This is a genomic window from Nocardioides segetis, from assembly GCF_051390595.1.
Lineage (GTDB): Bacteria > Actinomycetota > Actinomycetes > Propionibacteriales > Nocardioidaceae > Nocardioides.
Genome location: NZ_JBNINR010000008.1, coordinates 113,556 through 168,930 on the forward strand (window position 1 = coordinate 113,556; position 55,375 = coordinate 168,930).

The 55,375-nt window shown below is 72.8% G+C and carries 53 protein-coding genes and 1 tRNA gene (2 of these 54 only partly in view); 36 read left to right on the plus strand and 18 right to left on the minus strand.

From position 1 onward, the window contains the following. From ACPZVR_RS15875 to ACPZVR_RS15895, 5 genes are all read left to right on the plus strand, one after another. Positions 1–376 carry the 3' end of an ABC transporter substrate-binding protein gene (locus ACPZVR_RS15875; protein WP_436700577.1) on the plus strand. The gene continues 1,163 nt to the left of window position 1, outside the view, so the window shows 376 of its 1,539 coding nt (coding positions 1,164–1,539); its start codon lies beyond the left edge, outside the window; the stop codon is at positions 374–376. Between the two features lie 85 nt (positions 377–461). Next, positions 462–2,915, plus strand: coding sequence for a GcvT family protein (locus ACPZVR_RS15880; RefSeq protein ID WP_436700578.1), 2,454 nt, complete (start codon positions 462–464; stop codon positions 2,913–2,915). Positions 2,916–2,920: 5 nt separating this feature from the next. Continuing rightward, positions 2,921–3,820, plus strand: coding sequence for a formyltetrahydrofolate deformylase (purU, locus tag ACPZVR_RS15885; protein WP_436700579.1), 900 nt, complete (start codon positions 2,921–2,923; stop codon positions 3,818–3,820). A 73-nt stretch (positions 3,821–3,893) separates the two neighbouring features. Then, positions 3,894–5,369 carry an NAD-dependent succinate-semialdehyde dehydrogenase gene (locus ACPZVR_RS15890; RefSeq protein ID WP_436700580.1) on the plus strand — a complete coding sequence of 492 codons (1,476 nt, stop codon included), beginning with the start codon at positions 3,894–3,896 and terminating at the stop codon, positions 5,367–5,369. 31 nt (positions 5,370–5,400) lie between these two features. Continuing rightward, entirely contained in the window at positions 5,401–6,243 is an 843-nt protein-coding gene (locus ACPZVR_RS15895) for a bifunctional 5,10-methylenetetrahydrofolate dehydrogenase/5,10-methenyltetrahydrofolate cyclohydrolase (RefSeq protein WP_436700581.1), read from the plus strand. A 70-nt stretch (positions 6,244–6,313) separates the two neighbouring features. On the opposite strand, the gene ACPZVR_RS15900 is transcribed toward ACPZVR_RS15895, so the two are convergent. Next, the gene (locus tag ACPZVR_RS15900; RefSeq protein WP_436700582.1) at positions 6,314–7,426 is read right to left on the minus strand and encodes an ABC transporter ATP-binding protein; all 1,113 of its coding nucleotides are present in this window, start codon (positions 7,424–7,426) and stop codon (positions 6,314–6,316) included. Beyond that, on the minus strand, positions 7,423–8,454 hold the full coding sequence (locus ACPZVR_RS15905) for an ABC transporter ATP-binding protein (RefSeq protein WP_436700583.1): 1,032 nt from the start codon (positions 8,452–8,454) through the stop codon (positions 7,423–7,425). The genes ACPZVR_RS15900 and ACPZVR_RS15905 overlap by 4 nt, the downstream gene beginning before the upstream one ends. A gap of 114 nt (positions 8,455–8,568) precedes the next feature. Here ACPZVR_RS15905 and ACPZVR_RS15910 point away from each other — a divergent pair, with 114 nt between their 5' ends. Beyond that, positions 8,569–10,698, plus strand: a complete 2,130-nt coding sequence (locus ACPZVR_RS15910) for an acetate--CoA ligase family protein (RefSeq protein ID WP_436700584.1) — start codon at positions 8,569–8,571, stop codon at positions 10,696–10,698. Positions 10,699–10,764: 66 nt separating this feature from the next. On the opposite strand, the gene ACPZVR_RS15915 is transcribed toward ACPZVR_RS15910, so the two are convergent. The 3 genes from ACPZVR_RS15915 to ACPZVR_RS15925 are packed head-to-tail and all read right to left on the minus strand — an operon-like array spanning position 10,765 to position 14,101. After that, the gene (locus ACPZVR_RS15915; RefSeq protein WP_436700585.1) at positions 10,765–11,772 is read right to left on the minus strand and encodes an LLM class flavin-dependent oxidoreductase; all 1,008 of its coding nucleotides are present in this window, start codon (positions 11,770–11,772) and stop codon (positions 10,765–10,767) included. Between the two features lie 7 nt (positions 11,773–11,779). Next, complete coding sequence (locus ACPZVR_RS15920) at positions 11,780–12,682, minus strand: carbon-nitrogen hydrolase family protein (protein WP_436700586.1); 903 nt, start codon at positions 12,680–12,682, stop codon at positions 11,780–11,782. Positions 12,683–12,742: 60 nt separating this feature from the next. Beyond that, positions 12,743–14,101: a dihydroorotase gene (locus ACPZVR_RS15925; protein WP_436700587.1), complete on the minus strand. Its 1,359-nt coding sequence runs from the start codon at positions 14,099–14,101 to the stop codon at positions 12,743–12,745. A gap of 254 nt (positions 14,102–14,355) precedes the next feature. Here ACPZVR_RS15925 and ACPZVR_RS15930 point away from each other — a divergent pair, with 254 nt between their 5' ends. The 10 genes from ACPZVR_RS15930 (at position 14,356) to ACPZVR_RS15975 (ending at position 24,949) form a co-directional block, all read left to right on the plus strand. Beyond that, positions 14,356–15,177 carry an enoyl-CoA hydratase/isomerase family protein gene (locus ACPZVR_RS15930; RefSeq protein WP_436700588.1) on the plus strand — a complete coding sequence of 274 codons (822 nt, stop codon included), beginning with the start codon at positions 14,356–14,358 and terminating at the stop codon, positions 15,175–15,177. Positions 15,178–15,204: 27 nt separating this feature from the next. Beyond that, complete coding sequence (locus tag ACPZVR_RS15935; protein WP_436700589.1) at positions 15,205–16,125, plus strand: ABC transporter permease; 921 nt, start codon at positions 15,205–15,207, stop codon at positions 16,123–16,125. A gap of 1 nt (position 16,126) precedes the next feature. Next, complete coding sequence (locus tag ACPZVR_RS15940; protein WP_436700590.1) at positions 16,127–17,005, plus strand: ABC transporter permease; 879 nt, start codon at positions 16,127–16,129, stop codon at positions 17,003–17,005. Positions 17,006–17,098: 93 nt separating this feature from the next. Beyond that, positions 17,099–17,884: an IclR family transcriptional regulator gene (locus ACPZVR_RS15945; protein WP_436700591.1), complete on the plus strand. Its 786-nt coding sequence runs from the start codon at positions 17,099–17,101 to the stop codon at positions 17,882–17,884. Positions 17,885–18,081: 197 nt separating this feature from the next. Next, positions 18,082–18,645, plus strand: coding sequence for an amino acid synthesis family protein (locus ACPZVR_RS15950; RefSeq protein ID WP_436700592.1), 564 nt, complete (start codon positions 18,082–18,084; stop codon positions 18,643–18,645). Positions 18,646–18,650: 5 nt separating this feature from the next. Beyond that, positions 18,651–20,009: an aminotransferase class III-fold pyridoxal phosphate-dependent enzyme gene (locus ACPZVR_RS15955; protein WP_436700593.1), complete on the plus strand. Its 1,359-nt coding sequence runs from the start codon at positions 18,651–18,653 to the stop codon at positions 20,007–20,009. Positions 20,010–20,030: 21 nt separating this feature from the next. Beyond that, positions 20,031–21,662 carry a thiamine pyrophosphate-binding protein gene (locus tag ACPZVR_RS15960; RefSeq protein WP_436700594.1) on the plus strand — a complete coding sequence of 544 codons (1,632 nt, stop codon included), beginning with the start codon at positions 20,031–20,033 and terminating at the stop codon, positions 21,660–21,662. A gap of 91 nt (positions 21,663–21,753) precedes the next feature. Next, a complete protein-coding gene (locus tag ACPZVR_RS15965) occupies positions 21,754–22,764 on the plus strand; it encodes an LLM class flavin-dependent oxidoreductase (RefSeq protein ID WP_436700595.1) in 1,011 nt (336 codons plus the stop codon). 29 nt (positions 22,765–22,793) lie between these two features. Next, positions 22,794–23,639: a carbon-nitrogen hydrolase family protein gene (locus tag ACPZVR_RS15970; RefSeq protein WP_436700596.1), complete on the plus strand. Its 846-nt coding sequence runs from the start codon at positions 22,794–22,796 to the stop codon at positions 23,637–23,639. Next, complete coding sequence (locus ACPZVR_RS15975) at positions 23,636–24,949, plus strand: Glu/Leu/Phe/Val family dehydrogenase (protein ID WP_436700597.1); 1,314 nt, start codon at positions 23,636–23,638, stop codon at positions 24,947–24,949. Before ACPZVR_RS15970 ends, ACPZVR_RS15975 begins: the two co-directional genes overlap by 4 nt. Before the next feature lie 4 nt (positions 24,950–24,953). Here ACPZVR_RS15975 and ACPZVR_RS15980 read toward each other — a convergent pair whose 3' ends face one another. The 3 genes from ACPZVR_RS15980 to ACPZVR_RS15990 are packed head-to-tail and all read right to left on the minus strand — an operon-like array spanning position 24,954 to position 27,860. Further along, positions 24,954–25,934, minus strand: a complete 981-nt coding sequence (locus ACPZVR_RS15980; RefSeq protein WP_436700598.1) for a DMT family transporter — start codon at positions 25,932–25,934, stop codon at positions 24,954–24,956. A gap of 43 nt (positions 25,935–25,977) precedes the next feature. Next, complete coding sequence (locus tag ACPZVR_RS15985) at positions 25,978–26,655, minus strand: response regulator (protein WP_436700599.1); 678 nt, start codon at positions 26,653–26,655, stop codon at positions 25,978–25,980. Beyond that, positions 26,652–27,860 carry a sensor histidine kinase gene (locus tag ACPZVR_RS15990; RefSeq protein WP_436700600.1) on the minus strand — a complete coding sequence of 403 codons (1,209 nt, stop codon included), beginning with the start codon at positions 27,858–27,860 and terminating at the stop codon, positions 26,652–26,654. The genes ACPZVR_RS15985 and ACPZVR_RS15990 overlap by 4 nt, the downstream gene beginning before the upstream one ends. A 122-nt stretch (positions 27,861–27,982) precedes the next feature. Between ACPZVR_RS15990 and phoU the strand changes: the two genes are divergently transcribed. After that, a complete protein-coding gene (gene phoU, locus ACPZVR_RS15995) occupies positions 27,983–28,636 on the plus strand; it encodes a phosphate signaling complex protein PhoU (protein WP_436700601.1) in 654 nt (217 codons plus the stop codon). Between the two features lie 108 nt (positions 28,637–28,744). On the opposite strand, the gene ACPZVR_RS16000 is transcribed toward phoU, so the two are convergent. From ACPZVR_RS16000 to ACPZVR_RS16010, 3 genes are read right to left on the minus strand one after another with little or no spacing between them, the layout of a single operon-like run. Further along, a complete protein-coding gene (locus tag ACPZVR_RS16000) occupies positions 28,745–29,491 on the minus strand; it encodes a phosphoglyceromutase (protein ID WP_436700602.1) in 747 nt (248 codons plus the stop codon). After that, positions 29,491–30,108 (minus strand): copper chaperone PCu(A)C, encoded by a 618-nt coding sequence (locus ACPZVR_RS16005; protein ID WP_436700603.1) that lies wholly within the window; start codon positions 30,106–30,108, stop codon positions 29,491–29,493. The genes ACPZVR_RS16000 and ACPZVR_RS16005 overlap by 1 nt, the downstream gene beginning before the upstream one ends. A gap of 52 nt (positions 30,109–30,160) precedes the next feature. Next, the gene (locus tag ACPZVR_RS16010; RefSeq protein ID WP_436700604.1) at positions 30,161–31,147 is read right to left on the minus strand and encodes a UbiA family prenyltransferase; all 987 of its coding nucleotides are present in this window, start codon (positions 31,145–31,147) and stop codon (positions 30,161–30,163) included. Positions 31,148–31,378: 231 nt separating this feature from the next. Between ACPZVR_RS16010 and ACPZVR_RS16015 the strand changes: the two genes are divergently transcribed. Both ACPZVR_RS16015 and ACPZVR_RS16020 read left to right on the plus strand, forming a co-directional pair. Beyond that, the gene (locus tag ACPZVR_RS16015) at positions 31,379–31,864 is read left to right on the plus strand and encodes a CarD family transcriptional regulator (protein WP_028654642.1); all 486 of its coding nucleotides are present in this window, start codon (positions 31,379–31,381) and stop codon (positions 31,862–31,864) included. Between the two features lie 52 nt (positions 31,865–31,916). Beyond that, the gene (locus ACPZVR_RS16020; RefSeq protein ID WP_436700605.1) at positions 31,917–32,528 is read left to right on the plus strand and encodes a 2-C-methyl-D-erythritol 4-phosphate cytidylyltransferase; all 612 of its coding nucleotides are present in this window, start codon (positions 31,917–31,919) and stop codon (positions 32,526–32,528) included. A 14-nt stretch (positions 32,529–32,542) separates the two neighbouring features. On the opposite strand, the gene ACPZVR_RS16025 is transcribed toward ACPZVR_RS16020, so the two are convergent. Next, positions 32,543–33,136, minus strand: a complete 594-nt coding sequence (locus tag ACPZVR_RS16025) for a M15 family metallopeptidase (RefSeq protein WP_436700606.1) — start codon at positions 33,134–33,136, stop codon at positions 32,543–32,545. An 88-nt stretch (positions 33,137–33,224) separates the two neighbouring features. Here ACPZVR_RS16025 and ACPZVR_RS16030 point away from each other — a divergent pair, with 88 nt between their 5' ends. Together ACPZVR_RS16030 and ACPZVR_RS16035 are read left to right on the plus strand one after the other, a co-directional pair. Further along, entirely contained in the window at positions 33,225–33,911 is a 687-nt protein-coding gene (locus ACPZVR_RS16030) for a response regulator transcription factor (RefSeq protein WP_436700607.1), read from the plus strand. Further along, positions 33,904–35,055, plus strand: a complete 1,152-nt coding sequence (locus ACPZVR_RS16035; protein ID WP_436700608.1) for a sensor histidine kinase — start codon at positions 33,904–33,906, stop codon at positions 35,053–35,055. The genes ACPZVR_RS16030 and ACPZVR_RS16035 overlap by 8 nt, the downstream gene beginning before the upstream one ends. Before the next feature lie 13 nt (positions 35,056–35,068). On the opposite strand, the gene ACPZVR_RS16040 is transcribed toward ACPZVR_RS16035, so the two are convergent. The 3 genes from ACPZVR_RS16040 to ispF form a co-directional block, all read right to left on the minus strand. Next, the gene (locus ACPZVR_RS16040; protein ID WP_436700609.1) at positions 35,069–35,779 is read right to left on the minus strand and encodes an IspD/TarI family cytidylyltransferase; all 711 of its coding nucleotides are present in this window, start codon (positions 35,777–35,779) and stop codon (positions 35,069–35,071) included. Between the two features lie 13 nt (positions 35,780–35,792). Next, positions 35,793–36,743 (minus strand): alpha/beta fold hydrolase, encoded by a 951-nt coding sequence (locus ACPZVR_RS16045; RefSeq protein ID WP_436700610.1) that lies wholly within the window; start codon positions 36,741–36,743, stop codon positions 35,793–35,795. Positions 36,744–36,840: 97 nt separating this feature from the next. Then, positions 36,841–37,317 (minus strand): 2-C-methyl-D-erythritol 2,4-cyclodiphosphate synthase, encoded by a 477-nt coding sequence (gene ispF, locus ACPZVR_RS16050; protein WP_436700644.1) that lies wholly within the window; start codon positions 37,315–37,317, stop codon positions 36,841–36,843. Between the two features lie 65 nt (positions 37,318–37,382). Here ispF and ACPZVR_RS16055 point away from each other — a divergent pair, with 65 nt between their 5' ends. Next, a complete protein-coding gene (locus ACPZVR_RS16055) occupies positions 37,383–38,918 on the plus strand; it encodes a molybdopterin-dependent oxidoreductase (protein ID WP_436700611.1) in 1,536 nt (511 codons plus the stop codon). Positions 38,919–39,056: 138 nt separating this feature from the next. On the opposite strand, the gene ACPZVR_RS16060 is transcribed toward ACPZVR_RS16055, so the two are convergent. Then, the gene (locus ACPZVR_RS16060; protein WP_436700612.1) at positions 39,057–40,292 is read right to left on the minus strand and encodes a C39 family peptidase; all 1,236 of its coding nucleotides are present in this window, start codon (positions 40,290–40,292) and stop codon (positions 39,057–39,059) included. Positions 40,293–40,397: 105 nt separating this feature from the next. On the opposite strand from ACPZVR_RS16060, the gene ACPZVR_RS16065 reads away from it, so the two are divergent. The 5 genes from ACPZVR_RS16065 to ACPZVR_RS16085 all read left to right on the plus strand — a co-directional run bounded on the left by ACPZVR_RS16065 (position 40,398) and on the right by ACPZVR_RS16085 (position 46,583). Beyond that, entirely contained in the window at positions 40,398–42,017 is a 1,620-nt protein-coding gene (locus ACPZVR_RS16065) for a hypothetical protein (protein WP_436700613.1), read from the plus strand. Between the two features lie 73 nt (positions 42,018–42,090). Next, entirely contained in the window at positions 42,091–43,494 is a 1,404-nt protein-coding gene (gene cysS / locus ACPZVR_RS16070) for a cysteine--tRNA ligase (RefSeq protein ID WP_436700614.1), read from the plus strand. Next, entirely contained in the window at positions 43,494–44,465 is a 972-nt protein-coding gene (gene rlmB / locus ACPZVR_RS16075; protein ID WP_436700615.1) for a 23S rRNA (guanosine(2251)-2'-O)-methyltransferase RlmB, read from the plus strand. Before cysS ends, rlmB begins: the two co-directional genes overlap by 1 nt. Then, a complete protein-coding gene (locus ACPZVR_RS16080) occupies positions 44,462–45,964 on the plus strand; it encodes a metallophosphoesterase (protein ID WP_436700616.1) in 1,503 nt (500 codons plus the stop codon). Before rlmB ends, ACPZVR_RS16080 begins: the two co-directional genes overlap by 4 nt. 97 nt (positions 45,965–46,061) lie before the next feature. Next, entirely contained in the window at positions 46,062–46,583 is a 522-nt protein-coding gene (locus tag ACPZVR_RS16085) for an LppU/SCO3897 family protein (protein ID WP_436700617.1), read from the plus strand. Between the two features lie 74 nt (positions 46,584–46,657). On the opposite strand, the gene ACPZVR_RS16090 is transcribed toward ACPZVR_RS16085, so the two are convergent. After that, positions 46,658–46,945 carry a hypothetical protein gene (locus ACPZVR_RS16090; protein WP_436700618.1) on the minus strand — a complete coding sequence of 96 codons (288 nt, stop codon included), beginning with the start codon at positions 46,943–46,945 and terminating at the stop codon, positions 46,658–46,660. A gap of 298 nt (positions 46,946–47,243) precedes the next feature. Between ACPZVR_RS16090 and ACPZVR_RS16095 the strand changes: the two genes are divergently transcribed. Beyond that, positions 47,244–47,322 (plus strand) — tRNA-Gln (locus tag ACPZVR_RS16095). 1 nt (position 47,323) lies between these two features. On the opposite strand, the gene ACPZVR_RS16100 is transcribed toward ACPZVR_RS16095, so the two are convergent. Further along, complete coding sequence (locus ACPZVR_RS16100) at positions 47,324–47,947, minus strand: TetR/AcrR family transcriptional regulator (protein WP_436700619.1); 624 nt, start codon at positions 47,945–47,947, stop codon at positions 47,324–47,326. Positions 47,948–48,015: 68 nt separating this feature from the next. Between ACPZVR_RS16100 and ACPZVR_RS16105 the strand changes: the two genes are divergently transcribed. The 8 genes from ACPZVR_RS16105 to ACPZVR_RS16140 form a co-directional block, all read left to right on the plus strand. Continuing rightward, positions 48,016–48,996 (plus strand): amidohydrolase family protein, encoded by a 981-nt coding sequence (locus ACPZVR_RS16105; protein WP_436700620.1) that lies wholly within the window; start codon positions 48,016–48,018, stop codon positions 48,994–48,996. Further along, positions 48,993–49,727: an SDR family NAD(P)-dependent oxidoreductase gene (locus tag ACPZVR_RS16110; protein WP_436700621.1), complete on the plus strand. Its 735-nt coding sequence runs from the start codon at positions 48,993–48,995 to the stop codon at positions 49,725–49,727. The genes ACPZVR_RS16105 and ACPZVR_RS16110 overlap by 4 nt, the downstream gene beginning before the upstream one ends. Beyond that, on the plus strand, positions 49,724–50,542 hold the full coding sequence (locus tag ACPZVR_RS16115; protein WP_436700622.1) for an enoyl-CoA hydratase/isomerase family protein: 819 nt from the start codon (positions 49,724–49,726) through the stop codon (positions 50,540–50,542). Before ACPZVR_RS16110 ends, ACPZVR_RS16115 begins: the two co-directional genes overlap by 4 nt. Positions 50,543–50,554: 12 nt before the next feature. After that, positions 50,555–51,322 carry an SDR family NAD(P)-dependent oxidoreductase gene (locus tag ACPZVR_RS16120; protein ID WP_436700623.1) on the plus strand — a complete coding sequence of 256 codons (768 nt, stop codon included), beginning with the start codon at positions 50,555–50,557 and terminating at the stop codon, positions 51,320–51,322. Beyond that, a complete protein-coding gene (locus ACPZVR_RS16125; protein ID WP_436700624.1) occupies positions 51,319–52,956 on the plus strand; it encodes a CocE/NonD family hydrolase in 1,638 nt (545 codons plus the stop codon). Before ACPZVR_RS16120 ends, ACPZVR_RS16125 begins: the two co-directional genes overlap by 4 nt. Position 52,957: 1 nt before the next feature. Continuing rightward, positions 52,958–53,758 carry an enoyl-CoA hydratase/isomerase family protein gene (locus ACPZVR_RS16130; protein WP_436700625.1) on the plus strand — a complete coding sequence of 267 codons (801 nt, stop codon included), beginning with the start codon at positions 52,958–52,960 and terminating at the stop codon, positions 53,756–53,758. After that, on the plus strand, positions 53,755–54,510 hold the full coding sequence (locus tag ACPZVR_RS16135) for an SDR family NAD(P)-dependent oxidoreductase (RefSeq protein ID WP_436700626.1): 756 nt from the start codon (positions 53,755–53,757) through the stop codon (positions 54,508–54,510). Before ACPZVR_RS16130 ends, ACPZVR_RS16135 begins: the two co-directional genes overlap by 4 nt. A gap of 68 nt (positions 54,511–54,578) precedes the next feature. Further along, a protein-coding gene (locus ACPZVR_RS16140; RefSeq protein ID WP_436700627.1) for an ABC transporter substrate-binding protein crosses the window boundary here: on the plus strand, positions 54,579–55,375 show its 5' portion. It continues 724 nt past the right edge of the window; the window shows 797 of its 1,521 coding nt (coding positions 1–797); its start codon is at positions 54,579–54,581; the stop codon falls past the right edge of the window.

Consider the following 55,375-nt stretch of genomic DNA (forward strand, 5'->3'; position numbering starts at 1 on the left):
CGTGCAGGAGGCGGGCACCTGGTACCAGTCACTGCTCGACCACAAGACCGAGATGTACTACCTCGGCTGGGGCATGAGCTCCGGTGACCCGGGCGACATGCTGGTCCGGGTCTTCCGCAGCGACGCCGTCAACAACATGTCGCAGTTCAAGGACCCGGCGGTCGACCAGGAGATCGACTCGCTCGCCACGCTCGAGGTCGGCAGCGACGAGCGGAACCAGGTGATGCAGGACGTCCAGCGCCAGCTCGTCGAGGACGACGCCGTCGTGATCCCGATCTACCACATGGTGAACTCGTTCGCCGCCCGCAAGGGGGTGGAGGACTTCCACACCACCACCTCCGAGCTCATCGACCTGAGCGGTACGACGGTCGACTGAGCGGGTGGGGTGCCGGACTCTGCCGGCACCCCACCCGCCCCACCTACGCAGGTCCCTCCCGCAAGCGCACGAGAAAGAGAAGCGAATGGTCTCCCCCCAGCCGTCCCGGGCACAGGTCGTGATCATCGGCGGCGGCATCATCGGCACGAGCGTCGCCTATCACCTGACCAAGCTCGGCGTCACCGATGTGGTGGTGCTCGAGCAGGGCAAGCTGTCGGGAGGGACGACCTGGCACGCCGCCGGCCTGGTGGGTCAGCTCCGCCCGACCGACGCGATGACGAAGCTGATCCAGTACTCGACCCAGCTCTACGCGACGCTCGAGGAGGAGACCGGGCTCGGGACCGGGTGGAAGCGCTGCGGCAGCCTGTCGGTGGCCCGGACCGAGGAGCGGATGACCTCGCTGCTGCGGACCCAGGCGACGGCACGGGCGTTCGGCGTCGAGGCGCACCGGCTGACGCCGGAGGAGGCCGGCGAGAAGTGGCCCCTCATGCGCACCGACGACCTCGTCGGCGCCGTCTGGCTGCCGGGCGACGGCAAGGCCAACCCGACCGATCTCACCCAGGCCCTGGCCCGCGGCGCCCGCAGTCGCGGCGCCGTGGTGTGCGAGGAGACGAAGGTCGTCGGCATGGACCTGAGCGACGGCTGGGTCACCACCGTGCACACCCAGCACGGCCCGATCGAGTGCGAGACCGTGGTCAACTGCGCCGGGCAGTGGGCGGCGCAGGTCGGCGCCATGGCCGGCGTCCGGGTACCGCTGCACTCGGTGGAGCACTTCTACATCGTCACCGACCCGATCGAGGGCGTGCACCGCGACCTGCCCGTGATGCGGGACCAGGACGGCTACATCTACTTCAAGGAGGAGGTCGGCGGCCTGGTGATGGGCGGCTTCGAGCCGGACGCCAAGCCGTGGGTCGGTCCCCACGAGATCCCCGACCCCTTCGTCTTCCAGCTGCTCGACGAGGACTGGGACCAGTTCGAGATCCTGATGGAGAACGCCATCACCCGGGTCCCTGCCCTGGAGCGGGCGGGGGTCAAGAAGTTCTACAACGGTCCGGAGAGCTTCACCCCGGACAACAACTTCATCATGGGCGAGTCTCTCGAGGTCCCCAACATGTACGTCCTCGCCGGCTTCAACTCCACCGGCATCGCCTCCGCCGGCGGCGCCGGCATGGCGATGGCGGAGTGGATCGTGGCCGGGGAGCCGGACCGCGACCTGTGGCCGGTGGACATCCGTCGCTTCGCGCCCTTCAACAGCAACGAGTCCTGGCTGCGCGAGCGGACCAAGGAGACCCTCGGCCTGCACTACGCGATCCCGTGGCCGAACCGCGAGCCGGAGACCGGTCGTCCGCTGCGGCGCTCGCCGATCCACCACCTGCTCGACGAGCAGGGGGCCGTGATGGGCAGCCGCAACGGCTGGGAGCGGCCCAACTGGTTCGCGCCCGAGGGCACGCCCCGCGTCACGGAGTACTCCTTCGGGCACCAGAACTGGCGCCCGCTCGTGGACGCCGAGCACCGAGCCACCCGCGAGGGGGTGGCCCTCCTCGACCAGACCGCGTTCGCCAAGTTCCTGGTGCGCGGGCCCGGGGCCGAGGACGCGCTGCAGTACATCTGCGCCAACGACATGGCCGTGGCGCCCGGGACGACCGTCTACACCGGCATCCTCAACGACCGGGGCGGCTACGAGTCGGACGTGACGGTGACCCGGACCGGCCCGGAGGAGTACCTCCTGGTGACCGGATCCGCGCAGGCCGCGCGCGACGAGCACTACCTCAACCGCCACCTGCCCACCGGCTCGCGGACGGAGATCGTCGACGTGACGTCGTCGTACGCGGTCCTCGGGATCATGGGCCCGCGGTCGCGGACCCTGCTCTCGCGGCTCACCCGGAGCGACCTCGGCAACGAGGCGTTCCCCTTCTACACGAGCCAGTGCATCGACATCGGGCCCGTGCCCGTGCGGGCCACCCGGGTGTCGTACGTCGGCGACCTCGGCTGGGAGCTCTACATCCCCACGGAGTACGCCGTCACGGCCTATGAGCGTCTCGTCGACGCGGGCGCCGACCTCGGCCTCACCGCGGTCGGCCACTACGCCGTCGACGCGATGCGCATCGAGAAGGGCTACCGGGCCTGGGGACGCGAGCTCACCCCGGATCGGACGCCCGTCGAGGCCGGCATGACCTTCACCTGCAAGCTGGCCGGCGGGATCGACTTCCGCGGCCGCGAGGCCGTCGAGAAGGCCAAGCAGGCCGGGCCGCGCAGCCGGCTGGTGTCGCTGACGGTCGACTCCCCGGAGGCCGTGCTGTGGGGCGGAGAGCTCCTGCTGCGCGACGGCGAGCCGCGCGGGTTCGTCACCTCGGCGGCGTACAGCGCCGTCCTCGGCCGGTTCGCCGCGATGGCGTACGTCGAGCCGGAGGTCGAGGTCGCCGACGCCGACTACGTGCGCGCGGGCCGCTACCAGGTCGAAGCGGCCGGCGTCGTCTTCGACGCCGAGGTCGGTCTCAAGGCCCCGTTCGACCCGACCGGCTCGCGGCTGAAGGGCTGAGGGCGATGAGCGAGAGCAACCTGACCGCCCCCCAGCGCACGGCCGCCCCGGCCTCCGACGAGATCGTCGTCTCCCTGTCCTGCGTGGACCGCCCCGGCATCGTGCGGGCGGTGGTGGACTTCTTCTACCGCCACGGCTGCGACATCGTCGAGAGCAACCAGTTCGGCGACACCGGCTCGGGACAGTTCTTCATGCGGGTGCAGATGCGGACCTCCGAGCAGACCCCGGCCCTCGCCGACCTGGACGACGCCTTCGCCGACGTCGCCGCGGAGTTCGGCATGGACTACCGGCTCGCCGAGATCAGCCGACCGATGCGGGTGCTGATCATGGTCTCGAAGTTCGACCACTGCCTGCAGGACCTGCTCTACCGCTGGTCCAGCGGGCTGCTGCCGATCGACATCCCGGTGATCGTGTCCAACCACCCCGACCTGGAGCCGATCGCGGCCTGGTACGGCATCGAGTTCGTCCACATCCCGGTGACCCGCGAGACCAAGCCCGAGGCCGAGGCGGCGCTGCTCGAGCTCGTCGACCGCCACGACGTCGACCTGGTCGTGCTCGCCCGCTACATGCAGATCCTGTCGTCGGAGCTCTGCAAGGAGCTCGACGGCCGCGCGATCAACATCCACCACTCCTTCCTGCCGAGCTTCAAGGGCGCCAACCCGTACCGGCAGGCGCACGACCGCGGCGTCAAGCTGGTCGGCGCCACCGCCCACTACGTCACCTCCGACCTCGACGAGGGACCGATCATCGAGCAGAACGTCGCTCGCGTCGATCATCAGGCATCGGTCCAGGACCTGGTGGCGCTGGGCCGGGACACCGAGGCCCACACGCTCGCCCGCGCCGTCCTGTGGCACGTCCAGCACCGGGTCCTGCTCAACGGGCACCGGACCATCGTCTTCCGCTGAGCCGCGGCGAGCCGTACCGACCCGCCACGAGCTCCGGCGAGCCGGGCTCAACCGACCGAGAGAGGCACCCCACGTGAGCACCGACCGCGAGCAGCAGCTGCTCGCCACCGTCCGGACCGAGCTGTTCCTCGCGGGGGAGTGGCGCGCCTCCGGCTCCGCCGCGACCTTCGCCGTCGAGGACCCGGCGACCGAACGGGTCCTCGCCCAGGTCGCCGACGCGACTCCCGAGGACGGCGCGGCGGCCCTGGACGCCGCCTACCGGGCCCAGGCCGCCTGGGGACGGACGCCGCCGCGGGAGCGCGGTGAGCTGCTGCGGCTCGCCTACCAGCGGACCATGGAGCGCGCCGACGACTTCGCGCTGCTGATGAGCCTGGAGATGGGCAAGCCCCTCGCCGAGGCGCGGGGCGAGGTGCTCTACGCGGCCGAGTTCCTGCGCTGGTTCTCCGAGGAGGCGGTCCGCATCGACGGCCGCTACGTGCCGGCGCCCGACGGCCGCAGCCGACTGCTGGTGCACCACCGGCCGGTCGGACCCTGCCTGTTCGTCACCCCGTGGAACTTCCCGCTGGCGATGGTGACACGCAAGGTGGCTCCGGCGATCGCCGCCGGCTGCGCGATGGTGATCAAGCCGCCCGCGCTGACGCCGCTGTCCACGCTGTTCTTCGCCCAGCTGCTCGAGGAGTGCGGGCTGCCGGCCGGCGTCCTCAACGTCGTGCCGACCAGCCGCGCGAGCAGCGTGGTCGGGCCGCTGATGGCGGATCCCCGGCTGCGCAAGCTGTCCTTCACCGGCTCGACGGAGGTCGGGCGCCGGCTGCTGCGCGACGCCGCGGACCAGGTGCTGCGGACCTCGATGGAGCTCGGCGGCAACGCCCCGCTGCTCGTCTTCGAGGACGCCGACCTCGACGTCGCGGTCGAGGGCGCCCTCGCCGCGAAGCTGCGCAACATGGGCCAGGCCTGCACCGCGGCCAACCGCCTGCTGGTGCACGAGGCCGTCGCCGAGGAGTTCGCCGACCGGCTGGCGCGGCGGATGGCGGCGCTGCGGACCGGCCGCGGGACGGACGCCGGGGTCGACATCGGCCCGCTGATCGACGAGCCCAGCCGCACGAAGGTCCAGGAGCTGGTCGACGACGCCGTCGAGCGCGGCGCCCGGGTGCTGACCGGCGGCAGTCCGCTGGACGGCGCCGGCCACTTCTACCCGCCGACCGTCCTGGTCGACGTACCCGCCGACGCGCGGATCCTCGCCGAGGAGATCTTCGGGCCGGTGGCGCCGATCGTGACCTTCGCCGACGAGGCCGAGGGCGTCGCGCTGGCCAATGCCACGGAGTACGGTCTGGCCGCCTACGCCTTCACCCGGGACGGAGCGCGCCAGCTCCGCCTCGCGGAGACGGTCGAGTCGGGGATGCTCGGCATCAACCTGGGGGTCATCTCCAACGCCGCCGCGCCCTTCGGCGGCATCAAGCAGTCGGGGCTCGGACGGGAGGGCGGCGCCGAGGGCATCCATGAGTACCTCGACGTGCGCTATGTCGGCATCGCCGACCCGTTCTCCGCCTGACCCGCGCCCCACCGACCCGCGAAGGACCCCCATGGTTGCGAAGATCCTCGACGGCCAGGCCGTCGCCGCCCAGCTGCTCACCGACGTCGCGACGCGGGCCGCCGGCTTCGCCGAGCGGGTCGGCCGCGCCCCGACGCTCGCGACCGTGCTCGTCGGTGACGACCCGGCCTCGCACACCTACGTCCGGATGAAGCAGAACCGCTGCCGTCAGGCCGGACTGGACTCGGTCCGGGTCGAGCTCGACGCGAGCACCACGACCGACGAGCTCGTCGAGCGGATCGCCGCGCTGGCAGCCGATCCGGGGATCGACGGCATCCTCCTCCAGCACCCTGTCCCGGACGGCGTCGACGAGCACGCGGCCTTCGAGGCGATCGGTGCCGCGAAGGACGTCGACGGGGTCACCCTCGCCAGCTTCGCCGCGATGTCCTTCAGCGAGCCGGGCTTCGCCTCCTGCACCCCGGGCGGCATCATCCGGCTCCTGGACGCCTACGACCTGCCCCTCGCGGGCCGGCACGCCGTCGTGGTGGGCCGCAGCCGGATCCTCGGCAAGCCGGTCGGCATGCTCCTGCTCGAGCGCGACGCGACGGTGACCTTCTGTCACTCCCGCACCGTGGACCTGGCCGACCGGGTCGCGGAGGCGGACATCGTCGTCGCTGCGGTGGGCCGTCCGGAGCTGGTGCGCGGCGACTGGGTCAAGCCCGGTGCCGTGGTCGTCGACGCCGGCTACAACCCCGGCAACGTCGGCGATGTCGAGTACGACGCCGCGGCCGCTCGCGCCTCCTGGATCACCCCGGTCCCCGGCGGCGTCGGCCCGATGACGATCGCGACGCTCCTGGCCCAGACCATGGACGGCGCGGAGCGCCGGCACCCCTGAACCGCACGCAGAGGGCCGGAGGGGGCCACGCTCGACGAGCGTGGCCCCCTCCGGCCCTCTCGGTCGCCGGTCAGAGGGCGCTGGTGACGCCGGCCGCGGCAGCGTCGGTGACCGGGAAGTGGCAGGCGGACCAGTGCGTGGCGCCCTGGGGAGCCAGCAGTGGCCGGGTGCTGACGCACCGGGTCGGCACCCGGCTGCCGTCGTCGAGCTGGGTGACGTCGCCGTCCGGCAGGCCGGAGGCGATCGCCGTGGCGTGGAAGCAGCGGCGGTGGAAGGCGCAGCCCGACGGCGGGTTGGCCGGGTTGGGCGGGTCGCCCCGCAGCACGATGCGCTCGCGGGACCGCTCGACGGTCGGGTCGGGCACGGGGGCCGCGGAGAGCAGCGACACGGTGTAGGGGTGGCGCGGCGCGGTGAAGAGGTCGCGCTTGTCGGCGACCTCGACGAGCCGGCCGAGGTACATCACCATCACCCGGTCGCTGACGTGCCGGACGACGGAGAGGTCGTGGGAGATCAGGATGTAGCTGAGGTCGAACTCGGTGCGCAGGTCCTGCAGGAGGCTCAGCACCTGGGCCTGGATGGAGACGTCGAGCGCGGACACCGGCTCGTCGAGGATGAGCAGCTGGGGCGTGACCGAGAGGGCCCGGGCGATGCCGATGCGCTGGCGCTGGCCGCCGGAGAACTGGTGCGGGAACTGCTGCGCGTGCGCGGGCAGCAGGCCCATCCGCTCCATGAGGCCGCTGACGATCTCCTGCTTCTCGGCGCGGGTCTTCGACGAGGAGGTGAGCGGCTCGGCGATGGTGGCCGCGATCCGCTGCCGGGGGTCGAGGGATGCGTAGGGGTCCTGGAACACGACCTGGGCCCGCTGCCGGAACCGGCGCAGGTCGGTGCCGCCGAGACCGGTGACCTCCTGGCCGTCGACGACGACGCTGCCGGAGGTGGGCTCGATCAGCCGCAGCAGCATCCGGCTCAGCGTGGTCTTGCCGCAGCCGGATTCGCCGACGAGCCCGAGCGTCTCGCCACGGCGCAGGTCGAAGGACACGTCGTCCACCGCGGTGACCGCGGTGCCCGACCGGCTCCAGCGCCCGGTCCGGCCGAAGCGCTTGGTCAGGTGCTCGACGTGGAGGACGGCGTCGTCGCCGGCGACGAAGGGCAGGTCCTGGATCTCCGGGTCGGTGGCGGTCATGCGCCGACCCCCTCGCGCACGACGGGCACGGGCAGCAGCTCCTCGGCATGGTGACAGGCGGTGAGCTGGCCGTCGGGGGCCAGCCGGCGCAGCGGGGGGACCGTCTCGAAGCAGACGGCCCGGTCGCGGGCCACCGCACAGCGCGGGTGGAAGCTGCACCCGTTCGGCAGGCTCCGGATGCTCGGCGGCTGGCCGGGGATCGCGCGGAGGCCGGCGTCGTCGGCGTCGGGTCGGGGCGTCGAGTCGCGCAGGGCCCGGGTGTAGGGGTGGATCGACGACTGCAGGATCTGCTCCACGGTGCCGCGCTCGACGACCCGGCCGCTGTACATCACCGCGACCTCCTCGGCGTAGCGCGCGACCACGCCGAGGTCGTGGGTGATGATCACCAGCGACATCCCGAGCTCGGTGCGCAGCCGGTCGAGCAGCTCCATGATCTGGGCCTGGACGGTGACGTCGAGCGCGGTGGTGGGCTCGTCGGCGACCAGCACCTGCGGCCGCAGCGCGATGCCCATCGCGATCATGACCCGCTGGCGCATGCCGCCGGAGAGCTGGTGGGGGTAGTAGTCGACGCGCTGCGCCGGCTCGGGGATGCCGACCAGGCCGAGCGTCTCGACGGCCTGCGCGCGGGCCGCCTTGCGCGAGACCTTGTCGTGGTGGCGGATCACGTCGCCGATCTGCTGCCCGATCGTGAACGCGGGGTTCAGGCCGGCGAGCGCGTCCTGGAAGATCATGCCGATCGACTTGCCGCGCAGGCGGCGCTGGTCGGTGGTCGTGGTGTCGAGGGTGCGCCCCTCGAAGACGATCTCGCCGGACTCCACGACCCCGCCGGCGGGCAGCAGCCCGAGCGCGGACAGGAAGGTCATCGACTTGCCGGAGCCGGACTCGCCGACGACGGCGAGGGTCCGGCCGCGGTGGCACTCGAGCGTGACGTCGTTGACCGGGAAGACCGGCCCGCGCTGGGTGTCGATCCGGCTGCGGAGGTTGCGCAGCTCGAGGACGACCCCGGATGTCTCGACGTGGACGGGCATGGTCTCTCCCTGGCCGGATCAGATCACGATGTGGTTCACTAGGCAAACCGTTGGATCAACATAACCGTAGTTCTGGAGCCCCACAAGCGTAGGCCCGGAAAAGATCGGAGATCGATGGCGACCACGCCGTTCCGCAACGTCCGACCGCTGCTCGCGCCCCGGGGGATCGCCGTCGTCGGGGCGTCCCCGCGCGGCAACCGGGGCAGCCGGGTCCTGGAGAACCTGGCCCGGTTCGGGTACGCCGGCGAGGTGGTGGTCGTGCACCCTGGCCATGCCGAGGTCCTCGGTCGACCGGCCGTGCCGTCCGTGCGCGACCTGCCCGACGGGATCGACCTCGTGGTCGTCGCGGTCGCCGCGGAGCGGGCCGTCGACGTCGTGCGCGAGGCCGCGGAGCGCGGGATCCGGGGGATCGTGGTCATCGGCAGCGGCTTCGGCGAGGGCGCGAACGGCCAGGAGCGGGCCGCCGCGCTGGCCGAGCTCGTCGCCAAGCACGACCTGGTCCTGTGCGGCCCCAACTGCTACGGCGTGCTCGACGTCGCCACCGGTGCCGCCGCCTACTCCGGTCGGGTCGTCGAACCGCTCGAGCCCGGCAACGTCGCCCTCGTGATGCAGTCCGGCGCCCTCACCCACGCGGTCACCGACTCGGCCCTGGGGCGCGGGCTCGGACTGTCCGCGATCGTCACCACCGGGAACGAGATCGGGGCGACGGTCAGCGACTACGTCGCGTGGTACGCCGACGACGAGGTCACCGAGGTCATCGGCGTGTTCGTCGAGGGCCTGCGCGACGCCGACCGGTTCGCCGCGGCCTGCCGACGGGCGCGGGAGCGGGGCAAGGCGGTCGTCGTCCTGGCTGCCGGCCGATCCGAGACCGGCCGCCGCGCCGCCCTGGCCCACACCGGTGCGATCGCCGGCGGCGCCGCGGCGCTCGACGGCCTGCTGGCCTCGGTCGGCGCGACCCGGGTCGAGGACCTCGACGAGCTCCGCGAGACCCTGCTCCTCTTCTCCGCGCTGGCCGGACGACCGGCTCCGCTCGCCGCCGGGGTGGCCGCCCTGTCCATCTCCGGGGGCGCCTGCGGCCTGACCGCCGACATGGCCGACCACCTCGGCGTCGCGCTGCCCGGGTTCGCCCCGGAGACGACGCGGGCGCTGCTGGCCGGCCTGCCCGACTTCGCCGCCGTCAACAACCCGCTGGACGTGACCGGCGCCGCCGCGGAGGATCCGGCGATCCTGGCCGGCGCGCTGCGCGCGGTCGCGGACGACCCCGCCGTCGGGGTGGTGGTCTTCGCGATGAACGTGGGCCTCGCCGGACCCGGTCAGGAGGAGTTCTACCGCGGCCAGGCGCGGATCCTCGCCGAGGCGGCGCGCCGGTCCCGCACGCCGATCGTCCTGGCGGCGATGACCGGCGGCGCCCTCGACCCGGGCATCGCCGACGCGACCCGGGCGGCCGGCGTACCGGTGCTGCTCGGGATCCGCCCGGCCCTGGCCGCGCTGCGCTCGTGGCTCACCTGGCCCGATCGCGCCGGGCGGCCCTCCGGACCGCGGGTGCCCCTCAGGGACTGGCCCGCGTCGACGGCGGTCGCGGCGGGCGCGGACGCACTGGCCGCGCTCGAGGACGCCGGGATCCCGGTGGCTCCCTACCGGCTCGTGGCCACGCCGGCGGAGGCCGCCGCGGCGGCGAGCGAGCTCGGCGGGCCCGTGGTGCTCAAGATCGAGTCGCCCGACATCGCGCACAAGACCGAGGCCGGCGGTGTGCGGCTGCGCGTGGACCCCGCGGCCGCGGCCGGCGCGGCCGAGGGCCTGCTGGCCGCCGTGGCGCGGGCCGAGCCGGCCGCGCGCATCGACGGCATCCTGGTCCAGTCGATGGTCGCGGGCGAGCGCCTGGAGTGCCTGGTCGGCGTGACGGCCGACCCGCAGGTCGGGCCGTGCCTGTCGATCGCACCCGGCGGCGTCCTCGCCGAGCTCCTCGGGCCGGTCGCGTCGCGGCCGGTGCCGGTGAGCGCCGCGGAGGTGGAGGAGCTGATCGACGACTCGGCCCTCGGCGTCCTGCTCGCCGGCTACCGCGGGGCGCCCGCGATGGACCGCGAGGCGCTGGTGGACGCCGCGCTGCGCTTCGGGCGGCTGGCCGCGGCCCTGCCCGGACTGGCCGCCGCCGAGATGAACCCGCTCCTGGTCGGCGAGCGCGGTCAGGGCGTCGTGGCCGTCGACTGCCTGCTGATCCGCGACGACGACGCCGCCGACGCCTGAACGCACGAGCGCCGCGGCAGTGCACCCGAGGGTGCGCCGCCGCGGCGCGGGCCGCTGGTGGGGGACTCAGCGGATGTGCGGGATCACCTCGGTGGCGAACCGCTCGATGTTGCGGTGGACCAGCTCCTTGGGCATGCCCGGGAAGTTGAGCCGGACGATCAGGTCGGTCACCCCGAGGACGTCGCGGTGGTGGAGACAGTCCTCGATGACGTCCTCGGGGCCGCCGACGATGAACCGGTTCTTCGTCAGGTCGCCGAAGTCGCTGATGTTGGCGCCGCTCTCGCCGGGGACGTTGTCGCCCATGCCCCACGAGTAGTAGGCCTTGTACTTGGCGCCGATGAAGGGCTCGGCCTCGCGCAGGGCGCTCTCCTTGTCGTCGCCCACGTAGAGCTCCACGCACTTGGCGAAGCGCACCTCCCGCGCCAGGCCCGCGTCGGCCCGGGCCCGGTGGTAGAGGTCGACCTGGCGCTTCATCTCGCCCCACTCGGTCATCGACGTCGCGATCCAGGCGTCCGCGTGGGTGGCGGCGCGCTCGATGGCCTTGTCCGCGGTGGCGCCGAACCAGATCTGCGGCCGGGGGCGCTGCAGCGGCTTGGGCGCGATGCTGACGTCGTCGAGGGTGAAGTGCCGGCCCTGGAAGGAGACGTGGTCCTCGGTCCAGAGCCGCTTGAGGATCTCGACGCCCTCGACCAGGCGGCCGACCCGGTCCTTCTTGTCGAGCTGCATCGCGGCGAACTCCTCGGCGCGGTAGCCCAGGCCGACGCCGAGGATCAGCCGCCCGCCGGTGATGACGTCCATCGTGGCGTACTGCTCGGCGACATCGACCGGGTTGAGCATCGGCAGCAGCAGCAGGTTGGTGCCGACGTTCATCTCGCCGGCCTCCGCAGCCAGGCGGGCCAGCAGTGGCGTGGTCTGCAGGTACTGCTCCGGGTGACTCAGGAAGTGCTGGCCCAGCCAGATGGCGTCATAGCCGGTGTCGCGGATCAGCTTGGTCTGCTCGATCAGGCCGGTGACCGCTCCGGCGATGTCCTCGTCGGCCGCGTACTGCGACCCGAGGAAGACTCCGACGTCCATCGCGGCCTCAGAGGACGCCGCGAGCGACGTCGTCGCTCAGCGTGCCGTAGAGCTCCGGACGGCGGTCCCGGAAGAAGGTGTACCGCACCCCGTGCTGGTCGACCTGGTCGAGGTCGAGCTCGGCGGTGAGGACGAACGGGCCCTCGCCGGCGGGCCCGGCGGCCAGCTCCTCGCCCAGCGGCGAGAAGATCCGGCTCGCCCCGAACATGTGGCGCGGTCCCTCGGTCTCCTCGAGCCCGCCCTTGTTGGAGGCGACCACGAACAGGCCGTTCTGGATGGCCGCGGTGCGCAGCTCCCCGCCCCAGGAGTCGGCCCGGTTGGGGCCCCAGGCGGCGACGGGCACGAACATGATCTTCGAGCCCTGCAGGGCCAGCACCCGCCACGCCTCCGGGAAGGAGCGCTCGTAGCAGATGAGGATCGAGATCTTGCCGTACTCCGTCCTGAAGGTCGCGAGGCCCGGACCCTCCTTGAAGTAGTAGCGCTCGTTGAGGCCGGGGGAGTACGACCACTGGTCGGGGATGTGGTTCTTCCGGTAGACCCGCACCTGGCGCCCGTCGGGCAGGTCGCCGGGGATCAGGTTGCCCTCGCGGTCGATCACGGCCGCACTGTTGTAGAACTCGCCCTTGACCTCGCCCTTCTCGTAGAACGGGAAGATGACGTAGGCGCCGAGCTCCTTGGCGAGCTCCTGGTGGCGACGGACCGACGGGCCGTCGATCGGCTCCGCGAGCCCGAAGTGCTCGGGGGTGTTGTAGCCGCAGAAGTACTGGGTGTTCGAGAGCTCGCTGAACAGGACGAAGTCGGGCTTGAAGTCCTTGGTGGCCTCGGCCACCAGCGCCAGGTTGTCGTCGACGTTCTTCTGGGGGTCCGTGGTCGCCGGTCCGTTCTGGATCAGCAGTACCTTTGCCTTCATTGCTGGGGCTACCTCTTCTTCTTCCTCATCAGGGGTGGGGTGCCGTCCGTGGGAGGCGGATCAGCGATGGATGAACGCGCCGGTGGGCTCGCCGACGACCTTGCCGTCGAGGGCGACGGTGACGCCGCGCACCAGCGTGCGGACCGGCCAGCCGCGCAGGAGCCGGCCGTCGAGGATGCTGTAGTCGCAGAAGCTGCCCAGCTCCTGGTGACGAACGGTGCGCTCGAGGTCGAGGTCGCAGATCACCAGGTCGGCGTCGGCGCCCGGGCGCAGCGTGCCCTTCGTCGGCATGCCGAAGATCGACGCCGCATTGCCGGAGAGCACCTGGGCGATCCGCTGCAGGGTCATTCCGCGGCGGTGGTGGCCCTCGGAGAGCAGGACCGGGAGAGTGGTCGCCATGCCCGGGAAGCCCGCGGCGGCCGACCAGATGTCGCCCTCCTTCTTCGCCCGCGGCACGGCGCAGTGGTCGGTGCCGACCGTGTCGACGGAGCCGTCGATCAGGCCCTGCCAGAGGGCCTCGACGTCGTCGTCGCTGCGGACCGGCGGGTTGATCTTCGCCATCGAGCCGACCGGACTGTCGTAGGTGTGCGTCAGGTAGTGGGGGCAGGTCTCGACCCAGGCCCGGCTGCCCGCGGCGCGCACGTGCCGGGCGGCGTCGAGCGACTCCCGTGAGCCGATGTGGACCAGGTAGATCGTCGCGTCCACATGGTCGGCGAGGAAGGCGACGCGGCGGATGTTCTCCGCCTCCGCGAAGGCCGGGCGGGCGTTCGACCAGGCGCGCAGGCCCTGCTCGCCGGCCTCGCGCACCTGGCGCATCGACCGGTTGACGATGTCGGTGTTCTCGGCGTGGATGCAGGCGACGCCGTCGATGGCGGCGATCTTCGCCAGGCCCTCGAGCAGCAGGCCGTCGTCGCACTCGTTCACCATGCCGACCGTGGCGCCGTCGGGGCCGCGGTAGGCCATGTAGAACTTGTGCGAGGTGACGCCCTGGCCGGCGTACTTCTCGATCTCGTCGACCTGGGTCTCGGCGAGCATGCCGAAGTGGATGCCGACGTCGACGTGCGCGGACTCGTCGATCGCCGCGACGAGGTCCGGCAGCTCGCCGTACGGCGCGGGCGCCATGCCCTGGTACTGCCGGTAGAACGAGAGGATGGACGTCACGCCGCCCAGCGCGGCCGACCGGGTCTCGCTCGCGAGGTCGGCGCCGAAGGACTGCGCGTAGCCGAAGTGCGTGTGGGGGTCGATGACGCCGGGGAGGACGACCTTCCCGCGGGCGTCGATCACCTCGCGGGCGCTGACCGCGACGTCGGGGTCGATCCACCCGGCGATCCGCCCGTCGCGGACGGCGAGCGTAGCCTGTCGCTGACCCCAGTCGGGGTCGACCAGCTCGGCTCCCGTGATCGCGATGTCGAACTCCATGCGCCTCGGCCTTCCTCCCGGCCGAACGCCGAGCATCGGTTCACTCACTGAACTAGTAGTGTCATTCAGTGAACCAATAGCCCTGGGGTGTGTCAATGAGTTCGGGGCGATCGATCTGCCTGATCCCGCCCGGATCCCCGGGGGACGGGCGGTGATCGAGGGCCGGTCTGTCCGAACCTCTTGACAGCGGAGTCCGTCGTGGCGTTCATTGTGCTAAAACGAATCGACGGTTCGATCATCGAACCAGGGGCAGGATGGTGGAGCCAGTGTTCGAGGACATCCGGGTGGAGCGCGACGGACAGGTCGCGGTCATCACTCTGGCACGTCCGGCGGCGCTGAACGCGCTGCGTCAGCAGACGGTCACCGAGCTGAACCACGCGATCGAGGACGTGGAGTCGGACGCCGGCGTCAAGGTCGTGGTGCTGGCCGCCGAGGGCGAGCGTGCCTTCTCCTCCGGCGTCGACCTGGTCAACGACCCGGCACCGACCACCACCATGGAGGTCGACGCGATCGCGCAGCGCAACGCGCGCATGATCGAGCGGCTGTGGTACCTCGACAAGCCGCTGATCACCTCCGTCAAGGGGGTGGCGCTCGCGGCCGGCTGCAATCTCGCGCTGATCGGCGACCTGACCATCTGCGGTCGGTCCGCGTCCTTCGGCGAGCCGGAGATCCGGCACGGCACGCTCTCCCCGCTGCTGCTCCTGCCGTGGCTCACCCACTTCAAGCTGATGAACCACATGTACCTCACCGGTGACAGCGTCGACGCGGAGGAGGCCCACCGCCTCGGCCTGGTCAACCGCGTCGTTGAGGACGACGCGGTCGACCGGGAGGCCGTGGCCCTCGCCCACCGGATCGCCAACGCGCCGCTGCTGACGCTCCAGTCGGTGAAGCGATCGGTGCGGATGATGCTCGACGCGCAGGGCTTCAAGGGCCTGCAGATGGGGCACCGCTTCGCCGACACCCTGGTGCTGGACTCGACCGGCCTGCCCGAGCGAGATCGCCTGCGGGAGATCCGGGCCAACGACGGGTTCCGGGCGTTCCTCGAGGCCCGCGACGCGCCGTACCGGACGAGCTGACCGACCGAGCCCCGGACAGGAGGAGCCATGGCTCTCTACATCTGCAAGCGCGTCGCCCAGCTCGTGCCACTGCTGCTGGTCATCGCGTTCGTCGTCTTCGTCGCGCTCTCGCTGGCGCCGGGCGACCCCACGACCCTGCTGCTGGGCCAGAACGCCACCCCCGACGAGGTCGCCCGGCTCAACCACGAGCTCGGCCTGGACCGCTCGATCGTCGTGCAGTACCTGTCGTTCGTCGGCGACGCGCTGGGCGGCGACCTCGGCGAGTCCTATCGCAGCGGCCGCGACGTCGTCTCCGAGCTCGGCCGGACCGCATCGGTCAGTGCCACCCTCGCGGTCACCGCGATGCTGCTCGCCGTGACGATCGGCGTGGGCGTCGGCATCCTCACCGCGGTCAAGCAGTACTCCTGGATCGACAACGTGGTCCGGGTCGGCGTCCTCGCGCTGGTCTCGATGCCGGTGTTCTGGCTCGCGATCCTGCTGATCATCGGCTTCTCCGTGAAGCTCTCGATCTTCCCCGCCTTCGGGTGGGGCACCTACGGCCACCTGGTGCTGCCGGCGCTGGCGCTGAGCACCTACCCGCTCGCGGTGATCACGCGACTGACCCGCTCCAGCATGCTGGAGGTCCTTGGCAGCGACTACGTCCGCACCGCGCGCGCCGCCGGCATGCCGGAGCGGACGGTGGTGTTGAAGTACGCGCTGAAGAACGCGCTGGGACCGGTGCTGACCGTCGTGGGCCTGCAGTTCGGCGCCCTGATCGGCGGCGCGGTCCTGACCGAGACCATCTTCGGCATCCCCGGCATGGGGCGGCTGATGGTCACCGCGATCGAGGGGCGCGACTACCCGGTCGTGCGCGGCGCGGTGCTGCTGGGCACCGTCGTGTTCGTGTTGCTCAACCTGGCTGTCGACGTGCTCTACAAGTGGGTCGACCCGAGGCAGAGGGGACTGTGAGATGACGCAGGAGGCGACGGGCGTGACGCTGCCGTCGGCGGAGCCGACGCGCTGGTCGGAGACCTGGCGGACCTTCACCCGCAACCGGGCCGCGGTCGTGGGCCTCGTGGTGCTCGCCCTGCTGGTCGTCGCCGCGCTGCTCGCGCCGTGGATCGCACCGCACGACCCGGCCGCGCAGCATCTCGACCTGCGCCGCGCCGGTCCGAGCGGCGACGCCTGGCTGGGACGCGACGAGTTCGGGCGCGACATCTTGAGCCGGATCATGATCGGTGCCCGCTCGACGCTGCTGGCCGCCGTCGGCTCGGTCGCGCTGAGCGGCATCGTCGGCACCCTGATCGGCGTCCTCGCCGGCTATCGCGGCGGTGTCGCGGACAGCCTGCTGATGCGCGCGATGGACCTCGTGCTGTCGTTCCCCTACTTCCTGCTCGCGATCCTCGTCGTCGCGGTCGCCGGGCCCAGCCTGCGCAACGCGGCCATCGCCATCGGCATCACCTACATCCCGCAGTACGCACGGGTCGTGCGCGGCGCGACGTTCGAGGTGATGAGCAAGGAGTACATCGAGGCCGCCCACGCCTCGGGCGTCCGCGGCCCGCGGATCGCGTGGCGACATGTGCTCCCCAACATCAACGCGCCGATCATCGTCATCACGACGGTGGGCCTGGCGCTGGCGATCGTGGGCATCTCCTCGCTGAGCTTCCTCGGCCTCGGCGCCCAGCCGCCGAGCCCGGAGTGGGGCGCGATGCTGGCCAGCGGACGGCAGTACGTCGCCTCCGCACCCCACATCAGCATCTTCCCGGGCGTGGCGATCCTGATCACCGTGCTGAGCCTGAACCTGGTCGGCGACGGCCTGCGCGACACCTTCGATCCGACCCTGCGGTGATGCCGACGACGACGTGCCGCTCGGCCTGCCGACCGGGCGGCACGTTGGTACACCTGCGCTAGTGTTCGGCCGACATCACCATGGAGGGACCTCATGGCAGCCAACGAATCGGGACTCGTGCGACGCACGATCTGGGTCCTGCGGGCCGTCGCCGCGCACCCGAACGGCGTCGGACTCAGCGAGATCGCGCGGGAGTCGGGCATCCCGAAGGCGACCTGCTACCGCGTGCTCAGCGTCCTGGAGCGCGAGAGCTGGCTGACCCTCGACCCCGACACCCGGCGCTACAAGGTGTCGCTCGGGCTGCTGTCGATCGTGGGTGGCTTCCTCGACAGCAACGGCGGCTACCGCCACATGCGCCAGGTGCTGGCGGACCTGGCGGCCGACACCCAGGAGACCTGCGGCTTCGACGTGCTGCACCCGCCCAACGTCATGGTCGTGGCGCAGGCCGCCGGACCACGCCTGATCGGGCAGACGATGAAGCCGGTCCCGCGTACCCAGCCGGTCTGGTCGACCTCGACCGGCAAGGTGCTGTTGGCGATGCTCGACAAGGCCAAGCTCGACGAGTACGTCGAGGACATCGACCGCCACGGGCCGGCCTCCCTCGGGGGCGCCGACGCGTTCGTGGCGATGCTCCAGGAGATCCGCGAGCGCGGCTACGCCCACTCGCGTGACGAGCTCGAGGAGGGGGCGACGTCCGTCGCGGCCCCGGTGCGGGTGGGCGACAGCTACCCGTACGCCGTGTGGATCGGCGGACCGAGCTTCCGGCTGACGCCCGAGTGGGTGGCCGAGGTGTCGCCCCGGCTGCTGGAGGCCTCGCGCAAGCTCGGCGAGCTGTTGACCTACACCGACCTCCAGCTGCCCACCGACCTGCGGGTCTGAGCGCCCGGGCCCGCGGCCCGCGCCCTCTCGTCCGACCCCGACAGCGGCTCGGCCGGTCCTCGACCGGCCGGGCCGCTGTCGTGTGTCGGGCAGGTATCCGCGACGTATCCGCGACGTCACTTGACAAGGTCTCGCGGTGTCGTCAGTATCTGGACCAACGGTTCAACTAACGAACCAGTGACGCGAGAGGTGGAGAGATGACCATGAAGGTGCGGAAGACGGTCCGGCACCTGGAGGTGACCGAGCGGGAGAACGGGCAGGATGTGTCGCCCGCCCACCGGCTGGCCTTCGTAGGGATCGTGATCGAGAACCCGTACGGCGCCGGCTACGTCCAGGACCTGGTGACGCTCGCGGACGAGATCGCCGAGGAGATCGGGCAGCTGACCGGCCCCGCCTGCGTCGAGCTCCTCGGGGCTCCGGTCGAGGCCTTCGGCAAGGTCGCGCTGGTCGGCATCGGCGGCGAGGTCGAGCACGGCTCGGCACTGATCCACAACCTGCGCTTCGGCAACGTCTTCCGCAACGCGGCCGAGGGCAGCGAGCTGCTCCCCGCGGCAGAGAAGGTCGGCCTTCCCGGCGACCCGATCGACGTCCCCCTCAAGCACAAGAACGACGCCAAGACGCGCTCGCACCACCAGACGGTGACGCTCCAGGTGCCCGGTGCCCCGCTGCCGAACGAGATCCTCGTCGGCTGCGTCGCGGCCAGCTCCGGTCGCCCGCTGTCCCGCCTCGCGACCTTCGGTGCCGAGACCGCGGCGAGCTGACGGCCATGACGACGAGCGAGGTGGCCGCCACCTGGGACGCCGACCGGATCCGCGCGGCGGACAAGGCGTACGTGATCCACTCCTGGTCCAACCAGGGCGCCGTCAACGCGACGCCGATCGCCGGTGGCGAGGGCGCGTGGTTCTGGGACCACGAGGGCAACCGCTACCTGGACTTCCAGTCCCAGCTGGTCAACATGAACCTCGGCCACCAGCACCCCCGGATCGTCGAGGCGATCCGGGCCAAGGCGGCCGAGATGTGCTACATCGGGCCCAACTACGCCGAGCAGTCCCGCGCGCAACTCGCCGAGCTGATGGCGGAGGTGACGCCCGGTGACCTGAGGATGTCCTTCTTCACCACCGGCGGCGCGGCGGCCAACGAGAACGCGATCCGGCTCGCCCGGCACGTCACCGGCCGGCAGAAGGTGGTGGCGCGCTACCGCAGCTACCACGGCGCCACGGCCGGCGCGATCGCGCTGACCGGCGACCCGCGCCGCTGGCACGCGGAGCCCGGTCCCACCGGTGTCGTGCGGATGTTCGACCCGTACACCTACCGCTGCCCCGCCGGACACCCCGACCCGTGCCCGGTCTGCACCGGGGCACCGCACCTGGAGGAGATCCTCCAGTACGAGAACCCGAACACCGTGGCGGCGGTGATCCTCGAAACCGTCACCGGCACCAACGGCATCCTGCCGCCGCCGCCGGGCTACCTCCGGTCGATCCGCGAGGTGTGCGACCGCTACGGCATCGTCTTGATCTTCGACGAGGTGATGGCCGGCTTCGGCCGCACCGGCGAGTGGTTCGCCTGCGACCACTGGGGCGTCACGCCGGACATCCTGATCACCGCCAAGGGCCTCAACTCGGGCTACGTGCCCCTGGGCGCGATGACCGTCGACGAGCGCATCTCGGACTGGCTGATGAACAACAAGTTCTGGGGCGGGCTCACCTACGCCGGCCACCCGCTGGCCTGCGCGAGCGGCGTCGCCTCGATCGAGGCGATGCGGGAGGAGCGGATCATCGAGAACGCCCGCGAGATGGGCGCCCGGCTCAACGCCGGCCTGCACCGCCTCGCCGAGCGGCACCCGTCGATCGGCGAGGTGCGCGGGCTCGGCCTGTTCCAGGGGCTCGAGCTGGTCCGCGACCGCGCCACCCGTGAGCCGCTGGTGCCGTTCAACCCGGTCGGCGAGGCCGGCGCGCCGATGCAGGCCGTGGTGGCCGCCGCGAAGAAGCGCGGCCTCTACCTCTCGGCCAACAACAACGTGGTGCGCCTGACCCCGCCCCTGGTGATCGGCGCCGAGGACATCGACCTCGCCCTCGACATCCTCGACGACGTCCTCGTGCATGCGGACGCCGCGGGTGTGTCCTGAGCGCGCGCCCCTAGGCTGAGCATGCGGGCGCACCGGCGGGTCGCCACGGCCCTGCGGGAGCTGGGGGTCGAGACGGTCTTCGGACTGATGGGCGAGGGCAACATGCGCCCGCTCATCGACTTCGCCGGCCTCGGCGGGTCCGTGGTCGCGGCCACCACCGAGGGGGCCGCGGTCAGCATGGCCGACGGCTACGCCCGCGTGGGGCGACGGCTGGGCGTCGCGTCGGTCACCCACGGTCCCGGCGCGACCAACGCGCTGACGGCCCTGACCGAGGCGGTCCGCGCCCGGACGCCGCTGCTGCTGCTCACCGGCGACACCCCGCCGCGCGAGGACCATCTGCAGCGCTTCGACCTGCGCGGACTGGCCGCTCTCGCGGGAGCCGGCTACGTGCGGGTCGGTGCCGCCGCCGACGCCGCGGCCGACGTGGCCCGGGCCACGCGACGCGCCGCGACGGAGAGCCGGCCAGTCCTCCTCGACCTGCCGGTGCCGCTCCAGCGTCTCGACGTCGCCGACGGACCGCCGCTGCGTCCCCCCTCGCCGCTCCGGCCGGGCGCGCCGGGGGAGGAGGAGCTCGACCGGGCGCTCGGCATCCTGGCCGGAGCGCGGCGGCCGGTGATCCTCGCGGGGCGCGGGGCGCTCGACGCGAGGGACGAGATCGTGGCCCTGGCCCACTGCGTGGGCGCGCCGCTGGGTACGACGCTGCTCGGCAAGGGGCTGTTCGCGGGGGAGCCCCTGGATCTCGGCGTGATCGGGACGCTCGCCTCCGGACGCGCGCTGGAGACGGTCCAGGCGGCCGACTGCCTGCTGGTGCTGGGTGCCGGCCTCAACCGCTACACCTCGGTCGACGGCGCCCTGCTGGAGGGACGCGCGGTGGTCCAGGTCGACCGGGACCCGGCGCGGATCTCCGCCGCGGCCGAGGTCGGCCTGGTCGCCGACGTACGCCGGACGGCGGCCTCGATGCGCGAGCAGCTCATCGCGGCGGGGCAGGAGCCCGCCACGGCGCACCGCGGCGACCTCGCCGCGCTCCTCGCCGCCGAGGCCGCCGGGCCGGTCGCGAGCGCGGACGGTCCGGACACCCTGGACCCGCGGACCGTCATGCGCTGGCTGGATCGCGTGCTGCCCGCGGACCGCGTCGTGGTGACCGACACCGGACGCTTCGTCTCCGCGCCCTGGCGGCTGCTGTCGGTGCGCAGCCCCGCGGACTTCGCGCACACGTGCAACTTCGCCTCCATCGGACTCGGCCTGGGGACCGCGCTGGGCGCCGCCGTCGCCGCGCGGCGAGCGACGGTGGCGGTGGTCGGCGACGGCGGCGGCGTGATGAACCTGGTCGAGCTCGCCACCGCGGTCCGGCTGGGCCTCCCGCTGCTGGTGGTGGTCTGCAACGACGGCGCCTACGGCATGGAGTACCGGCACCTGCGGGCCGAGGACGACGATCCGTCGCCGGCGCGCTGCGTCTGGCCGGACTTCGCCGCGGTCGCCCGCGCGCTGGGGGCGCGGGCCGCGACCGTCCGCACGCGCGCCGACCTCGAGGCACTGGATGGTCGGGTCGCGGCCCTCGGGTCCGACGGCGCCGGGCCGCTGCTGGTCGACGTGCGGTGCGACCCGGACGTCGACCCGGACGCCGACCCGGCTGAGCCGGCTGGACCGGCCTGACGCGCGACCGCCGGCGGGTGTTGACAGATCGCCGCTGCGGCACCATATTACGAACCAATGGTTCAATGACTGAACCACGAGAGGAGTCTCCATGACATCGCTGCCCCTGGGAATCCACGTCGGTGAGCGGCTCAGCCTCGAGCAGACCTACTGGCAGGCGCAGGTCGCCGACGAGAACGGCTTCGAGTCGGTGTGGGTCGCGGAGGGGCGGCTCTCCCGCGACGGGATCGTGCCCGCCGCGATCATCGCCAGCCGGACGGAGAACGTGAAGATCGGGACCGGCGTCCTCAACAACAAGAGCCGCAACGCGGCACTCATGGCGGTCACCTTCAAGACCCTCGACGAGGTCGCGCCGGGTCGTGCCATCCTCGGCATCGGCGCCTGGTGGGAGCCGCTGGCGACCAAGGTGGGCCAGCCGATCTCCAAGCCGATCAAGGCCATGCGCGAGTACATCGGCGTGTGCCAGGCGCTGTTCCGCAACGAGAACGTCGAGTTCGAGGGCGAGTTCGTGCAGATGCGCGGCGTCCGCTTCGACTCGATGTACCGGGAGAACAAGCCGGTCGACATCCCGATCTACATCGGAGCGGTCGGGCCGAAGATGCTCGAACTCGCCGGCGAGATCAGCGACGGCGTGCACATGGACTTCCTGCTGCCGCCGTCGTACATGGAGGGCGCCCTGGCCGCGATCGACCGCGGCCTCGCCAAGCGGACCGACGGCCGCACGTCCATCGACCTCACCCAGATCGTGTCCTGCAGCGTCAACGACGACGACCCGCAGGAGGCGATCGACGCCTGCAAGGCCTTCCTGACGCTCTACCTGTGCCAGCAGCCGCACATCGCCGAGCACTGCGGCGTGGAGCGCGAGCTCGTCGACCGGCTCCAGGAGATCGCCGGATGGCCGGCCACCCCCGAGCAGATCAAGAAGGCCATGGCGCTGGTGCCCAACGAGCTGGTGCAGAACGTCACCGCCTGCGGCACCACCGACCAGGCCTTCGAGAAGCTCGTCTCCTACCACGAAGCGGGCGTGCGCTGCCCGATCATCTCCACCCTGGGTGACAAGGAGCGCACGCTCACCCGCCTCGCCCAGGCCGCACGGTCCTGACGCCTCGACCTCGACGGGAGAACCTCGCGATGAAGCTCGCCGCAGTCCAGCTCAAGGCCGGCGCCGACCGGTCGGAGACGATCCGCCGGGCGGAGGCCCTCGTGGACGACGCCGCCGCCCAGGGCGCCCGGATCGTCCTGCTGCCGGAGATGTTCGCGGTGCCGTTCGTGCAGCCCGAGCCCGACCCGGACTACTTCGCGCACGCCGAGGCGCTCGACGGACCGTCGAACGCGATGGCCGCGGCGGCCGCGCGACGGCACGGGATCACCGTGGTCTCCTCGGTCTTCGAGGCCAGCGCGGTGCCCGGCGTCTACCACAACACGGCGTGCACGTACGTCGGCGGCGAGCTGCGCTCGGTCTACCGCAAGTCGCACCTCCCGTTCTCCAACGGGTTCCCGGAGAAGTTCTACTTCCGGCCCGGCGAGACCCCGCCCGAGGTCGTCGACACCGGCGAGACCCGTGTCGGGACGGTGATCTGCTACGAGCGGCACTTCCCCGAGCTGAGTCGGACGGTCGCCCTCGGCGGCGGCTCGGTGCTGTGCGTCCCGGTCGCGTCGGCCAGTGCGCCGATGAAGGAGGTCTTCCAGCTCGAGCTGCGCGCCCACGCGGTCTTCAACTCGATGTTCGTCGTCTGCGCCAACCGGCACGGCGTGGAGGGGACCAAGGAGTACTTCGGTCTCTCGGCGGTCTACGGCCCCAGCGGGGAGATCCTCGCCACCGCCCCCGACGACGCGGACGGCCTGGCGCTCGCCGAGGTCGACCTGGCCCAGGTCGACGAGATCCGCCGGCGCCGGCCCTTCCTGCGGGACCGCCGCCCCGAGCTCTACGGCCGGGTGAGCGCGGCGCAGACCGCGCCGACGACGGAGCTGTCGTGACCGCGGTCGACGCCGGCGTGGCGGTGCCCGAGTCGGTGCCGGACGCGCCGTCGGATGCGCCGTCGGAGGCCGCCGACCCGCTGGCCGACGCCCACAGCCGGCTGCGCGCGGCGATCGACGTCCTCGGCTACGAGGAGCACATGTTCGCCATGCTCGCGACGGCGCGGCGGGAGATCACCGTGAGCGTCCCGCTGCGCCGTGACGACGGCACCGTGGAGGTCCTCACCGGGCATCGCGTCCAGCACAACCTGTCCCGGGGGCCGGCCAAGGGCGGTCTCCGGTTCAGCCCCGACGTGGACCTCGACGAGGTGCGGGCCCTCGCCATGTGGATGACCTGGAAGTGCGCCCTGCTGGACGTGCCCTACGGCGGCGCGAAGGGCGGGGTGCGGATCGATCCTCGGCTCTACTCGACCGGTGAGCTCGAGCGGGTCACCCGGCGCTACACCAGCGAGATCATGCCGATCATCGGCCCGGAGCAGGACATCCCGGCCCCCGACGTGGGGACCGACGAGCAGACCATGGCCTGGATCATGGACTCCTACTCGGTCAACTCCGGCCACACGGTGCTGGGCGTCGTCACGGGCAAGCCGATCTCGCTGGGCGGCTCCCTCGGCCGGGCGACCGCCACCTCGCGCGGCGTCGTGCACGTCGCCCTCGCCGCCCTCGCCGAGCGCGGCCTCGCCCCCACGGCCTCCCGCGCGGCGGTCCAGGGCTTCGGCAAGGTCGGCCGCGGCGCCGCCCGCTTCCTGGTCGAGGAGGGCGTCGCGGTCACCGCCGTGTCCGACCAGTACGGCGGCATCCGGGCGGCCCACGGGATCGACGTCGCGGCGCTCGAGGCCCACGTCGACCGCACCGGCACCGTGGTCGGCTTCCCCGGCGCCGACCCGCTCGACGGTGACGTGCTCGTCGAGGAGGACGTGGAGCTGCTCGTCCCGGCCGCCGTGGAGTGCGTGATCCGCGCCGACAACGCGGCCCGGGTCCGTGCGGCCGTCGTCGTGGAGGGTGCGAACGGGCCCACGACGCCCGAGGCCGACCGGATCCTCGAGGCCAACGGGCAGCTCGTCGTCCCCGACATCCTGGCGAACGCCGGCGGCGTCGTGGTGTCCTACTTCGAGTGGGTGCAGGCCAACCAGGCCTACTGGTGGAGCGAGGACGACGTCGAGGCGCGCCTGCGCGAGCGGATGCTCGGCGCCTGGGAGCGGGTCCGCCGCTATGCGGCCGAGCGCTCCCTCTCTCTGCGCTCCGCCGCGACCTGCCTGGCGGTCGAGTCGGTCGCCCAGGCCCACCGCCGGCGCGGGCTGTATCCCTGACCGGTCACGCCGCCGGGTCCTGACCGGGCGCGGCGGGCGCGGCGACGGCCCTGCGGGCGGGCGCCCGGCGGGCGACGCCGACGCCGAGCAGCGCGAGCGCCCCGCCGGCGTACGCGATGGTCGGCGGGACCTCGTCGAGGAACACCAGCCCCATCACGATGGTCAACGGTGGCACCAGGTAGGTCGTCACCCCGAGTGCCGAGGCGTTCATGTGCCGCAGGGCGTAGGCATAGGTCGTGAACGCGATCGCGGTGGGGAACACGCCGAGGTAGACCAGCCACAGCGTCGACGACACGGGGGCGTCGCCCACCTCGGTGACCAGCCGGCCCGCCCACGGCAGGCAGGTGACGACCCCGACGGTGCAGGCGAGCCAGGTGACGTGGACCGCGGAGAGGTCGGTGAGGAGCGGCTTCTGCAGGATCACGCTGACGGCGTACACCGCGGCGGGGATCAGGCAGAGCACGACGCCGAGCACGTCGCCGGAGCTGTCGCCGCCCGAGGTGGACAGGCCGATCACGACCACGCCGGACAGCGCCAGCGCGAGCCCGGCGGCGAGCGGGACCGTGAAGCGCTCGCCGAGGAAGAGGGCGGCGAGCACGGCGATGAGGACGGGCGCCACCTGCAGCAGCATCGACGCCGTCCCCGCGTCGACCCGCTGCTCACCGGCGTTGAGCGAGAGGTTGTAGATCCCGAACCAGAGCACGCCGATCGTCACGATCGAGACCCACTGTCGCCGGCTCGGGCGGGGCACTCCCCGTGCCAGCGCGACCGGCGCGAGTGCCAGGGCTCCCGCCGCCAGGCGGCCCAGCGACAGCGAGCCCGCGGAGAAGTCGTGGGCGAGGTGGCGGATGCCGACGAAGGCGCTGGCCCACAGCACCATGGTCACCGCGACCGCGGCCAACGGCAGCAGCCCGGCCGCCCCGGGCGTCCGTCCTCCGCTCGCGCCGGGAGCGGAGGCGGGCGCGGCGGAGTCGGCGGCGGTCACCCCGCCCACGCTAGAGGGCGGGAGTCCGGGGGTCGCGTGATTTTCAGACGTCGAACTTGTAGCCGAGCCCGCGCACCGTGACGAGGTACTTCGGCTCGCTCGGCTCCGGCTCCAGCTTGGCGCGCAGCCGCTTCACGTGGACGTCGAGCGTCTTCGTGTCACCGACGTAGTCCGAGCCCCACACCCGGTCGATGAGCTGGCCGCGGGTGAGCACGCGCCCCGGGTTGCGCAGGAACATCTCCAGCAGCTCGAACTCCTTGAGCGGCAGCCGCTGCTCGGTGCCGTCCACCGTCACCACGTGCCGCTCGACGTCCATCCGCACCGGCCCGGCCTCGAGGGTGTCGGGCAGCAGCTCGTCGCCGACGCCGCGCCGCAGGACCGCGCGGATCCGGGCGACCAGCTCGCGGGGGGAGTAGGGCTTCGTGACGTAGTCGTCGGCCCCGAGCTCGAGCCCGACGACCTTGTCGACCTCGTCGTCCTTGGCGCTGACCATGATCACGGGCACGTTCGACGTCTGGCGGATCGTCCGGCAGACCTCGGTGCCGGGGATCCCGGGCAGCATGAGGTCGAGCAGCACGATGTCCGCGCCGTTGCGGTCGAACTCCTTGAGCGCCTCGTTGCCGTCGGCCGCGATCGCGACCTCGAACCCCTCCTTGCGGAGCAGGTAGGCGAGGGCGTCGCTGTAGCTCTCTTCGTCTTCGACGACAAGTACCCGGGTCATCGGGCATCCTCCTGATCTTCGGTGCGTCCGCCCGGCGCTTCCGGGCCGGACGCGAGCGGGGCGAGCCGCACGTACGGCCCGTCCTCCTGGTTCGGGTGCTGCGGCAGGATCAGCGTGAACGTCGAGCCCTGCCCCTCGACGGACCAGACCCGCACCTCGCCGCCGTGCGTGGCCGCGACGTGCTTGACGATCGACAGGCCCAGGCCGGTGCCGCCGGTCGAGCGGTGGCGCGCGGGGTCGACGCGGTAGAACCGCTCGAAGATCCGCTCCACCTCGGCCTCGGGGATGCCGATGCCCTGGTCGATCACCGAGATCTCGACGCTGTGCCCGGCCCGCTTGCGGGTGACCACGACCCGCGAGCCCGGCTCGGAGTAGGCGACGGCGTTCGCGACGAGGTTGGACACCGCGGCCCCGACCTGCTTCTCGCTGCCGAGCACCTTGAGTCCGGCCTCGCCCTCGGTGATGACCTGGATGTCCTTGGCGTTGGCGTTCATGTCGACGAAGTCGACCGCGGACGCGACGACGTCGTCGATCGACACCGGCACCGGCGAGTCGAGCGGCTCGTCGCCCTGGAGTCGCGACAGCTCGATGATCTGCTGGATCAGCCGGGAGAGCCGGTCGCTCTCGGTCAGCATCCGGGAGGCGAACCGGTAGACCGCGTCCGGGTCGTCGGCGGCGTCCTGCACCGCCTCGGCGAGCAGGCGCATCGCGCCCACCGGGGTCTTGAGCTCGTGGCTCACATTGGCCACGAAGTCACGCCGTACGGCGTCGACCTGGCGCTCGCGGGTGCGGTCCTCGACCAGGGCCAGCACCAGCCGCGGCCCGAGCGGCGCGACCCGCGCGGTGACGTGCCGCGGCGCGCCGGCCGCCCGCGGCACGATCAGCTCGGTCTCGCGGATCTGCCCGTCGCGTCGCACCTGCCGGATCAGCCCGCCGAGCTCGTCGGAGAGCAGTGTCGTGCCGCGCACGAAGCCCATGGCGTAGGCCGGCGCGGAGGCCTTGACGACCGCGTCGGACTCGTCGACCACGACCGCGCTGCTGCGCAGGACCGAGAGCACCGCGGCCACGCCGGCGGGGAGCAGCGGCTCCTCGGGCGGCTGGAAGACCCGCTGCTGCCGGTCGCTGAGGTGCCAGGCGAGCACGGCGCCACCGGCCACGAGGGCGCCGAGGAGCGCAGCCACGAAGGCCTGCGTCGTCGGATCCACGCCTCGATCGTACGGCGCATCGGGCGCCGCGCCCCGCATCGCGGAGGCCGGGCTTCGCGATGTTCATCCTGCGTTCACCGCACTTCGCTTGCTGGACACCTCGCCTCCGTACGCTCGGGCCCATGCGTGATGCCTACACCGACCAGCTCGACGCGATCTTCGACGACCTCGCCGGAATCTCCCGCCGCGTCCAGGTCGCGGTCGGCGAGGCCACCGAGGCCCTGATGACCGGTGACTCCTCGATCGCCGAGCGGGTGATCAGCGGGGACGTCGAGATCGACCGGGCCCGCGAGAAGGTCGAGGACTCCGCCTTCGCCCTGCTCTCCCTCCAGCAGCCGGTCGCGGGCGACCTCCGCACGATCGTCGCCGCCCTCCGGATGGTCGGCGAGCTCGAGCGGATGGGCGACCTGTCCGTCCACGTGGCCAAGATCGCCCGCCTGCGGGTCCCCGACGTCGCGGTCCCCGAGGAGGTCCGCCCCACCGTCGCGCGGATGGCGGAGGTCGCCGAGGACATGGTCGGGCGGGTCACCGAGGTGATCTCCGGACGCGACGTCGAGGCCGCCATCGCGCTCGGCCGCGACGACGAGGAGATGGACCAGCTGCGCCGCCGCAGCTTCGCCGAGCTGCTCGGCGAGGAGTGGACCCACGGCGTCGAGGCGGCCGTCGACATTGCCCTGCTCGGCCGCTACTACGAGCGCATCGCCGACCACGCCGTCTCGGTCGCGAACCGGGTGATCTTCGTGGTCACCGGGCACAACCCCGCCCCCGCGGCCTGATCGACCCGGCCCGGATCGAACCCGGAATCACGCCGACCCGGCGCGTTTGAACGCGCCGGGTCGGCGCTACTCAGACGTTCAGAAGCGACGGGTCGATCCGGTCTCGGGTCAGCGACCCTGGTTGGCGACCGCGGCCGCCGCGGCGGCGGCGGCCTCCGGGTCGAGGTAGCGCCCGCCGGGGACGACCGGGGCGAGGGTGTCCTCGTCGAGCTCGTAGACCAGCGGCATGCCGGTGGGGATGTTCAGGCCGGCGATGTCGGCGTCGCTGATCCGGTCGAGGTGCTTCACGATCGCGCGCAGGCTGTTGCCGTGGGCGGCGACCAGCACGGTGTGGCCGGCGCGGAGGTCCGGCACGATCCCGGCGTCCCAGTAGGGGAGGAGCCGCTCGATGACCTGCTTGAGCGCCTCGGCGCGGGGCAGCTCCTCGCCGAGATCGGCGTAGCGGGGGTCGCCGGCCTGGGAGTACTCGTCGTCGTCGGCGAGCGGGGGCGGCGGCGTGTCGAAGGAGCGGCGCCAGAGCATGAACTGCTCCTCGCCGTACTCGTCCTTGATCGCCTTCTTGTCCTTGCCCTGCAGGGCGCCGTAGTGCCGCTCGTTGAGGCGCCAGGAGCGGCGCACCGGGATCCAGTGCCGATCGGCGGCGTCGAGCGCGAGCGCGGCGGTGTTGATCGCGCGGCGCTGCAGCGAGGTGTGGACGACGTCGGGGAGGATGCCCGCCTCGGCGAGCAGCTCGCCGCCGCGGACCGCCTCGCCGCGGCCCTTCTCGGTCAGCGCGACGTCGACCCAGCCGGTGAAGAGGTTCTTCGCGTTCCACTCGCTCTCGCCGTGGCGGAGCAGGACCAGCGTGAACGTCATCAGTGCGCCTCGCCGCCGCCGGGGCTCGGGGCCTCGTCGGCGCAGCTGAAGTTCGCGTCGTGGCTCTCGCTCGCCTCGTCGCTCGCCTCGTGGGTCGCCTCGTCGCTCTCCGCGTCGGCGCCGCCCTTGGCGGACGCGGTCGCGCTCGGGACGTCGGTGGGGACCTGGGTGTACTGGAAGCACGGCTTGACGACGGGTACGTCGAGGCTGAGCGTGGTGCCGTCGCTGAAGGTGAGGTCGAGCGGCACGATCTGGCCGGCGGTGAAGTCGCCGCTCAGCGGCACCACGGTGTCGGTCGACAGGTTGACGAAGCCACGGCCCGCGACCTCGACCGGCTCGAACTCGCCCGCGACGATGCCGGCGGACGACGACACGGCGTCGAGCGAGGCGTCGTCGCGCAGGTTGTTGGACAGCGAGCCGATCAGCCGGCCCTCGCCCTGCGCGGTCGCGAGGATCCGGATGCCGAGCGCGTCGACGTCGCCGGAGCGCTCGTTCACACCGCCGGCGATCGTGTTGACCCGATCGGTGGGGTAGTCGAATCCGCAGGCGCTCAGGGCAGTGGCGGGAACGACCGCCAGCAGCAGTCCGGCGAGCGCGGATCGGCGCAGGTGGGGCATGTCGGCGAGCCTCCGGGTCAGTTGGGTCGAAGCGGCCTCACTCTAGCGTCGGTCAACGGCTGAGTCCGACCCGGGCACTGACCACCACCAGCAGCACCACGATGACGACGGTGTAGATCGTCGAGAGCGCCAGCAGTCGGGTCGCGCCGAGCTTGAGCCCGAGCTTGAGCGGGAGATAGGTCCAGCCGTCCTCGTGGTCGGCCACCAGGCCCCACACGGCGCGGGTGAAGTGGACGCCGATGCCGAGCAGCGCCGCGAGGACCACGATCGCGGGCTCGGGCGGGCTGCCGACCGCCTTGCCGCCCCAGCCGCCGTAGGAGAGGTAGGCCGGCAGCAGGGCGAAGGACGCCGCCCACGACCACCAGGACAGGAAGCCGGTGCGCAGGACGATATTGCCGAGCATCGCCACGACGACCGACGCCCCGTAGAACGCGGCCGCCCTCACACCGGTGGTGGTCGCGAGCGGGACGAGCAGCAGGAAGCCGACGATGACGGCGTACCAGGCGGTGCCGGGCTCCAGTCGGCCGGCAGCGATCGGCTTGCCGGTCAGTCCGTGCGCCTCGTCGCGCTGGCGGTCGACGATGTCGTTGTGCCAGCCGAGGATGGTCTGGCCGACGAGCACGGTCACCAGCACCACGCCCGCCTCGCGCGCGGGGCGCCCGGCGACCGCGGCGACCAGGCCCATCGCGAGCGCGGTCGTGATCGCCTGCTTGGCGTGCGCGGCCTGCAGCAGCTGGAGAGGTACGACGTCGGCGGGGTTGCGTCCGCCGAGCAGCCAGCCGGACAGCCCGGAGCGGTCCGGCACGTGCGGCAGCGGGGGCCGCCGGAGCTCCTCGTCGTCGGCCTCGTCCGGGTCGTCGTCAGGCGCGTCGGCGACAGCCTCCTCGCGCGGGTCGGCGGTGGCCTCGACCGGCGCGTCCGCGGGAACCTCCTCGCGAAGCTCCCCTGGGAGGTCCTCGGGGCCGACCTCGAGGGTCTCCTCGGGCAGGGGCTCCTGCTCCGCGGGGGCGCCGCGGCGCCAGCGCTGCATCTTCGCCATGGCGAGCAGTATTGACCACCATCGCCCGGTGTGGGGGCGGGCCCGCCGATCGGGCGTCACGAGGCCGGCATCCCGCTGCGTGTGATCCGCCTCACCACGCCGGCGCTCGGGCGCACCACACGTTTGGCCGGTTGTCAAGCCGCCGATTGTGGCCCTGACCTGCGCAAACGCATTCGGAGAGTCCTTGGCGGCGTGGTAAGATAGGTCACCCTAGGAAGGGGTTTTGCTCATATGACTTTCACCGTCGGCGAAACGGTCGTCTACCCCAATCACGGGGCCGCGGTCATCGAGAACATCGAGATGCGGACGATCAAGGGCCAGGAACGGCAGTACCTCGTGCTTCGGATTGTCGCCCAGCAGGACCTCGTGGTCCGCGTGCCGGCCGACAACCTGGACCTCGTGGGTGTTCGGGATGTCGTGGACAAGGACGGGCTGGACCGGGTCTTCGGAGTGCTCCGCGCGGAGCACGTCGAGGAGCCGACCAACTGGTCGAGGCGCTACAAGGCGAACCTCGAGAAGCTCCACAGTGGCGACGTCATGAAGGTGGCGGAGGTCGTGCGCGACCTGTGGCGCCGCGAGCGCGACCGCGGCCTGTCCGCGGGGGAGAAGCGGATGCTGGCCAAGGCGCGCCAGATCCTGGTCTCCGAGCTCGCGCTGTGCGAGAACACCAACGAGGACAAGGCCGAGACCATCCTCGACGAGGTGCTGGCGAGCTAGTCGGCTCGGGCACCTCTCACTCCAACCCGACGACGTCATACGGTGGGTTCCGATGAACCCGCATCCGTATGACGTCGTCGGCATTTCAGCCCCCGTCGCCGGGATCGTGGTCGAGGAGGGCCGTGGCGCCCTCCCGTTCCGCCTGATCCACGGCGAGTCGCTGGTGGCCGCCGCGGCCTGGGCCGCGGGCGAGGCCGGGGTGGACCTGCTCGACCAGACGGTCCCCTGGGACGTCGTGGCCGAGCTCGAGCAGCCCCTGCTGCTGCACGACCCGCTGTGCCCGATGACGCCGCCCGACTTCCTGCGCCGGTGCGCCGAGCGGGCGTCGGTCGAGGACCGCATCATCGTGGGGGTACGCCCCGTGACCGACACGGTCAAGGAGGCGCAGGCCGCGCCCGACGGCGGCGAGACGCTCGGCGCCACGGTGGACCGGGACGGCCTGGTCGCCGTCTGCTCCCCGGTCGTGCTGCCCGCGTCGGTCGTCGCCGACCTGCTCGGCGACGGGGACGGGCTGCCGGCGACCGACTTCGTGGAGCTCGTCTCCGCCCTCCGGCAGCGGTACGGCGCCGACCGGGTCGTGCTCGCCGAGGCGCCTCCGGCCGCGCGGCGGGTGGGCTCGGACGCCGACCTCGAGCTGCTCGAGGCGCTGACCGATCCCCGTTAGCCGGCCGTGCCGGCTCAGCGGGTCCGGGGGTCGTGGGTCGGGTCGGCGTAGCGGGGCGGGCAGCCCCGGTCGACCGCGTCGGGGCGCAGCTCGAAGTGCCACGGCTCGTTGTCGTAGATCCGGCACAGGCCGTACCGCGCGCCGTGGGTGTCCAGCCAGGCGGCGGCCCGCGCCGGGCCCACGTCGACGGCGTCGCCCGACACGTGGGGCGAGGAGTCGGGGGTGGCGACCCAGCGTGCCGCCTCCTCCCGCGAGCCGTACGTCGCGACGGCGTCGTCGAGGAGCCGCTGCTGGTACTCCCGGGAGCGCCAGCCGCTGTTGACCACGATGTCGATGCCGTCGTCCACGGCGGCGGTCGCGGCCCGGCGCAGTGCGCGCAGCAGGTCCGGGTCGAGCTCGGTCACCCCGGCGTGCTCGTCGTCGTACACCGAGGTGTTGTCGGGCAGCTCGCCGTCGCCGACCGGGGCGGCGGACTCCGACGAGGACGCGGGCAGGGCGACGAGTCGGGAGCCGGCGACGCCGACCAGCGCCGCGACGAGCAGCCCGAGGAGGACGACGGCGGGCCGCAGCCGGGGCCGCGCGGGCGGGGCGGTGGGGAAGGTGGCCATGGCGAGGAGTCAAGGCCGCGCCACGTTGCCGGGGCGTATGGCGTTTTCGATATGCCGGCGATACGCGGCGACTCGTAGCATCGACCGGGTGCGGGTGCTGATCGTCGAGGACGAGCCTCTCCTGGCCGAGGCCGTCCGTGACGGCCTGCGCCTGGAGGCGATCGCGGCCGACATCGCCGGCGACGGCGACACCGCCCTGGAGCTGCTGGGCCTCAATGCCTACGACATCGCCGTCCTCGACCGCGACGTCCCGGGCCCCTCGGGGGACGAGATCGCCCGCCGCATCGTGGCCTCCGGCAGCGGCATGCCGATCCTGATGCTCACCGCGGCCGATCGGCTCGACGACAAGGCGTCCGGGTTCGCGCTCGGCGCGGACGACTACCTCACCAAGCCGTTCGAGCTCGCCGAGCTCGTGCTCCGGCTGCGCGCGCTCGACCGCCGGCGCGCCCACCACCGCCCCCCGGTCCGCGAGATCGCGGGGGTGCGGCTCGACCCGTTCCGCCGCGAGGTCTACCGCGACGACCGGTACGTCGCGCTGACGCGCAAGCAGTTCGCGGTGCTCGAGGTCCTCGTGGCGGCCGAGGGTGGTGTGGTGAGCGCGGAGGAGCTGCTGGAGCGGGCCTGGGACGAGAACGCGGACCCGTTCACCAACGCCGTGCGGATCACCGTCTCCGCGCTGCGCAAGCGGCTGGGGGAGCCGTGGGTGATCGCCACCGTGCCGGGCGTCGGCTACCGCATCGACGATCCCGGTGCCAGCGGAGCGGCCGGTGGATAGGCGTCCCGGACTGAGCGTGCGGCTCCAGCTCACCCTCAGCTACGCCGGCTTCCTGCTGCTGACCGGGGCCCTATTGCTGGCCGTGGTCTGGCTGTTCCTGCTGCGCTACGTGCCCGACGAGGCGGTCACCGTGCCGGTCCGCGGCGGGACCGACGACCCGATGCGGTCGCCGTACCTCTTCGTGCCCGGGCGCTCCGACCTGTGGGAGGCGTTCGCGCCGAAGGCCGCACTGGCGCTGGGCTTCCTGCTGGCGTGCGGACTGCTCGGCGGGTGGCTGCTGGCCGGGCGGATGCTGGCTCCGCTGGCCCGGATCACCGAGGCCACCCGGACGGCGGCGACCGGGTCGCTCTTCCACCGGATCCGGCTCCCCGGGCGCCGCGACGAGTTCCGCGAGCTGGCCGACGCCTTCGACAGCATGCTCGCGCGGCTCGACGCGCACGTGGCCGAGCAGCAGCGCTTCGCCGCCAACGCCTCACACGAGCTGCGCACGCCGCTGACGATCACGCAGACCCTGCTGGAACTGGCTCGCAAGGACCCGACCCGCGACACCGGCCGGCTCGTCGAGAGCCTGTACGCCGTCAACACCCGGGCGATCGACCTGACCGAGGCGCTGCTCGTGCTCAGCCGCGCCGACCGCCGCTCCTTCGCCCGCGAGGACGTGGACCTCTCCCTGGTCGCCGAGGAGGCCGCCGAGACCCTGCTGCCGTTCGCGGAGGCCCGCGGCGTGGTCCTCGAGACCTCCGGCGACCTCGCGGTCACCCGGGGCGAGCCGGCCCTGTTGCTGCAGCTGACGACGAACCTGGTGCACAACGGGATCGTCCACAACCTGCCCGAGGGCGGCTGGGTCCGGGTGCGGGTCGGCCGCGAGCCGGGTGCGGCGGTGCTGACCGTGGAGAACACCGGCGCGCTCCTCGCTCCGGACCTGGTCGCGACCCTCGCCGAGCCCTTCCAACGGGGGAGCCAGCGCGCGCGGACCGGCGACCAGGGGCACGCGGGGGCCGGTCTGGGTCTCGCGATCGTCACGAGCATCGCCGAGGCGCACGACGGCACGCTCACCCTCGCCGCGCGGGTCGGCGGCGGGCTGGAGGCCACCGTGCGGCTGCCGCTCGCGGTCGCGCCGACCATCTCGAGCGCTCGCTCCTAGCCCGGATCGAGTCTCAGTCGGCGAGCCGCTCGGCGGCGCGGAGGTCCTCGGCGAAGGTGACCTTGAGGTTCCCCGGGCCCGAGGGCACCGCGCGCACCTCGAGCCCCGCGGGGGCGAACTGCGCGAAGGACGCCGCGGTGTCGGTCCCGTCGAAGCCCGCCTCCGCCGCGGCTGCATAGGCCTCGATCAGCGGTACGGCGCGGAACGCCTGGGGGGTCTGCACGCCCACCAGCCGCGCCCCGGTGCCTCCGGGCGTGGGAGCCGTCGCCGGGTCGCGGGGCAGCAGACCGGCCGGCTCGACGGTGGGCACGGCGCCGCCGTAGCGACGTGCGGTGGCGATCGCCGCGGCGAACAGCTCCGCACCGGCCAGCGGCCGGGCGCCGTCGTGGATGGCGATCACGTCGACGCCGCCCGCGGCCACGCGGGGCGCGAGCACGCCGAGGGCGGCCTGCTCGGACTCCTGACGGGTGGCGCCCCCCTCGACGAGCAGCACCTCGCGCTCGCCGATCACGGGCAGGAGTGCCGTGCCGACGTCGGCACGCTCGCCGGCCCGGTGGACGACCACGACCGGGTCGACCCCGGGCACCTCGAGCGCGGTGCGCACCGACCAGGCCAGCAGGGGGTGTCCGTGCAGCGGCAGGAGGACCTTGTTGACCTCCGCGCCGACGCGACTGCCGCTCCCGGCGGCGAGGACGACGACGGCGGCGGTCGGTGGCGTGCTCACCCGGTGAGCGTAGTCAGGCGCGGGCCTGATGCCGCTCCCGGCGTACGACGCCGTCGCGGTCGGGCCGTGGCCGCCGCGCCAGCGCCCGGTCGACGAGGGCGATCAGCTCGCCGCTGACCAGCTCGCGGCGCTCGAAGGGCAGGTAGTGCCCGGCGTCCGGCGCCACGAGCAGCCGGGCACCGCGGATGCCGCGGGCGATCTTGGCGGCGTGCGCCGGCGGCGTGAGCAGGTCACGGCTGCCGACGAGGACCGTGGTCGCGATGTCGTCGAAGGCCGCCAGGTTCCCGATCCGGTCGTGGGTCATCATGTCCTTGAAGAACCCGGACATGGTCTCGGGGCGCGCATGGACGAGCTGGTCGACGGCGTGCGCGATGTCGCGGGCGCGGGCGGGCCGACCGAACAGGAACCGCCGCGCGACCTGGCGCTCGATCGTCGGGAACTTCTCGCGGCGGCTGAGGCTGAGCATCCGCGCGCGGTTCGCGAGGATGAACGGCAGCCGGTCACGCAGCACCGCGCCGGCCAGGGCGGGCAGTCCGAGCGTGATCCGGTCGAGCTCGCCGCTCGTCGTGCTGACGAAGAGGGCGCCCACGATCCGCGGCATCAGATCCGGCCGCTCCTCGGGAATGGCGGTGATCGTCATCCCGCCGACGGAGTGGCCGGCGACGACGATCGGGCCCTCGGGCGCGTAGGCGTCGACGACCCGACCGAGGTCGCGGGCGAGGTGCGGAATGGTGCAGGCGGTCTCGGGGGCACGGTCGGAGCGCCCGTGGCCGCGGTGGTCCCAGGTGACCACCCGTACGTCGCGGCCGTAGCGCGCCAGCAGGTCGGTCACCTGGTAGTGCCAGTCGGACTCGTCCGCCGTCCAGCAGTGGGAGAGCAGCACCGTCAGCGTGGCGTCCGGGCGACCGTGCGCGGTCACGTGGATCCGCAGGCCGTCCTCGGTGATCACGGTGGGGTCGGACATCCATGCCTCCTCGACATCGCTCGCGCCACCACCCTGCCACGCCCTCCGCCGCCGCGGCAGGCTTTCTGCGACGACGTGTCACACCTCTCGGCGCGGGTCAGGAGGACAGCAGCGCGGTCGCGATCGCGGCGACCCCCTCGCCACGGCCGGTCAGGCCGAGCCCGTCCGTCGTGGTGGCCGACAGCGACACGGGAGCACCCAGGACGGCGCCCAGCGCCGCCTCGGCCTCCGCTCGGCGCGGGCCCACCTTCGGCCGGTTCCCGATCACCTGCACCGCCACGTTGAGGACGGCGAAGCCGGCCGCCTCGACCCGGCGGCGGGTCTCGCCGAGCAGGGCGGCCCCGCTCGCGCCGGCCCACTCCGGCTCCGCGGTCCCGAAGTTGCTGCCGAGGTCGCCGAGCCCCGCCGCCGAGAGCAGCGCGTCGCAGGCGGCGTGGGCGGCGACGTCGGCATCGGAGTGCCCCTCGAGCCGGACGTCCTCGTCGGGCCAGGTCAGCCCGCCCAGCGCGAGCGGCGGGTCCTGCGGACCCCGGGGGACCAGCCGATGGACGTCGGAGCCGATGCCGATGCGCAGGGTCACGGGCCGATCATGCCCGAGTCCGTGCCCGCGCGAGAGTCGGGTGCGGGAGAATCGGGCAGGTGAGGACCTCCCGCACCTGGTGGCCGCTGGCCGGCCTGCTCGCCGGGGCCGTCGGCCTGGCGCTGAGCTACGCCGCCGCCGCGCTGCTGCATGTGCGGGACTCGCCGCTGGTCGCCGTCGCGGAGGGCGTCATCGCGCTGACGCCCGGCCCGGTCGCGACCTGGGCGATCGAGAGCTTCGGCACGTCTGACAAGAAGGTGCTGATCCTCGGCATCCTCGCGCTCCTCGCCGTCGCGTTCGGCTGGATCGGCCGATGGGCGCACCAGCGCTGGTGGGCGGCCGTCACGGGGTACGCCGTGCTCGCCGGCGTCGCGGTCGTCGCCGTGCTCGCCAAGCCGACGCCGGGCCTGATCGACCTCGCGCCGGTCGCGGCCGGCCTGCTCGGGTGGCTGGTCGTGCTCGCCGTGCTGGCGGAGTGGCTGCGCCGGTGGGAGCTGGTCGAGGACGGCGGCGACCCGGCCGCCGAGCCGATGCACACCCGCCGCCGGTTCTTCGCGGCCGCGGGCGGTGCGGCGGCACTGGCCGCGGCGGGCGGCCTGGTCGGTCGGATCGCGGGCACGGCACGGCGGCGGGCCGAGCAGAGCCGGCGCCTGCTGCGGATCGAGGGGATCACCGCGCCCGCCGTCCCCGACGGGGTGGGGGTCGGCGTCGAGGGCGTCTCGCCCTGGCAGACGTCGAACGAGGACTTCTACCTGATCGACACCGCCATCATCAAGCCGACCGTCGCCCCCGTCGACTGGGAGCTGCGCATCCACGGCATGGTCGAGCGCGAGCTGCGACTGTCCTACGCCGACCTGGTCCGCCGCGAGATCACGCAGGACTGGATCACGCTCAACTGCGTGTCCAACGAGGTCGGGGGCGACCTCATCGGCAACGCCTGGTGGAGCGGCGTGCGCCTGGCCGGCCTGCTCGCCGAGGCCGGTCCCCTGGCGGGAGCCGACGCGGTGCTGCAGACCTCGGAGGACGGCTGGACCTGCGGCACCCCGCTCGCGACGCTGACCGACGAGCGCAACGCGATGCTCGCGGTCGCCATGAACGGCGAGCCGCTGCCGATCGAGCACGGATTCCCGGTGCGCACCATCGTTCCCGGGCTCTACGGGTACGTCTCGGCGTGCAAGTGGGTGGTCGACATGGAGGTCACGAGGTTCGCCGACATCACGGCGTACTGGACCGAGAAGGGGTGGTCGGAGCAGGGGCCGGTCAAGATCTCCTCGAAGATCGAGGTGCCCGGCAACGGCGCCGACGTGCCCGCGGGCGCGGTCGTGTGCGCCGGGGTGGCGTGGCTCCAGCACACCGGGATCGGCGCCGTCGAGGTGCAGGTCGACGGCGGCCGCTGGCAGCGGGCCACGCTGGCAGCCGCGCCCAACCTCGACACCTGGGTCCAGTGGCGGGCCGTGGTCGACGTCGAGCCGGGGGACCACGAGCTGCGGGTCCGCGCGATCGACACCGGGGGGCGCACCCAGACCGGGACGGTCGCCGACGTGCTCCCCGACGGCGCGACCGGCTGGCACAGCATCGAGTTCAGTGCTGGTTAGGCGCGAGCGTGTCGCAGATCGTGCTCGCCGCCCGGGGCCTCGCAAGCTCGACCCCGCGGGCTTCGCACGATGCGGCTGCGCCGCCGTGCGACATGCAGCCGCGCAGCTGGTGAGGCGCGAGCGCGCCGGGTCAGCAACTCACCAGTTGCCGGCGGGCGCGGCGGGCAGCGGGTGGGCGGCGTCGCGGATGACGTACGCCGTGCCGCCGGACGCCTGCAACCAGGCCCGCTCGAGCTGCGCGCGGGGGTAGACCCGGCGCACGCCGTCGTTGCTCGCGGCGGCGGGGTCGTTGACGATGACGTCCCCGGTGGCGGTGAAGCCGACGACGACCAGCAGGTGCCCGTTGGAGGAGGAGATCGGGGCGCCGGAGAGCTCGCCGCGGGCGAACGCGAGGGAGATCACCGGCGGGATGCCGGCCTGCACGAGCAGCTCGGCGTCGGTGAGGTCGCGCAGCCGGGTCACGAACGCCTCCCCGGAGGCGCCGAGCCGTCGGGCGGCGTAGGCGGTGTTGAACGACCAGTTGCCGGTGCCGCGGTAGGCGTGGTCGTAGGTCAGGCGCGCCGTCGCGTCGACCCACGGGTCGGGGTGGCCGGCCGGGACCCAGCGGTAGCTGCCCGGTCCGGGGAGGCGACCGTAGTAGCCCAGCACCATCGCGGTCGAGGTCGGCGAGCACCAGGCCTCGCCACCGCCGCCCCACTGCGGGTAGTGGCCGGAGTGGATCATCTGGGAGTAGCGGGGGACGGTCAGCTCGACGCCGCGCGCCGCGACCGGTGCGGACGTCGGTCCGGCGGTGGCCGGGACGCGGGAGGTCATCGCCGTGACGAGGTCGACGCGGGGGGCCTTGCGGCCGCGCTCGTGGTGCACCGCGACTCGGAGGCGGTACGCCGCCAGGCCGGCCGTCTTCCAGGTGTCGGTCGCGACCCGGGTGCCGTCGTCGGCCTGCGTGCCGCCGGATCGCCGCTGGACGACCTTGTCCTTGGCGGCCCAGCGGGCCAGCACGTCCCACGACGTCTTCGCGCCTGCGGCGGTGCGACCGCGGACCTCGATCTCGATCCAGCTCGACCCGGGCGTGCGGGCGGACCACGACGTGATCAGCTCGGTGAAGTCGAACCCAGGGGAGACCCAGCGGGTCTTCCAGCGCGCGACGTCGTAGGACCGGCCGTACTTCGCGCGCGTCCCGGCCGGCTTCCACGGCCCCGGCGCGGCGAACCGCTCCAGGTCGATCCGGCGGTCGGACACCGCCGCGGCGTTGGCCGCGGCGGGATCGGTGCCCGCGGCGCCGTCCGGGCGCCCGAGGGCCAGCGTCAGGACACCCGCCACCAGGCAGGCGGCGAGGGCGAGGGACACGGCGGGGTGGGGGAAGATCCGGCGCACCCCACCACGGTATGTCACACCCGTCACTTTCGTCACACCCCGGAGTCGTGCGTCACACCCTCGCGGGAGCCGTTTCGCCGTGGCACCACGGGAAGGGTGGCGCTCGTGCTCAGACCGATCCGCGTCTTGTCGTCCGTCCTCTTCGCCGCCCTCCTCGGCCTCACCCTGCTGCCGCTGACGGCGGGTCCGGCCTCGGCCCGTCCGACGGTCGTCGGCATCGCCGTCGACGAGCAGGGCAAGCCGCTGCAGAACGTCTCCTGGGAGATCTACAGCCTGCAGGGCGGTCAGTGGATCGGCCTGCAGTTCGGGCCGAAGCTCACCGACGAGAACGGCCGCTTCAGCTACACCGGCGGCACGGTCGGCCTGAACATCGGAACCAAGTACCGGATCTGCTTCAGCGACACGTTCTACGGCTTCGGCGACGGCGGCGAGTGGACCACCGACGTCCGCCACCGGGACACCTGCTGGCGCTCCGATGGGGCCGCCTCGACGTCCGTGGACACCGCGAGCGACTGGACGGCGACGGACGGCCCCACGACGTTCAAGCTGACCCTGCCCCGCGTCGGCCTCGGCATGGCGCCCGTCGAGCCGTTCGTCCTCGGCGCCTACGAGGTGGGCAAGCCGCTCACCGCCGTCGGGCTGGAAGGCTGGCGACCGACCACCGCCACCCTCTCCTACCAGTGGCACCGGTGGGCGACCAACACCGCCCTCGAGAAGATCCCGGGTGCCACCACGCCGACCTACACCCCCACGTCCGCCGACGCGGGCAAGCGGGTGACGGTCGCGGTGACCGGCACCCTCGCCGGCTACCAGACCACCGTCCTGTACTCGGCGGGCAATATCGTCGGCTCCGGCCATGCCCGGCTCTCGTCGGCGCTGAGGATCACCGGCACGCCCGCGCCCGGCCAGACGCTGACGGCGAGCTTCGGGCCGCCCGCCGGCAGCTACTACAGCGAGATCAGCTGGTACGTCGACGGCCGTCCCCAGGTCGGCTTCACCCGGTCGAGCACGACCAGCGCCACCTTCCCCGTGACCGCGGCGATGGCCGGTGCCGCCATCGAGGCGCGGGTGATGGTGTACCTCGACGACTCCGCGGGGAACTCCGTCGACGGCAGCCGGACGGACGGGCGGGCCATGGTCCAGGCCCAGGGCGTGCGACCGCCGCAACCGCTCCCGCTCGAGGCGCGGCCGACCGTCGCCACCACCCCCGTGTCGGGCGCGACCGCCGTCGGCGCCACCCTCGCGGCTCCCGGCGACCTCACCGCGGACCCGGCCGCCACGACGACGTACCAGTGGCTGCGTGGCGGCGCACCCGTCCCCGGCGCGACCGGGGCGAACTACCGGCTGAAGTCCGCGGACGTCGGTCACCGGATCTCCGTCGCCGCCACCGTTGCGCGCCCCGGCTGGTGGAACGGCTTCCTGCGCACGTCGGCCGCCTCGGAGGTCGTCCAGGGCGTGCTGCCCGCCGGCCAGGTCAAGGTCAAGGGCACGGCGCGGGCCGGCGCGAAGCTCAAGGCGAAGGTGTCCGGCTGGGACGGCGTGACGCTGAGCTATCGCTGGTACCGCAACGGCAAGGCCATCAAGCCCGCCAAGAAGGCCTCCAAGGCGGCGTACAAGCTGACCAGGAAGGACCGCGGCAAGCGGATCACCGTCGTCGTCACCGCGACGAAGGCGTCCTACCTCCCGCAGACCGTGACGTCGAAGGCGAAGAAGGTCAAGCGCTGAGGCGCCGCTGAGGGTCGCGCGCGGGTCCGGCGACAATGCCTGCCGGACTCGCGCGGATCCCTAGACTGGCGCCGTGAGCATCCGGCTGTACGACACCGCGACCCGCGAAGTCCGTGACTTCGTGCCCCTTCACGAGGGCAGGGCGGGTCTCTACGTCTGTGGTCTCACGGTCCAGAGCGAGCCCCACGTCGGGCACGTGCGCTCGGCGGTCAACTTCGACGTCCTGCAGCGCTGGCTGCGCCACCGGGGCTACGAGGTCACGTTCATCCGCAACATCACCGACATCGACGACAAGATCCTGGCGAAGTCGGCCGACCAGGGCCGCCCCTGGTACAACCTCGCGTACGCGATGAAGCTCGAGCTCGACAAGGCGTACGCCGCGCTCAACGTCGCGCCGCCGACGTACGAGCCTGCCGCGACGGGACACATCCCCGAGATGGTCGAGCTGATCGAGCGGCTGATCGACCGCGGTCACGCCTATCCGGCCGACGACGGCAGCGGCGACGTCTACTTCGACGTGCGCTCCTGGCCGTCGTACGGCGAGCTGACCCACCAGGGCGTCGACGACATGGAGCCCGCTGCCGACGCCGATCCGCGCGGCAAGAAGGACCCGCGGGACTTCGCGCTGTGGAAGGGGCGCAAGGACTCCGAGCCGGAGACCGCGTCCTGGCCGAGCCCGTGGGGACGCGGCCGCCCCGGCTGGCACATCGAGTGCTCGGCGATGGCGGGCAAGTACCTCGGCGAGGCCTTCGACATCCACGGCGGCGGCGTCGACCTGCGCTTCCCGCACCACGAGAACGAGCAGGCCCAGTCGCGCGCGGCGGGCGGCGCCTTCGCGTCGTACTGGATGCACAACGCGTGGATCACCACCGCCGGCGAGAAGATGAGCAAGTCGCTCGGCAACACGCTCTCGATCCCCTCGGTGCTGCAGCGGGTCAGCGGCGCCGAGCTGCGGTTCTACATGGTCGCCGCGCACTACCGCTCCCACGTGGAGTTCAGCTTCGAGGCGCTCGACGAGGCGGCGGCCGGCTACCAGCGGATCGTCTCCTTCCTCGACCGGGTCGGCGACGACGCGGACCGGGCGTCGGACGAGCTGCCCGAGGCGTTCTGCGCGGCGATGGACGACGACCTCGGTACGCCGGCCGCGGTGGCCGTGCTCTACGACGCGGTGCGCGAGGGCAACCGCCTGCTCGCCGCCGGCGAGGACGCGACCGCCGCGGGCGTCGCCGTCGGGGCGATGCTGGACGTGCTCGGCGTCCACCCGCACGACCCGGCCTGGGCCGGCACCGGCGGCTCCGGCGCGGAGGAGCGCCTGACCGCGGCGGTCGACGCGCTGGTCGCCGGCCTGCTCGAGGAGCGCGCGCAGGCGCGCGCCGACAAGGACTGGTCCCGCGCCGACGCGATCCGCGACCGGATCAAGGCGGCCGGCATCGAGGTCACCGACACCCCCGACGGCCCCACCTGGAGCGTCCACTGATGGCAGGCAACTCCTCGCGCAAGGGCGCGATCCGCAAGTCGACCAAGCGACCCACCGCCGGCTCCGGCGGCCGGGTGCGGCGCGGGCTGGAGGGCAAGGGCCCGACGCCCAAGGCCGTCGACCGCGAGTACCACAAGGCGCACAAGATCGCCGAGGCCAAGAAGCGCGCCGACAAGCGCGCCGGCAGCCCGCGCGGCCCCCGGCGCAAGACGGGCGGCGACGAGTGGATCGCGGGGCGCAACCCGGTCGTCGAGGCGCTGCGCGAGCGGGTGCCGGTGACGTCGGTCTACGTCGCCGAGGGCGCCGAGCGCGACGGCCGGCTGCGCGAGGTGTTCCGCCTCGCCGCCGAGCACGGCATCGGGCTGCTCGAGGTCAGCCGCGGCGAGCTCGACCGGCTCACCGACGGCGCCGTCCACCAGGGCCTCGCCGCGCGGATCCCCGCCTACGAGTACGCCCACCCCGACGACCTCCTCGACGCCGCCGACGAGGCCGGCCAGAAGCCGCTCGTCGTGATGCTCGACTCGATCACCGACCCGCGCAACCTCGGTGCGATCGTCCGCAGCGCGGCCGGCTTCGGTGCCCACGGCGTGGTCATCCCCGAGCGGCGCGCGGCGTCGATGACCGCCGCGGCGTGGAAGACCTCCGCCGGCGCGGCCGCGCGCTGCCCCGTCGCGCAGACGGTCAACCTGACCCGGCAGATCAAGGCCTTCCAGGAGGCCGGCTGCTTCGTGATCGGCCTCGCGGCCGACGGCGACCTCACCCTGCCCGAGCTGACCGCGGACGCCGAGCTCGTCGAAGGCCCCCTCGTGCTCGTCGTCGGGTCCGAGGGCGAGGGTCTGTCCCGCCTGGTCGCCGAGAGCTGCGACCACCTGATGTCGATCCCGATGGCCGGCGTCCTGGAGTCGCTCAACGCCGGCGTCGCCGCCTCGGTGGCGCTGTACGCCGTCGCGGAGGCCCGCGCGCGCAGGTGATCTCCCCGCGCCGTCTCCTCAAGATCCTCGCCTACGCGGGGACCTGGGCCGTGCTCTCGGTCGCCATCGCGGCCGCCATCTTCGTCAACAGTGAGCGGACCGTCGAGATCGCCAGCCACGAGGCGACGCTCAGCCCCGACTTCTCCGGCGAGGTCGTGGCGCGCATGGGTCCGGTCCTCCCGGACCTGCGCATCCCCTCGGGCACCTGGGTGGGCGTCGAGGTCGAGCTCGGCAAGACCGACGTGGCGACGCTCGAGGAGCTGACCAACCGGTACGCCGCGATCGCCTCCCAACCCGAGGGTCAGATCGCCGTCGCCCAGCGGACGGTCGTCGCGATGGCGCTCGCCGCGCTGGTGCAGGGCGCCGTGCTGGGCGCCGTACCCCTGCTCGTGTGGGCCGCGGTCGGGCGCACCCGGCGCCGCGAGCTGTACGCCGGGCTCCGCACCCGCGGCGGGATCGCCATGTCCGGGCTCGTGATCGTCCTGGTCGTCGTCGCCGTCGTCCCCTACGGGTGGGGCCGCTCCGACCCGCCGGCCGAGCACTGGACGGCCCTGCACGATTTCCTCGGCCCCGAGGTGCCGCTGCCCGACGAGGCGGCGGACGTGGAGGTGATGGCCGACGCGACGACCGCCCAGTCGCGGCGGCTGATCGAGAGCGGCATCAGCAGCTACCAGAAGAGCGTCGAGTTCTACTCCCAGGCCGCCGACGACGCGGCGACCCTCGAGCTGCGTCAGCCGGAGGAGGGGGAGACCGTCGTGCTGCTGGTGTCCGACCGCCACGACAACGTCGGCATGGACGAGGTCGCCCGGGCGATCGCCGACGTCGGCGGCGCCACCGCCGTGTACGACGCCGGCGACGACACCTCGACGGGCAGTCGTTGGGAGGCGTTCTCGCTCGACTCGCTGGCGGCGACCTTCGAGGACTACGACGGCCGCTGGGCGGTCGCCGGCAACCACGACAGCGGCGGCTTCGTGCGCTCCCACCTCGAGGATCTCGGCTGGACCTACTTCGACGACGAGGTGATCGACGGTCCCGGCGACTCGCGGATCCTGGGGATCGACGACCCCCGCTCCAGCGGTCTGGGCGACTGGCGCGACCAGACCGGCCTCAGCTTCGGCGAGGTGGCCGACCTGCTGGCGGATGCCGCCTGTGCCGCCGACGAGGACGGCGACCGCGTGAACACGCTGCTCGTGCACGACGCCAACATCGCGAAGCCGGCCCTGGCGCGCGGCTGCGTCGACCTCGTGCTCGGCGGCCACGTGCACGTGCAGACCGGCCCCACCGCGGTCACCGCCGAGGACGGGCGGATCGGCTACACCTACACGCTCGGCACCACCGGCGGCGCGGCGTACGCGATCGCGATCGGCAGCAAGCTGCGCCGACCGGCCAGCATCGGCCTGGTCACCTACCGCGAGGGCCGGCCGGTCGGCATCCAGTCGGTCACCCTGCAGCCCAACGGTCGCTACGAGGTGGACCCCTGGGCGGAGCTCACCTACTGACACCTCGCCACGGCCTTGGTGACGCCTCCTCTACTGTTTCCTCCGACCATTTTCTGAGGGTGACTCGGGACCGCCCCATCTCGGAAGGAATCCCAGCATGGCCAATCTCGGTGGCGGCATCCTCGGCCGCATCATCGGTGGCGTCGTCAGCATCGCGGTCGCCCTCGGCGCCTACTTCCTCTTCTTCAAGGGGCAGGAGAAGGTCGAGCAGGCCAAGGCACCCAAGGTGGGGGAGTGCCTGATCATGACCGGCTCGAGCTTCGACGCCGACCACGAGGAGATCGACTGCGGCGATGCCGAGGCGACCTACAAGATCGTCAGCGACAAGGGCAACTGCGACGAGGCGGAGCTGAACTACACGATCTCGCTCGGCAACGACCGCAGCAGCGGCAACGTCGCCGACCTGTGCCTCGACCTGAACGTCACCGAGGGCGAGTGCGTCGACCTCGGTGGCATGTCGACCCCCGCCACCAAGGTCGACTGCAGCGAGGGCGCGACCAACACCTCCATCCTGAAGGTCGTCTCGGTCGGCAAGGCCGGCGACAAGTGCGCCAACGGCTCGCAGCCGCTGGAGAACGTCACCCGCAAGACCCAGCTCTGCCTCGGGCCGGCCGCCTGAGCCGCGTCGTACCCGGCCAACGGGCGGTGAGCTCGCGCTGAGCGCGACCCGTTCGCCGGGTACGACCGCACCCGTCAGTCGACCGGAGGCTCCGGCAGGCGCCGGAGCGTCTCGGCGAGCGCGGCGTGGATCGCTCCCAGCTGGGAGTCGATCGTGTCGAAGCGTGTGTCGTGGGCGGTCAGCGTGGCCTGGAGGTCGGCGAAGAGGCCGTCGTGGGCGGTCAGCTTGGCCTGGAGGTCGGCGAAGAGGCCGTCGTGGGTGGCCTGCTTGGCCTGGATGCCGGCGAGCAGCTCGTCGATGCTCTCGATGTCATTGCCCTGCTGGTCGAGCTTGTGCTCGATCTGCTGAGGTGTGAGAGCCATGCCTGCTCCTGGTGTCGGCTGACGGGGTGTGGCGAGCCTACGTGGCGCTCCGCTCGCCCGCCATCGGCCTCGCGACTCCTGTGGAGAACCGATCCCGTGCCCGCGGCGACGTGCTGGGTGTGGCCCGAGGTGCTGCCCCGCCGGGCGGGCCCTAGGCTGTTCTCGCGATCCCCGGTTGGTCTGTCGGGCCCGAGGTGCCGCCCCGCCGGGCGGGCCCTAGGCTGGTCCCGCGATCCCCGGTTGGTCTGTCGGGCCCGAGGTGCTGCCCCGCCGGGCGGGCCCTAGGCTGGTCCCGCGATCCCCGGTTGGTCTGTCGGCAGGGCCCGCCTGACTTTGAATCAGGACAAGCGACGTAGGTTCGACTCCTACCCGGGGAGCTCAGTCGCCGCGTGGCGTCGCGCCGACCATCTGGGTGACCAGCTCGACGTGCTGGCGCGCGAGGTCCGGGGCGCCGAGCCGGCCGGTGGGACGGAACCACTTGCCGGCGTTGATGCACAGGTCGAGGATCGACTTGGCGGCGATGTCGGTGTCGACGCCGACCTCGGCGAGGGTGAACTCGCCGTCGGCGATGCCGCGCTGCAGGCAGTCCTCGAAGAGGCGCCGGATCCGCTTCTGCTGCTCGAGCACGTCGGCGGCCCGCTCCGGGGGCAGGTGTCGCCACTCGGTCTGGCTGACCAGGCCCTCGAGCTGCCGCTCGGAGTGGAAGATCGAGATCGCGCCGACCAGGGCGCGCAGCTGGGCGGTGGCGTTGTCGGCCGCGGCGGCGTGTGCGCGCAGGAGCGACTCGACGGAGTCGTTGAGGGAGCGCATGAGGATGGCGTAGAGCACGTCCTCCTTGGACCCGAAGTGGTTGTACAGCGAGCCGGCGGTGACATTGCAGGCCTGCATGATCTGGCGGACCGATGTCGCCGGGTAGCCGTGGGTGAAGAACAGCTCGGTGGCCACGTCGAGGACGCGCCGGGCGGTGTCGGTGTGGCGGGCGTCGGTCTTGGCGGATCTCACGGAGCCACCGTACCGGATATATGAACGTTTGTTGACGTAGCGGTCGCAACCCTGGTAAACAAACGTTCATGCATTCTGTGACGCCGTTCACCCGGCGCCCCGCTGCCGTCGACCTCTGCGACGTCGTGCTCGGCCGCGCGGGGTGGCGCACCTACCTCGGCGCCCTGCTGAGCGCGGCGCCGCGCTACGGCGTCGTGTTCGCCGCGCGGTTCGCCGCCATGTCCGGCCGCACGCCCGGGCAGATCCTGGACCTGCTGGCCGACGACCTCGACGGGGCGATCGAGGACCTGGCCGAGGTCGCCGCCCGGGCCTTCGAGCCCGAGGCGCGGATCGCCGAGCTCGAGGAGCACGACATCGTGCAGGTGATCCACGGCGGCCCGTGGCGGTGCGAGGGCGGCACGACGAACGACCACGTCGCCGCGATCGCCCGACGGTGCGACCGCTTCGTGCCGTGGGCCGGCGTCGCGCTGGCCGACCCGCGGGCCGCGCTGGCCGAGGCGACGCGGGCGGTCGACGAGCTCGGCATGACGGGGCTCTCGGTGATCCCCTTCCTCGACGGCGTCGACCCCGGCGACCGCGCTCTGGACGACCTGTGGACGTTCGCCGCGGACCGGCGCCTGCCGGTCTGGATCCACAGCGGGCAGCACTTCTCCGGGTCGCCCATGGCGATCAGCGGCCCGCAGGCGATCGACGCCCTGGCCGTGCGTCACCCGCGCCTGCGCATCGTGCTCGGCCACGGCGGCTGGCCCTGGGTGCTGGACGCCGTCGCGCTCCTGCAGCGCCACCCCCACGTGCACCTGGAGTTCTCCTCGCACCATCCCCGGACGATGGCCGCGGCCGGATCCGGCTGGGAGCCGCTGTTCCTGCATGGGTCGCGCTCGGTGCGCGACCGGGTCCTCTTCGGCTCCACGAGCTGGACCCACGGCCAGGGGCCGGCCGCCGTGGTCGCCGCCACCGCGGAGCTCCCGATCAGCGACGAGGTCCGCGCCGCCTGGCTGCACGGCAACGCGACGCGGCTGCTGTCCCGTGACCGGGAGATGGTCGGATGACCTCGCTCGCACAGCGCCGCGTGGTCGTGACCGGAGCGCTGGGAGGCATCGGCACCGCGGTCACCGCGCGCCTGCTCGCCGACGGCGCCCGGGTGCTGGCGGTCGACCACCCCGACGTCGTACGCCGCGACCGCGCGCCGGACGCGCCGGACCTGCACGTCGTCGGTGTCGACCTGCGCGATCCCGGGGCGTCCGGTGAGGTCGCCCGGCAGGGGACCGAGCGGCTCGGTGGGATCGACGGGCTCGTCAACAACGCGGGGATCGAGCTGCGGGCGCCGCTCGCCGACCACGCCGACGAGCGGTGGGACGCCGTGCTCGACGTCAACCTGCGAGCGCCTTTCCGGCTGGCCCGCGATCTCGCCGAGCTGCTGGCGGCCGGCCGCTCTGCCTCCGTCGTCAACGTCTGCTCGATCGCGGTGACCGGCTTCGCCGGCCAGGTCGCGTACGACGCCAGCAAGGGCGGCCTGCTGACGCTCACCCGCTCCCTCGCGGTCGAGCTGGGACCCCGCGGCGTGCGCGCCAACGCGGTCTGCCCGGGATTCATCGACACGCCGATGCTCGACGAGGGCGAGCTGCGCCCGATCGCCGAGCGCGTCGCCCGCACCCTGCCCCTGCGCCGCCTGGGCCGCCCCGCCGACGTGGCCGGCGCCGTCAGCTGGCTCCTCGGCGACGACGCGGGCTACGTCACCGGCCAGTCACTTTTCATCGATGGAGGAATGAACCGCTCATGACCACCCTGCACGAAGAGCCCGCTCTCTCCACCCTGCGGACGCACGAGCCGCGGCCGGGGATCCGGTGGATCGCCCTGAACCGGCCCGACCGGCTCAACGCGATCGACCGGGCCCTGGGCGAGGAGCTGTACGCCGTCCTGGAGCGCGCGCTCGCGGACCGTGCGACGCGGGTCGTGGTGATCACGGGCGAGGGCCGGTCCTTCTGCGCCGGCGACGACCTCGGCGCCGTCGAGGAGCACCTGCGCGGCGAGTACGAGCGCTCGCCGGTGATCGGTACGACGCCGGACCCGATGTACCTGCGGATCATCGAGATGCTGGTGACCAGCCGGGTCCCGGTGATCATGGCGGTCAACGGGGACGCGGCCGGTGCCGGCGCCGAGCTCGCGTGCGCGGGCGACGTCCGGATCGCGAGCTCGCGGGCCCGCCTGGGCAGTGCGTTGCTGAACGTCGCGCAGGCCGGCGGACTGGTGATGATGTCGCGACTCGTCGGCGCCGCGCGAGCCACCGAGATCTACCTGTCCGGAGCGCTGCTCGACGCGCACGAGGCCGAGCGCCTCGGCATCTTCACGAAGGTCGTCGAGCCGGAGGAGCTGGTCAGCGCGACGCTCGCCGAGGCGGAGCGGCTCGCGAGCGCGCCGACCGCCGCGATCGGTCTGTTCAAGGAGCTGCGCGAGCAGACGATCGGGCAGCCGGTCCAGCAGGCGCTGCGCCTGCAGAACGCCGTCCACATCCGCAACAACGCCGAGGTCGAGGACGCGCTCGAGGGCGCCACGGCCTTCATCGAGAAGCGCCGTCCGCGCTTCGCCGGGAAGTAGGGAGACACCGCCATGGGCGAGAGCATCTTCGGTCGCTTCGAGGGACACGTCGTGGTCGTGACGGGCGCCGCCTCCGGCATCGGCGCCGCGTCGCTGACGCTCTTCGAGCGCGCGGGCGCGACGGCGGTGGGCCTGGACCTGCGCGAGGGTCCCGGCATCCGGGCCTGCGACGTGTCCGACCCGGCCGCGGTCGACGCGGCACTGCGTGCGGTGGTGGCCGAGCACGGCCGCCTCGACGTGGTGCACGGGAACGCGGGGATCAGCATCCCCGGCCGCCCACACTCGATCACCGACGACGACTACCGCCGGGTGATGGGCGTGTGCTGCGACGCGAACTTCTTCCTCGTGCGCTCCGGCGTGCCGCACATGCGCGAGCGCGGCGGGGTCTTCGTCTTCACCGCCTCCATGTGCGGCGTCGGGGCGACGCCGCGCTCCTCGGTCTACAACATGGCCAAGCACGCGGTGATCGGGCTGACCCGGTCGGTCGCGGTCGACTACGGCGCCCAGGGCATCCGGGCGGTGGCCATGGTCACCGGGCCGACCCACACCGCGATGGCCGACGAGCTGTGGCCCGAGGACGGCGTGGCGCGCAACGGCTTCCTGCGGGCGACGCCGGCCGGGCGCCTCAGCCGGCCCGAGGAGCAGGCCCGGGCAGCGGTCTTCGCGGCACTCCCCGAGTCGTCGTACATGAACGGCGGCGTGATCACCGTCGACGGCGGTGCGACCGCGGGCTGGAACGAGATGGGCCTGGGGATGCTCTCGACGGCGGCATCGGCATGAGTGCCGGGTTCTGGCTCGGCGACGTCACGACGCCGATGCGCGACGGCGTGGCGCTGCAGGCCGACGTGTGGCACCACGGCGAGCCCCGTCCCGCCGTGCTCTTCCGCACGCCCTACGGCCGCCGCGCGATCACCTCCGACGTGCTGCGGCCGGTCGACTGCCTGCACGGCGGGTTCGCCGCGGTCTGCCAGGACACCCGGGGCCGGTTCGGCTCGGAGGGCGACTGGGAGCCGATCATGTGGGACCAGGAGGCGCTCGACGCCTACGACACCGTCGAGTGGGTCGCCCGCCAGGAGTGGTGCGACGGCCGGGTGATCCTCGCCGGCACGTCGTACGGCGGCATCGTCTCCTTCCTCGGCGCCGCTCGGCGCCCGCCGAGCCTGGCCGGCGTGGCCGCGGCGATGGTGACCTCGGGCAGCCGCGACCTGCGCGAGCTGGGAGGGGCGATGCGCCTCGAGCAGGTCGTCAGCTGGCTGATCTACATGGCCGCGGACTGGCTGCGGCGGCGCCCGGAGGACGCCGACGCCGAGACGGTCGCCACCCTGCACGCCCTGCTCCTCGACCCGGAGCCGGCCCTGGCGGCGCTGCCCCTGGCCGAGGGCCCGCTGGCACGGCTGCGCGGCTTCCCGATCGACGTCCCCGCGCTGCTGGCCGGCCGGGTGCCGACCACGCCCGAGTGGGAGCCGGCCGCCGTCGAGGTGCCGGTGTTCGTCACGACGGGCTGGTTCGACGTCTTCGCCTCCGCCACGATCGACGCGTTCCGCGACGCCGTCCGGGCCCATCCCGAGCTGGCGCACCGCCTCGTCGTCGGCCCGTGGGCGCACACCGGGCCGTTGCCGCACCACACCGGCGAGCTGAACTTCGGCATCACCGCCTCCGCCGCGGCGGCGACCGTGCCCGCGCAGCAGCTGGCCTTCTTCGCGGACCCCGCGGCGGTCGTCCCGCGGCACGAGGTCAGGTACTTCCTCATGGGCGCCGACCAGTGGCACGCGGCCGACGCCTGGCCGCCGCGTGCCTCCCGGTCCGAGGTGCTGCACCTGGGGCGGGCCGGCGTCCTCGGTCCCGAACCGGAGGCGGCCGGCGCCGTCGACAGCCTTGTCCACGACCCGCTCGACCCGGTGCCGAGCCGCGGCGGCCGGGTGATCCACCTCGGGCGGTCCACGCCGGGACCGATCGACCTGCGCTGGCAGCTCGACCGCTCCGATGTGCTCAGCTACCGGACCGCCGAGCTCGACGAGCCGCTCGACGTCGTGGGCGCGGTCCACGCGGACCTGACGGTGTCGGTGAGCCGGCCGGACGCCGACCTCGTCGTCCGCCTGGTCGACCTCCGTCCCGACGGGCGGGTGTACCCCGTCGCCGAGGGCGTGGTCCGGCTGAGCCACGTGCTCGGCGGCCCCGCCGACGGCGCTCCTGCCCGGGTGCGGGTCGACCTCGGCTACACCGCGCAGCGCTTCGGGCGGGGCCACCGGCTGGGCCTCCTCGTGACGGGAAGCGCCTTCCCCCACCTCGACCGCAACCTGAGCACCGGTGAGCCGTCGAGCACCTCCGCCGAGGCCCGCACCGCCGCCGTCGACCTCCACCTCGCGGACTCGACGCTCTCCATCGACGTCCACCACCAGGAAGGACAGCGCTGACATGCCGCTGTGGAACGCCACCCGCTCCGGAGGGGTGGTCGAGCTCGTCTACGACAACCCCCCACGGAACTTCCTCACCTTCGCCGCGCTCACCGAGCTAGGCGAGCATCTCACCGCGCTCGCGGACGACCCGGACACGGCGGTCGTCGTCCTGGCCAGTGCCGACCCGGAGCGCTTCATCGCGCACGCCGACCTCGACGAGCTGGCCCGGCTGGCCGACGGGCCGGTTCCGGAGGCACGGGCGTGGTACACCACGATGCGCCTGATCGAGACCATGCCGCAGCCGGTCGTCGCCGCCGTCGACGGCCAGGCCTGGGGCGGGGGACTGGAGCTGTCGCTCGCGTGCACCCTGCGCTGGGCGAGCCCGCGGGCGCACTTCTCCGCGATCGAGACCGCGCTGGGCATCATCCCCGGCGCGGGCGGATCGCAGCGCCTGATCCGGTTGATCGGGCGCGGTCCCGCGACCGACCTCGTGATCACCGGACTGCGGGTCGATGCCGCCCACGCCGAGCGGCTCGGGCTCGTCAGCCGCGTCCTCTCCGGCGACTTCCGGGCCGAGGTCCTGGCGGCCGCGACCGAGCTCGCGAACCTGCCGCGTGCCGCGGTGGCCGCGGCCAAGCGGGTCGTGCGCGAGGGAGCGGAGCTGGACCTCGGCGCCGCCCTGCGCCTGGAGGGCGGCCTGTTCGGCGAGCTGCTCGCGACGCCCGAGTCGCTGGGGCTGCAGCGCGCGGCCCGTCAGCGGTACGCCGGCGCGGAGGCCGGCGCCCCGGTCGACTTCGCGGGTCTCGGGGACTTCGCATGAGCGGCCTCGCCGTCGTGACCGGCGCGAGCCGGGGGATCGGTCGGGCGGTCGCCGAGCGGCTGGCGCGGGACGGCTTCGACCTCGCGGTCGGCTACTTCGCCCGGGCCGACGCCGCGGACGAGGTGGTGGCGGTCGCCGAGGGACGCGGGGTCCGCGCGGCGGCGTACCAGGTCGACGTGCGCTCGCCGGAGTCCTGCCGGCGGCTCGTGGCCCAGGCCCGCGCGTCCCTGGGACCGGTGCGCGCCGTCGTGTCCAACGCGACCGGCTTCGGCGCCGAGCATCCCGGCCTCGGCACCGCGCTGGGCGTCCCGGTCGAGGTGTACCAGGAGATGTTCACCGCCCGGTTGGCCGCGCTGCTGAGCCTGGTCGACGCGGCCGGCGCCGATCTGGACGACGGCGGCCGGATCGTCGCGGTGACGAGCACCGGCACCCGACGCCACGTGCCCGGCTACGCCCCCATCGCGGCGTCGATGGCCGCTGTCGAGAGCGTCGTCCGCTACCTGGCCGCGGAGCTCGGGCCGCGCGGCATCACCGCCAACACCGCGGTCGGCGGCGTCGTCGACACCGATGCCCTCGCCGAGATCACGACCGACCCCGAGCGCCTCAAGGAGGCCGTGCGCCGCGCGACGCCACTGGGCCGCGTCGGCCGCGCCGCCGACATCGCCGCGGTCGTCGGCTTCCTCTGCAGCGCGTCCGCCGACTGGGTGACCGGCCAGTCCGTGATCGCCGACGGGGGCAACGCACTGCGCTGACCGCACGACGGCTCGGGCCGGAACCGACAGACCCCAGCGCGCCGAGCGCTGTCAAGGAAGGAAGACACATGAGGAAGCTCATGACACTCAAGCGGGCGGGCGTGGTGCTGGCCACCGCCCTCACCCTCGCCCTCACCGCCTGCGGCGGGGACGGCAGCAGCGGCGCGGCGGACAAGCGACTCGACGTCGCCGTACCGGCCGACGCGTCCTCTCTCGATCCGATCCTCGGCAGCGCCGGAGGCGATCATGTGATGCTCTACCCGATCTACGAGACGCTGATCGGGTTCGACGCCGACATGGTGCCGCAGCCCGGCCTGGTCGAGTCCTGGTCGCAGGCGAGCCCGAAGGAGCTGACCCTCACGCTGCGCGAGGGGCTGACCTTCCACGACGGCACCGCCCTCGACGCGGAGGCGGTCCGGTTCAACCTCGAGCGCGCCCGCGGCGAGGGCTCGAACGTCGCGGTCGACCTCGCCTCGGTCACCGCGATCCGCGTCGACGACCCGGTCACGGTCACCCTCGAGCTGGCCGAGCCGGACGCCTCGTTGCTCATGGTGCTCGCGGACCGGGCCGGCATGATGGTCTCGCCGGCCGCCGTCGAGGCGAGCGACGGCGACGTCAGCGACAACCCCGTCGGAGCGGGACCGTGGTCGATCGTGAAGTGGAACCGCGGCCAGTTCCTGCGCGTCGAGCGGTTCGACGACTACTGGGACGCCGACGCGGCCCGGGTTCTCGAGCTCCAGTTCAACGTCGTGGCCGACCCGACCACCCGGGCCACGTCGCTGCGCTCCGGCAAGCAGGACGTCGCCCTCGGCTACGCCCCCTCCGACGCGGCCGAGCTCGACGGCGAGTCGGACGTCCAGCTGGT

What these genes read in the sequence shown, in the direction of transcription:
- purU (WP_436700579.1), top strand. Translation starts at nt 2,921, where the DNA reads ATGAGCGAGAGCAACCTGACCGCCCCCCAGCGCACGGCCGCCCCGGCC.
- ACPZVR_RS16135 (WP_436700626.1), top strand. Translation starts at nt 53,755, where the DNA reads ATGAGCGGCCTCGCCGTCGTGACCGGCGCGAGCCGGGGGATCGGTCGG.
- ACPZVR_RS15900 (WP_436700582.1), bottom strand. Translation starts at nt 7,426, where the DNA reads ATGACCGCCACCGACCCGGAGATCCAGGACCTGCCCTTCGTCGCCGGC.
- ACPZVR_RS16020 (WP_436700605.1), top strand. Translation starts at nt 31,917, where the DNA reads ATGAACCCGCATCCGTATGACGTCGTCGGCATTTCAGCCCCCGTCGCC.
- ACPZVR_RS15955 (WP_436700593.1), top strand. Translation starts at nt 18,651, where the DNA reads ATGACGACGAGCGAGGTGGCCGCCACCTGGGACGCCGACCGGATCCGC.
- ACPZVR_RS16015 (WP_028654642.1), top strand. Translation starts at nt 31,379, where the DNA reads ATGACTTTCACCGTCGGCGAAACGGTCGTCTACCCCAATCACGGGGCC.
- ACPZVR_RS15950 (WP_436700592.1), top strand. Translation starts at nt 18,082, where the DNA reads ATGACCATGAAGGTGCGGAAGACGGTCCGGCACCTGGAGGTGACCGAG.
- ACPZVR_RS15945 (WP_436700591.1), top strand. Translation starts at nt 17,099, where the DNA reads ATGGCAGCCAACGAATCGGGACTCGTGCGACGCACGATCTGGGTCCTG.
- rlmB (WP_436700615.1), top strand. Translation starts at nt 43,494, where the DNA reads ATGGCAGGCAACTCCTCGCGCAAGGGCGCGATCCGCAAGTCGACCAAG.
- phoU (WP_436700601.1), top strand. Translation starts at nt 27,983, where the DNA reads ATGCGTGATGCCTACACCGACCAGCTCGACGCGATCTTCGACGACCTC.
- ACPZVR_RS15960 (WP_436700594.1), top strand. Translation starts at nt 20,031, where the DNA reads ATGCGGGCGCACCGGCGGGTCGCCACGGCCCTGCGGGAGCTGGGGGTC.
- ACPZVR_RS15970 (WP_436700596.1), top strand. Translation starts at nt 22,794, where the DNA reads ATGAAGCTCGCCGCAGTCCAGCTCAAGGCCGGCGCCGACCGGTCGGAG.
- ACPZVR_RS15940 (WP_436700590.1), top strand. Translation starts at nt 16,127, where the DNA reads ATGACGCAGGAGGCGACGGGCGTGACGCTGCCGTCGGCGGAGCCGACG.
- ACPZVR_RS16090 (WP_436700618.1), bottom strand. Translation starts at nt 46,945, where the DNA reads ATGGCTCTCACACCTCAGCAGATCGAGCACAAGCTCGACCAGCAGGGC.
- ACPZVR_RS16115 (WP_436700622.1), top strand. Translation starts at nt 49,724, where the DNA reads ATGACCACCCTGCACGAAGAGCCCGCTCTCTCCACCCTGCGGACGCAC.
- ACPZVR_RS15965 (WP_436700595.1), top strand. Translation starts at nt 21,754, where the DNA reads ATGACATCGCTGCCCCTGGGAATCCACGTCGGTGAGCGGCTCAGCCTC.
- ACPZVR_RS15905 (WP_436700583.1), bottom strand. Translation starts at nt 8,454, where the DNA reads ATGCCCGTCCACGTCGAGACATCCGGGGTCGTCCTCGAGCTGCGCAAC.
- ACPZVR_RS16085 (WP_436700617.1), top strand. Translation starts at nt 46,062, where the DNA reads ATGGCCAATCTCGGTGGCGGCATCCTCGGCCGCATCATCGGTGGCGTC.
- ACPZVR_RS16005 (WP_436700603.1), bottom strand. Translation starts at nt 30,108, where the DNA reads ATGCCCCACCTGCGCCGATCCGCGCTCGCCGGACTGCTGCTGGCGGTC.
- ACPZVR_RS16120 (WP_436700623.1), top strand. Translation starts at nt 50,555, where the DNA reads ATGGGCGAGAGCATCTTCGGTCGCTTCGAGGGACACGTCGTGGTCGTG.
- ACPZVR_RS16010 (WP_436700604.1), bottom strand. Translation starts at nt 31,147, where the DNA reads ATGGCGAAGATGCAGCGCTGGCGCCGCGGCGCCCCCGCGGAGCAGGAG.
- ACPZVR_RS16110 (WP_436700621.1), top strand. Translation starts at nt 48,993, where the DNA reads ATGACCTCGCTCGCACAGCGCCGCGTGGTCGTGACCGGAGCGCTGGGA.
- ACPZVR_RS15930 (WP_436700588.1), top strand. Translation starts at nt 14,356, where the DNA reads ATGGTGGAGCCAGTGTTCGAGGACATCCGGGTGGAGCGCGACGGACAG.
- ACPZVR_RS16000 (WP_436700602.1), bottom strand. Translation starts at nt 29,491, where the DNA reads ATGACGTTCACGCTGGTCCTGCTCCGCCACGGCGAGAGCGAGTGGAAC.
- ACPZVR_RS16125 (WP_436700624.1), top strand. Translation starts at nt 51,319, where the DNA reads ATGAGTGCCGGGTTCTGGCTCGGCGACGTCACGACGCCGATGCGCGAC.
- ACPZVR_RS15910 (WP_436700584.1), top strand. Translation starts at nt 8,569, where the DNA reads ATGGCGACCACGCCGTTCCGCAACGTCCGACCGCTGCTCGCGCCCCGG.
- ACPZVR_RS15925 (WP_436700587.1), bottom strand. Translation starts at nt 14,101, where the DNA reads ATGGAGTTCGACATCGCGATCACGGGAGCCGAGCTGGTCGACCCCGAC.
- ACPZVR_RS15935 (WP_436700589.1), top strand. Translation starts at nt 15,205, where the DNA reads ATGGCTCTCTACATCTGCAAGCGCGTCGCCCAGCTCGTGCCACTGCTG.
- ACPZVR_RS15985 (WP_436700599.1), bottom strand. Translation starts at nt 26,655, where the DNA reads ATGACCCGGGTACTTGTCGTCGAAGACGAAGAGAGCTACAGCGACGCC.
- ACPZVR_RS15920 (WP_436700586.1), bottom strand. Translation starts at nt 12,682, where the DNA reads ATGAAGGCAAAGGTACTGCTGATCCAGAACGGACCGGCGACCACGGAC.
- ACPZVR_RS16130 (WP_436700625.1), top strand. Translation starts at nt 52,958, where the DNA reads ATGCCGCTGTGGAACGCCACCCGCTCCGGAGGGGTGGTCGAGCTCGTC.
- ACPZVR_RS16025 (WP_436700606.1), bottom strand. Translation starts at nt 33,136, where the DNA reads ATGGCCACCTTCCCCACCGCCCCGCCCGCGCGGCCCCGGCTGCGGCCC.
- ACPZVR_RS16045 (WP_436700610.1), bottom strand. Translation starts at nt 36,743, where the DNA reads ATGTCCGACCCCACCGTGATCACCGAGGACGGCCTGCGGATCCACGTG.
- ACPZVR_RS15895 (WP_436700581.1), top strand. Translation starts at nt 5,401, where the DNA reads ATGGTTGCGAAGATCCTCGACGGCCAGGCCGTCGCCGCCCAGCTGCTC.
- ACPZVR_RS15915 (WP_436700585.1), bottom strand. Translation starts at nt 11,772, where the DNA reads ATGGACGTCGGAGTCTTCCTCGGGTCGCAGTACGCGGCCGACGAGGAC.
- ACPZVR_RS15880 (WP_436700578.1), top strand. Translation starts at nt 462, where the DNA reads ATGGTCTCCCCCCAGCCGTCCCGGGCACAGGTCGTGATCATCGGCGGC.
- ACPZVR_RS16105 (WP_436700620.1), top strand. Translation starts at nt 48,016, where the DNA reads ATGCATTCTGTGACGCCGTTCACCCGGCGCCCCGCTGCCGTCGACCTC.